The organism is Gluconacetobacter liquefaciens, from assembly GCF_003350405.1.
In the GTDB taxonomy this organism is placed as follows: domain Bacteria; phylum Pseudomonadota; class Alphaproteobacteria; order Acetobacterales; family Acetobacteraceae; genus Gluconacetobacter; species Gluconacetobacter liquefaciens.
Genome location: NZ_QQAW01000002.1, coordinates 576,217 through 633,887, shown reverse-complemented (window position 1 = coordinate 633,887; position 57,671 = coordinate 576,217). Strand labels below are relative to the sequence as shown.

Sequence of the window (57,671 nt, the reverse complement as noted above, 5' to 3'; positions counted from 1 at the left end):
GCGCTGATGGCCGTCATGCTGCTCACCATTGAACGCGGTGGCGAGATCGTGCTGCTGCCGCGCTTCGACACGCAATCCACCCTCGCGACCATGCGGCGGGTCCGGATCACGCTCATGCCCACCGTCCCGACCATCCAGACCGCCCTGCTCCGCGACCCCGACCTGTCGCCCGACCTGTTCACCCATATGCGTGCCATCATTTCCGGCGGCGCCCCCTTGCCGGTCGCCCTGCGCAAGCGTTTCGAGGAAACGGCCAGGTGCCCGGTCATCGAAGGCTACGGGCTGAGCGAGACCTCACCGGTCCTCACCCTCAATCCTCTCAATGACGTGCGTGACGGTTCCTGCGGCAAGGTGGTCCTGCATACCGACCTGCAGATCCGCAGCCTCGACGACATCAGTCGCCGCCTGCCGGCCATGGAAAAGGGGGAAGTCTGCGTCAAGGGGCCGCAGGTGATGTCCGGCTACTGGAAGAGCGAGGAGAATGCGTCCGCCTTCACGCCCGACGGCTATTTCCGCACCGGCGATGTCGGCTATCTCGACGAGGACGGCTATCTCTTCCTGGTCGACCGCCTCAAGGACATCATCATCTGCGGCGGCTACAACGTCTATCCGCATATCATCGAGGAAGCCCTGCACCGCCACCCCGCCGTGCTCGAAGCCCTGGTCATCGGCGTCCCCGATCCCTATCGCGGCCAGTCGCCCAAGGCTTTCGTCACCCGCCGTCCCGATTCCACAGTCACGGCGGCCGAACTGGCGGCCCATCTGGAACAATATATCTCCAAGATAGAGCGCCCGCGCGAAATCGTCTTCCGCGACTCCCTGCCCAAGACCCTGATCGGAAAACTGTCTCGAAAGGACCTGAAAATTCAGGAGGGCATTACCAGTTGATAGTCAATGGTGCAGAAAGCCCATGCCGACCTGCGTCGCAGTCCGCAGGGCTTCCGCCCATAATCCCTGCCCGCCGCCCATGCCGCCCGGACCGCGTCCTCCCGACCTGCCTCCGTCATTTTCCGCGTAGGAATCGCCATCGTCATCCAGCGGGCGGCCCCGATCGGCGCAGGCGGACAATATCGGCAGCGCAATCCCCATCACGAAGACCATTTTCAGGACGGATGCGCGCATGGGCGGGACTCTCTGATTTGCCAACGGAAACATGCTGAAACCTAGCAAAGCATGACTTTTCGTTAAGGCACTGAATTGTCACAAAGGGTCACCCCCGCGCCGGGATGCGCCGCAGGAGTCGCGATCCACTGCAAAAACAGGTAATGTGCAACGCTTCATCGCCCAGCACGACAAGAGGCATGCCGAAAAAGACCCCGCCCCGCTTCCGCTCCTCCCCGTCCACACGGGGCCGCCTCTGGACACGCCCGGCGCTGTTCACGGTGGCCGCGTTCGGCCTTCTTCTGGCCGCCGCCGGATTGCGCACGCTGGTACTGGTCCGCCCTCACCCCGCCATCGGTGGCCCATATGCGCTGACCGACCAGCAGGGTCATCCCATCACCCAGGCCGCTTTCCATGGCCGCTACACGCTGATCTATTTCGGCTACACGCATTGCATCGATATCTGCCCGCTGACGCTGGCAACCGTCACCACAGCGCTGGATCAGCTCGGCCCCCGCGCCGCCTCCGTCGTGCCGGTCTTCGTCACCGTCGATCCCGCGCGCGATACCCCGTCGATCGTCCACGACTATGTCGCCCGTTTCTCACCCCGCATCGTCGGGCTGACAGGCAGCCCCGCCCAGATCCAGCCGGTGCTCGCTTCCTTCCACGTCCTGGCCCGCCGCCACACGTCCGCCTCCAGCCATCCCGACAGCGCCTATCTGATAGATCACAGTTCCGTCCTCTATCTGATGGACGGCAACAACCATCTCGCGGCAATGCTCCCCGTCGATTCCAGTCCCCAAAGCATCGCCGACCGCTTGCGCACCCTCCTGCCCAACGCCTGAAATCCCGCCGGACCATTCGCCCCTTCAAATACGCCCCGATCCGTCAGGCGGAACACGACGTCCAGCCACCCAGGCCGCGATCGCCAGCAGCAGCAGCGACACGCCCAGTTCCGGCAGCAACACCCCCAGCAGAAGCATCACCAGACCAGCCCCCGCCCCCACCTGCCGATCCGGCAAAGCCGCCGGCACACCCCAACCGCCAGGTGGCCGGCGACGCAGCCATAAAATGGTCGCGGCAATACTCATGGTCGCCAGCCCGCTGGCCACCAGCAGGTTGAGCAACTGGTTGGGCCAGCCGAACAACTGCCCCTCATGCGCCGCCACGCCATAACCGACCGCACGATCGACCAGCCCCTTGCCGGCAAAATCCTGGCGTGCCAGCACGCTTCCATCCGCTCCAATCTGAACACTGGCCCGTAGCGGCCGATCCTGCGTATCCGACCGGACCTCCCATGGCGCTCCCGCCGATGCCGGCGGCGTCACAAGAACCGGTGCCGGCAGCCCCAGCCGTACACCCGTCCCGACTACGGCATCGAGTCCGGCAAGACCGTCCGGTTCCACCGCCTGTCCGCCCCCCATATCCATACCCGGCATGTCGGCCATGGACCCCATGCCGGCAGGAGCCGCAACCGGATGCCCTGCGATCGTATCACGAACGGGAACAGCACCGATTTCCCAATCCGGCACCGTCATCAGGCGCCCGACCCGCTGCTCGACCGATTGCAGCGCCTGCCCCCACACGAACGACCAAGGCAGGCCCGAAACCAGAAACAGCGCCAGCACCAGCGACAGCCACAATCCGGTCACCGCATGCAGATCCCGCCACCGCGCCCGTCCGGCAAGCCCAAGCCGTGGATAGACAATCCCCGCCAGCCCCCTGCGCCCACGGGGCCACCACAGATAAAGGCCGGTAACGATCAACACGATCGTCCAGGACGCCACCATCTCCATGATGACCGACCCGACATTGCCCAACAGCAACTGCCCATGCAGCTTCAATACCACCCGTTCGAACCGCGCCTCTTCCGGCACCTGCCCAAGAATCGCCAGCGACGACGGATCGACATAAACCCGGATCGCCTCGTCCCCCCGCAGGACGATCACCCGGGCCGCCCCGTGTGCCGGACGAGGCAGTTCATAGGCCATGAACCGGCTTCCCGGCACAGCTCCCAGCGCCGCGCGCACCTCCGACGACGCGGGAGCCACCATTCCCGGTGCCACGCGATGGTCATAGCGCCAGTCGATCAGATCATCGATCTGGGGCTTGAACAGATAAATCGTGCCTGTCAGCGCCAGAAAGGCAACGAAGGGCAGGCAGAACAACCCCGCCAGCATATGCCAGCGCCAGACCGTCCGATATTGGGGCCAGAAGACGAATCGTCCCTCACGCATCACCCTGCCCTCCTTCAAAAATGTACCCGCACGCCGCCAAACACGGCGCGCGGCGACCCGGCATAAATCGACCCGGTCCGCGTCGCGAGCATCGCCGCCCCTGCCTGCGTTCCATCGGCCAGCAACACGTCTGCAATGTTCGTCGCACCGGCCACGTAAGTCTTGTTGGCTAGATTCTGCACTTCGACATAACCATGCAGCCGATGCACCCAGCCAAGGCGTTTCGGTGGATCGTAATGCAGTTCCAGATTGACCAGGGCATAACCAGGCGCCCGCAATCGATTGGCATTATCCAGCCAATAATCGCTCCGCCAGGTCACCTCGACATACCCACCCAGTCCCTCCAGCGGACCGTCCGGCTGGTCGTAGAGAAAGCGGGCGTTCAGAAAATTCGGAATCACGCCAGGAATCCGCCTGCCGCCCCGATCGAAAGCGCGCGACAACCCGCTGCCGGACATCACCTCGGTGTAATCGGTATAGATCTGGTTATCGTAGGTATAGCTCAGCCTGATCCGTCCGCCCGGAAGGGCGTGGCGCAGCGGCGTCCATTCCGCTCCCAGTTCGACACCCCGATGTTGCGAGGCCGGAGCATTGAACGTGAAGGAACTGACTGTATTAACCCCGGCCGACTGGCTGACCAACTCATTGCGATAGAATTCGTAGAACCCTGTCGCCTGAAGATCGAGGCCGGCAAACGGATGCCAGTCCGCCCCCAGGTCAACCCCCACGCTGGTCTCGCTCCTCAGATGCGTATTGTTACCGTAATTTCCCTGCGGGGTCACGAACAGGTTCGATGTCGTCGGCGTGGCATAGGCCGTGCCGACGCGCGCATGCAGCGTCCAGTCGCGATCCGGCGCATAGATCAGCGCCGCTTCCGGCGCGAGATTGAAGAAGAAGCGATTGGCCGTAATCCCGGTCACACGCTGCCCGGCGGCACTGTAGCTATACAGGTTCTGGATCGCGCCGAGATCGGAGTAGGTACCTCCCAATCCGACCACCGCATGCCATTGCGGCGCGAACTGCCAATCCTCCTGGAACCGGGCGCCAAGATTCCACTGATGCCCGTACGATGTCCCGTTCAACCCGCCGCGCGTCGCCCCACCTGCCGGCGTGACGTTATAAACCTGCGATCCGAAATCCAGATAATCGAAACTGATACCGCCGAACGTCGTCAGACTGGTCGCCCCCAGCCGTGCATGGTTCGTCACATCGCTGCTGGCATTGTAGGAATTATAAGGCCCCACATAGCTGGCAACAGAAGTCGGCTGGTCGATATGGCGCTGATCATAAGTAAACTGGTTGCGCCAGGTCGTCCGGCTGTCGAAATCATGCTCCCAGCGCAGACCAACGATGGTCCGACGGTCAAACCGGCCCAGCCCAGCCTGCTGCGGGGTCCGGGCAACGGTCGCGCCATATCGGCCATTGACCAGCAGATTCACCGTCGCACACCCCGCCGCCGCATCCGCGGCAATGGCACAGCCCTGCTGATAGGGATTCAGCCGAAACTGCGCCAGAGACAGCCGCAGAGGTAGAAACGCATCCGTGACGTTATTGACGAATTTCAGGATCAACCGATCGCGTTCCGTGAGGTTGACGCGCAACCGCATATTTTCGGTCGAGGTCGCATAGCGACTGTTGGCAATGAAGCCGTTCCCCCGCACGTCGCTGCCAAAGACCGTCAGATCATACGACCGCCCGCCGAAACCCAGCGTGACGTATTGATTGAACATGCCGAAACTGCCGAAATCCGACCCCAGTTCCAGCCCATGGATATCGGCGCCGGTGCGGGTGCGGAAATTGATCGCCCCATTGATCGCGTAATTCCCGTACACGGTGGAAGCCGGGCCCTGAAAGACATCCACGCCCTCATAGGCATGCGGATCAATCAGATCCGACCGCGCCGTGCCGTCAGGCTGGGTAACCGGAAAGCCATCTTCCAACACCTGAAGGTTCTTCAACCCGTAAGACTGCCGATCCCCCGACCCCCGCACCGACACCACGACATCACGCGGCCCGTTCCCCGCAACGAAACTGACACCGGGAATGGTCACGACCATATCCGCAACACTCTGCCCCACCTGATTGGCAAAGCTGCCCCGCTCGGCACTGTAGGTCGTCTGCCCCGCGGGCCGAAGCGTCGCTGCCCCCCGCCCCGAACCGCGCACGGTCATCCGCTCTCCCGCCGGAGCAACAAAAGCAACGGGCGCAACCGGCACAGCACGCGCGAGATGCCCCCGATTATGTGGGACGACAGCCGGGCGCCTCTCCTCGACCGATTGAGCACAGGCGGCATGCACGCAGACCAGCGCCAACGCGCTGGCAACCAACCCCGGTCCACTTGCGTGGACAATTCTGATGGACATGGATTCAGACCTGAAAGACCGATACGAAAACCCACCGCACAGCGCACGATGGTCACGAGAACGCATCCAGAACCTGATTCGAAATACGGGCCGGCAAACGAAAGCGCCCCATCAAGCTCGCCCCCGACATGCCTTTCCGTACCTCGAAGCCAGCGGTCATATGACCGCAGGCACCAAAACCAGAAAATGCGCGTCGGATCGCTGCCAGCGTGCATGCCCGAGCAGGCTCTCAGGCCAGGGCGGGCGGTCCTTGGGGATAAAGGCTGAAACGATGCCGAAAGGGCGGCCCACGAACAGGCGGGAACACCCAACCCATCCCTATGGCAATAACAATGCACGCCACGAAAGCGACACTGCCCACAGTCAAGGCCGGCGTGTCGAGCGCCTCAGCCAACAGCACGAAGCCGTCCGCCTGCCCACTACCGCCGTGATGCGACCCATCAGGCCCCGGTGCCTCTGGATGACCACTGTCACAGAACACCGACAGACTGGCTAGTTGCGCCAGCGGATCGTCGAACACCGCCTGCGGGCTCGCCAGCCCACCGAGCGTCAGCCGCGCGACCAGCGCAAGCAGAACCAGCGGCCATGCGGGCCGCCACCCCGTCCTGCTCTCGCGCATCATACCCATCACCTGTCTCTTAGGGCCTTTCCCCCGACCTGCCTAGCATATCCAAACTGTCATAAACGCAGGAACCGGCCCACAACGCGCATCCGGGCGATTTTTTCCCTTCCTTTTTTAGCCGCATCGTCCATACGTCGGCCGTCCAGCAGGAAGAAGGGGGACATCATGGAAGACGAAAACGACGTGATCGTCGGCTATCTCGTGATACGCGAAATCGGCGACGACGAGGTGCAGTTCTGGGACCCTGAAGCGGGCTGGAACGACGACCCGGACGACGGCAAACTCTACGAGACCGAAGAAGAAGCCGAGCGCGACGCCGAAACCCTCCGCGCCGACAACAACGACACCATCACCGTCGAACCGGTCTACGGCGACGACGGCGAGGAAGAAGAAGAAGAAGAAGAAGAAGAAGAAGAAGAGGCGATCTGATCCTCCGCCTGCGGCGCCTCCGGTCGGCTGACATATCAGAGGCGCCGCAGGATAATTCGGACAATCCTGGCCATCCTCATGACCGCGATCACAGTTATGCAACATCTCCCCGACTGATTTCCGACCGGCGGCAGTTCGATGGCCCAATTTCAACAGTCGGGTGAGAATGTAAAACGAACGGTGGGATTTAATCTATTGGAATTTCTCGTTTGAAATTTCGGGGCTGATTTTATGTCGCAAAGACGTGCTAGCCGCGAGCGGAGAACTGGAGCGTCTGGCTTCGTCACTTGCGCGTCATAATGAACGTTGCCTGATCCTGTCCGATATTGATACCGGAAAAATCTCCGTCCGGCGGATCGGTGGTGCGTTGCTGTTCGGGTGACTTTGGGAGCGCATGGAGATCGCCAAGGTCCTCCGTGACCTCTTGGTCAGTCGAGATTTCGGCTTCGATGTCAAGCGCGCGGTCTTCGGGGCGACGTTGCATCGCCTATTCGTCTCCAGGTCCGACCGGGATTGGGCCATCTGGATGGCAGATTATCGCATTGAGGGTGCCCAAGGACTGACCTTGCATCATTTCTATGGTGCTATAACTTAACTCGGCGAGAAAGTGGCGAAGAAAGCCGAGGGCGCCTTAGCGCCCCGCTGTCTCAGGGCCTCGATCGAGGAGGCGCTGCTCGAACGCCGTCGGGATCTATTCACCGATTTCAGCCTGGCATTCATGAGTACCACCTCCCTGTCCTTCTACCGCGCTGGTGGTAAAGACCTTGAACGCAGGGAGGGCATTCGATCTTCACCGAGATGGTGCCCGGCAACACCGCCGAAAGCCGGGCGCTGATGGCCGTGGTCACACGGCGGCGCGAACGCTTCGGCATCACCCGTACCTGCGTGGTCGCCAATCGCGGCATGATTAGCACGGCCAACGTCCGCGCGCTGGAGGACAAGGGGCTGGAATATATCCTCGGCACGCGAAAGCGCACGACACGCGCCATTAGCGATGTGGTGCTGACAAGCGATGCCCCCATGACCCCGCTTATCCTGGAACGCCTGCAAGACTAGAGCCAGTTCTGGGTCCGCGAGGTGACGGTCGCGGGACTACGGCACATCATCAGCCGCAACGAGGCTGGGGCGCAAAAGGAGAAAGCCGACCGTCAGGCCATCATCGCCGGTCTACAGGCCCAGTTGGCCAAGGACGACAAGGCGTTGCTGGGTAATTCCGCTTTCCGGCGATGCCTGCGCCGGACCGGCAAGGGGAAGACGTTCGAAATCGACGTCGGCACTCTGGCCGAAGAAGCCCTCTTCGGCAGTGTCACCATCTTGTGCAGCAACGCAGGGTGTCGACGTTGACGGCGGTCCTGCGCTATCGTGACCAGCTCCAACAAGCCAACATCGAGAAAGACGGACGCAGCGTCACCTCCCGCATCACGTCTCCGGGCAGGTCGGCAGCATATGCAGAGCTACCGGTATCGCGCTACCCGCGAATTTCGTCGAACAGGCGCCCTGAACTCAACAACAGCTTCCGAAAAATGTAGTGCAGACCTCGACGCGCTGGCCCGTATCCAATTGATCTAAAATTATATTTCTCGACCCACTGTTCAACTGGGGTCAAGCGGCGATCTCCAGTTCACAGAGTCCATCAGAATAAAGGCGCGCCACCTTCGCGTCACTTCAAAGGTGACATCCCCTTTCAATACGGTTAAAACCTATATAGCAGGATATATTTTAGAGGAAAATTATGACGAGCGCGAGCGGCGTAAATACATTTGACGTATTCGATACATTAATCGCAAGACGCTGTGTCCATCCTGTCAAAATTTTCTCTCTTATGGAGAAAAAACTCAATATAAAAAACTTTGCCATCGCAAGGCAGGCAGCAGAGCAAACACTCACGAATCAGAAGCACAATATAGATAATATATATAAACGATTACAGAAAATTCTTTCAGTAAGCGACGAGTATATTGAATTCATAAAAAGGACCGAAATCGAGACTGAGCTGGAAAATATCATTCCGATCGCGGAAAACATATCAAAGGTCTCCAACGGAGATATATTGATATCAGACATGTATCTTCCGGAAAAATATATTCATTCTCTGCTCAGCCGTGCCGGCTTGAAGAAAGAAGTCGGCCTGATCGTCACAAATTACGGAAAACATCACGGCTATATTTGGAAAGACATTCTTTCGAATTTTTCGGTCAAAAAGCATATCGGTGACAACGCGCATGCCGATGTGTTCCGGGCAGCGGAAGCTGGCATTCCATCCGAAATCACGAACAGTCACCAGATCAGTCCCCCGGAAAAGATCTTTTTCGACATTGCCTTCACCGCCTTCGGTGAACTCTGCCGGGAAACGCGCCTCGCAACCTGGTCGACAGATGCCAATGAACGAAAAGCTCAGATCAACCAAATCAGCTTCAACTTTCCAATATTATTCTTTTCCAGTATCTCTCTGTACAGACTCGCAAAAAAACTGAACAAGAAGCGGATCGTCTTTTCAAGTCGGGACTGTCACCTCTGGATCGGGCTCTTCGAAGCCATGTATCCCGGCGAATTCACATGCTCTTACTATTACACAAGTCGCTACGCGAAAGTCTTCTGCGCGGATGACTACATAGCCTATACGAAAGAATTTTTGACAGATGACGCGATCCTGGTCGACATCTGCGGAAGCGGCTGGTCTCTGGAAAAACTCTGCGACAACATAGACGTCGCCAGAATAGATGCCTTCTTCATACATAAGCTCCCCAAGGACCGGGGGCACATGGGGATCAAGACTCACGGCAAATGCACGTTCCATGCGATATTGGACGAAGGCATCGAGGTGTACAAAAGCTATTTTCTTGAGATGGTGAATTTCACCGATCATGGAATGGTCAAGGATATCAGAATCGTCAACGGCACCCCTTGCCCGATCTTCTTTGACGAAACGCGCTCGGAAGACGAAATGCGCTACGTCACCACTCAGAAGCAGGCATTCGATGCCTGTGTCTCCAGAATGAAGCACTACGACCTTCAGCCCATTCTGGAAGCAGATATGACGATATGCGAAAAGCTTGTCAGTATATTTTATGCCCTTCTTTCAAAGAACACATTCATGCTCGATCTGTACGGGCAGAATTTCTTCCGGGAAACCGAGGAAGTCGAAAAAATCATCGCCGACTCGGCTATCAGCCGATATCTGAATTACAAGCCTGACGTCATCGGCAAGGTGGATGCCCAGATCGAGCAAGGCCTATACAGTATTCGTACCACCTCCGCCGGATATGTCTACGTACCCAAGGCCCCTCCCCGTGAAAGTGCCGAGGTCATCGCACGCTTGGCCGGCATCCGCTTTTCAGTCATCGTGCCGATATACAATACGCCTCCCCACCTGGTCGGCCGGATGCTCGCATCGGTCCAGCGGCAGTGGTTTCCACATTGGCAAGTCATTCTGGTCGATAACGGCAGCACAAGCGAAGAAACCCGGCGTTTCCTGAACGAGATCGAGGACCAGCGGGTCACGATCGTGCGGACCTCCGGTATAGGCATATCGGAGGCCACGAATACGGGCCTGACGCAAGCGACAGGCGAGTATGTCCTCTTCCTCGGTCATGGTGACGAACTGGCCGATAACTGCCTCTATGCACTCGCCCAAGCCATCGCCAGTACAAACGCCGACTACCTTTACAGTGACGAAGATAGGGTGGATGCGGCAGGAAACCACCTCCACCCGTCCTTCAAGCCCGACTGGTCCCCCGATACCTGCATGAGCCTAATGTACACAGGCAATACCTGCTGCGTAAATCGGCAGCTTCTCGACTCGATCGGCAACCTTCGCACGGAATATGACGGCTCCCATATCTGGGACCTCGTACTGCGCATAACCGAGCATACATCCCGTATCACTCATGTCCCGGACGTATTGTACCACAGCCGGCAAGACATGCCAGTCGCCAGCACACAATCTCCGCATGCGTCAGAAATCATCGCCTGCGGCATCAACGTCCGCACCGCAGCCCTGCGCCGGCGCGGACAGATCGGCACTCTCGAACCCGTCGAACATGCTCCCGGCTTCCATCGCGTGTCATACGCCGTTCAGGGCGACCCACTGGTTTCTATCATTATCCCAAGCCGCAATAATGGCCAGATTCTTCTCAGATGCGTCGACTCATTTTATCTGCGAAGCCAATGGAAACAGGTGGAATTCATAATTCTCGATAATGGATCAGACCAACCTGATACCTTATCTATACTAAATGAACTCAATAACCGCGATGCCGTACAGGTCATCCGGCACGATGCTCCCTTCAATTATTCCGAATTGAATAATATTGGCGTCCGGTCATCGCGGGGCGACATCCTGCTGCATCTGAATGACGATACCGAGTTGCTGACGCCCGATGCCCTGACACGTATGATCGGTTATGCGCAGTTACCCCACGTCGGAGCGGTCGGGGCCAAACTGCTCTACCCTGGCGAACAATTCATCCAGCACACCGGTGTCGTCAATCTTTCCCAGGCTCCGGAGCATGCCTTCATTCGTCAGCCGAAATATGTTCCAGGCTATGGCATGCGCGGTCTCCTGGAATATGACTGGTCTGCTGTAACCGGCGCCTGCCTGATGATGGAACGGCGCAAATTCGATCTGGTCGGCGGCTTCGACGAAACGTTTCCCGTCGCCTACAACGACATCGAACTCTGTTTTCGCGCGCTTTCAAGACAGTTCTACAACGTGATGTGTCCATCCGCCCTGTTCCTCCATTACGAATCGATGTCACGCGGCAGTGATTTCGTAACGGCCGAACGCAGGGCGAGAGTCACGCAGGACTGGCAGCGACTCTACACACGCCACCCATCCCTGCTCATGCATGACGCCTTCCACAATCCGAATCTGAACCCCCACAACGCGAATTTTACGCTTGCACTATGAAAATATCATATCGCCGGCCCATCCCCACTCTTCGCGTAACTCCCACTGTCCGCATTCCGGGCCCGCTGACCAATGGAACGCTTTAAGATGCACGATCAGGACCCACACATATCGGCGGACCTGCCTTCCCTACCGCTCCTTGATGTGACGGTACCCCCATTCAACGCTGTCTCCGACACCACGATCGGGGCAGGCAGTCTGGCCGAACTGGCTTTCCGAAATGCAGGGCCCGCAGCAGTCGGCTTTCTCGACTGGATTATCGAACAATCCCGACAGGACGGAATCGACCATATCCTGTTCGTCGGTGACGCAGGGCATATATTACAGACGCTGATGCAGGGCAGACGCCTGAACAGCCCCGGCGCGGCACTACCGCCTAGCAGTCACCTTCCAGCTTCGCATGTCCTGTTCATGCTCTCCAACATGGACTCAACCAACGTTCTCGGCATCGACGAATCACGATTTTTTATTCATCTGCCGGCCTTTCTGGACAGATCAAACGGACTCTCGACAGCCGAACTGCTCGAACGCAGCGGGATCCCCATACCATCCGATGCTGTGATGAAAGATCTGGGGCTCGACCGGGAGCAACGCCTTCCTCTGTCCGATGCCACCAGACTGACGGATTTTCTCCTCGCATGGCGGTGGGAAATCCTGAAGGTATGCCGCCGTAACCGGCGCGGCCTCTTCCGCTACATGCATCGTCTTGGCCTCGGCGGCGGGCAACGACTCGCCCTGGTCGGTATCGACTGGCATGGCGCGACACAGAACGCCTTCGAACAGGCCCTGCGCGATTTCATGCCACTGAATGTCATGGGATACCACTTTGCCCTTGCCGACAGTCAGGAAAGCCGAGAGCGACGCAATACGCTTCGCATGAAGGCATTCCTCGATGCCGACACGATCGGCAGCGGCCTGATGCAGGCCATTGCAGCCAACCACGTCGCCATCGAGTTCCTGTTTTGCACGGAACAGAAACCTGTCATCGGCTTTTCCGAAGACAGCAAGGACTATATCATTGATCCCGGCCGGGCAGACACCCGCCTCCTGTCCGCCCAGCGAGCCGAAATCGGCCTCGGCATCCGCCAGTTCGCATCCCAGACCCGGCATCAATGCGGGCAGTCCTCCGTCGCGATGGCCATGCCGCTCCTGCACTTCGTGGCAGACGGTCGATGGGCAAATCACCCCCATCTGGCGCAGGTCAAGAATTTCGATGCCTGGATCACCTCTTCCAACTGCGACAGACGACTGGCGGATTACGCGGTGAAACCCCAGCCCTATTGAGGATGGACACCGTATCCTCCATCAGGTCGTCGCATCCGGGTCAACGATAACGACCCAACAATACGATACCCGCACATCCTACCATTACAGGGACAAATTCAGTGCCAGATCTTGTCATAGCACGGTATAATGAAGACGTTTCGTGGCTCGTGAACGTACCAGACGATTTTAATATCTTTTTGTACAACAAAGGCGATGAGCTTGATATCTCAAATATAAGATCGAAACTAAAAGGATATTTCCGTATCCAGAATATCGGCCGTGAATCGGATACCTATCTTCTTCATATAATACATAATATGGGGAAAACGGATTCATTTACCGTGTTCTCGCAGGGGGACCCCTTCGAACATTCTCCGGATTTTCTTCGCCTGCTGACACATAGGTTCGCGGATGATGCGTGGGGATACTCATCACAGTGGAAACAGGGCTTTCCCCCTGCCCATCTTATAGAGACTCACATTGCAAGAACCGGGCAGCCGACGCGCAATGAAATTTTCTCCCTCTACAACTGGGGGCCGATCTATTCATTCGACGAAGGCGCCTTCCTGATATCACGCCTCTATTTCTCCTTCTATGGGGTCGAAAACGGAACGAACATCGCCGCAGACTTCTTCGGACGCATTGGCTACGAGGCAGCCCGGCACAAGGCTGCGCAAGCAACGTTAGGAGAATTCCCCTATGCCGCCATTTTCGGTGTCAGAAATAGCGTAGTCAGTCATATTTCCAACGATATATTCCTCCGGGCCCTTCACGAAGTGCGCACGAATCAGATGGCAGGCCATATCATGGAACGTCTTTGGCTCCATTTTTTTGGGAGACCCTTCATATCCATCGGCACTGATGCCTCCCCCCGCCGGCTCCCGCAGACTTTCTGAAAACCTGTTTGGCAATGCGCGCTGGCCGCAGTCCGACGCGTTTTTCCTGTGCTTCGCGACGGACGGCCATCAAGGCCGCTCCGCTCCGATGCTCGGAAACACAGCCCGGGCGCGGCCCCTTTGGGCCGCTCTCGCTCACCAGCCCACAATTGCCAAACCGGCTCTGGCCCATCCAGCCCCAGAGCCCTTCCGAAAACACCCTCTCACGACGGGCCGCCCCTTTCCTTCCGGTAACAGGGCCTCACGCAGAGTATGTCAGCCGATCATGATAACGTGCGCTGCCTCGGCAGTGGACCGGCCCAGCCCGCCATCACGGCCTCTCACGCACCATCGCAATATCCTTCTATTCTGAAAGAGAATAAAAAGTGGAAATGGAGCATTCCTACTTGAACATGCGGTCGTCAGTCAGAAGAGTCTCCGTTTTCTCGGCATCCGTCTCCGATGGACAATTGCTGTCACAGACCCTTCCCTATCTCGAAGGTCTCCGGGCAGTCAGCGACAGCATTATCGTCGTCTGCAACGGCACTCTCGCACCCGATCAGTATGACGCGCTCGCCCCTTATGCCCTTCACGTCATCGCCGAGCCGCACGATGAATACCATTACGGATGCTATAAACGTGGCACCCTGTGGGCATTCGACAACGGCCTTCTTGATACGGCGGAGAGTCTGATCCTCTGCAACGACACCTTCCTGGGGCCGGTCGGATCGTTCTTGCCGATGTTCGAAATCATGGACGCACGGCAACTGGATTTCTGGGGAGCGACCGATAGCAGAGAGCACTCCTACCATGTACAAACTTATTTTCTGAATATAAGCAGGAATGTCTTTATTTCGGAAGTTTTTAATAAATTCATTTCAAAGATCACCAGTCACACAGAAATATCGCAAGTCATTCACCAATATGAACTTGGCCTGACAAGAACATTATGCGACGCCGGATTTCTCTCCGGTGTCTTCATCGAAAACCGGCTGGCTGCCGCCCATCCGTCAGATCCCGCCTACTCCAATATCATTTTTTCTCCCCTTTACCTTCTCCAGCAGGGCCTTCCGCTGGTCAATATCACTGCACTGACCGTTCCCCACCTCAATATGGACGGTCAGAACCGCCTTCTCGCCTGGCTCAGACGACACGCACCAGCAGTTTACGAACTCGCCAGTTTCGACGTTGAAATCAAACAGTTCGAAGACGCTACGGACATTGCCTTTTCCCTCATCATGGCCACCTATAATCGTGCATCCTCTATTACGGCTGCCATCAGGGCGGCACTGGCTCAAAACCATGAAAATTTCGAACTCATCATCGTGGATGACGGGTCAACCGATAATACACAATTTACAATCGAGCAGACTTTTCAAACAGAAATCGCCACAGGCCGCATAAAATACATTCGATCTCCTGAAAATATCGGGGTATCGAATGCTCGCAATCTTGGTATCGCCTTGGCGTGCAACCCATGGATCGGTTATGTGGACAGCGACAACATATTGCGTCCTTATTTTCTGTCCATGATCGCCAATACGATCACACAGAACAGGACGGCCGACGCATTCTACGGAAAGATATTCGTCGGCGAACGCGGTATCGCGATAGGCAGTCCCTTTAACAGGAATGCTCTTCTACATCAGAATTTTATCGATATCGGCGTTTTCGTCCATCGACGCTCCCTCGTCTCAAAATGGGGAGGCTTCGACCCCGATCTGCGTCGATTGGTAGATTGGGACCTGATCATACGATACACGCAGGAAAAGGAACCCATATTTGTTCCCAGAGTCTTCCTCGACTACCACGACGATCCGAACGACGTAAGCAGAATAACGGTCAAGGAATCGCTGACACGGGCAAAGGTACGCGTACATTCCAAATATGGCCCGCGTGAAACTGTGTCCACTCTCATTCTCAGCAGAAACAATCGCGACCACATAGCGCAGGCGATCGAAAGCGCACTCGGACAACGGGGTAATTTTGAACACGAGATCATTCTGTCAGACGACGGCTCTATCGACGGCACCGCACAGATCGTAGCGTATTACGCCGAGAAATATCCCTTGATCATCCGGAATGTCGGCCGCACGCAATCTGTCGGCTTCTCCGAGAATTACCGATATGCAATTCAGAATGCCGCAGCCAATTTCATATCAGTTCTCAAGGGCGGCGACACTTGGGCAGACCCGGAAAAAAATGCAAAACAGCTTGAATGCCTGATAAGAACTCCCACCGCCTCCATGATTTTCTCGCGCATCGAACCGTCAGAGAGTGTACCGGCTGCTCTCCGCCTTCCTGAACAACCGCATGGATTCAATTCACGACCTGACGGCAACTTCGTCCTCTCTCCGCCTTCCCTCAATCTAGGAATGAACTTCTCCTCGTTCATGTCTCGCCGCACCATTCTGAACGATTTACCATCGGTCGTTTATGATCCGCAGATCAATGAAGTCAGCTTGCCCTTCTACCTAGACCGGCTTGGACCGATTGGTTTTCTGAATCAGGTCACGGCAGTTTGCCGAACAAACCTCTCTTACGATCTGGACGAAGCACTCCAACGAACCCCACGCGAACGGAAGCGCGACATATTCAAAGCCGCCATGCGCTTGGCAAAACCGGAATATCGGCAAAAAATACAGGATACGATCACAGTGATGGCGTAGAAAAACTTATAGCGCAGCATCCGCCGGAAGCACGCATGAATTGCACGCCGGTCGGATGCACCCGAATGGAAAGAAAAGCAGAAGAGGAGAGTCCTCCCTGGTCATCCTCCTCTTCAGAAACAGGATACGACGAAAAGCCCCGTTAACGACTAGATCCATCGAACGGCTTCTGGAATTCGAAACACAGATGACCGCAATACGTCGTCTTCAGTCGATTGATCTCCGCCACTGAGCGTCGGCGTCCGGAAGCAATGTTACCGATCAGGACATTGATTGGAGAATCCACGGCGAACATGGACGCAAAGATTGCTCTCATTTCCTGCGCCAGCCCGAACAGTGCGAAATGCCTGACCGCCAGTGTCACGCCGTCGATTCCAGGCCGGAATTCACTCAATGACAGACCGGCCTCGTCAGCCAGCACTGCAAACCCATAATAGGTAAAATTCCACAAACTATATGAATGAAATGGTTCCATCTGCGATACGGAACCCACAAAGACGCCACCCGGCTTCAGCACACGGGCAACCTCGTGCAATAGCGGCTCGGGATGCCTCACATGCTCGAAAACCTGCCGCGAATAAACCACGTCAAAACTATTATCCTGAAAAGGCAGATTGACGCCATCGAACGTGTGGAAACGGCAGTCGCTACGGCTGCGGGACGCGACTTCCGGGCTGTTTTCGATATCGACACCAATCCAGTTCAGGTCCGGAAATGCCTGACGCGCCACGTCATATGATCGACCGTCCCCCGCACCAAGATCCAGGAAATCGATATGAGACGCAGTTGAGTGTCGATGGATATAGTATTCAGCATCTACTTGCCGATTATGGTCATTCGGGAAGCGCTGATCGACCTGCTCGATGTTTATCATTCAGCCATGTCCAGACAATATGTTCGCCCTCGTCGCACGTCTCCACGTCGCTTGCAACTGTGTCTCCACTTCCCAATCATCCGACATACACAGGCATATCACTGGTATATACGATTGAAATAGCCCCAGATCCCACTTGGTTCTCGACCACTTCCCATAGGTGGAATATATTGGCAGCCAGAGCTTCTAGCCCTATCGCGAGCAAAAAGCCGTTTGGCTGCGCCTGGCTCTCCGGGGCAGCACGAATGAAGAGACAGACAAGGGATACCCGGCGTGAATTCGTTTTCATCGAAAGCCTATTGGGAACAGCGATACAGTGAAAATGGAAATTCCGGCGCCGGATCATATGGTCGCTTGGCGAGCTATAAGGCTGATATCCTGAACGCTTTCATCGCTTTCAATCGTATCTCATCCATCCTGGAATTGGGATGCGGCGACGGGAATCAATTAAGCCTCATGACACCCGTCGCCTCCTACATTGGCGTGGACGTCTCTGAAACCACCATAAATAATTGCAGAAAAAAGTTTCCATCGGGGAACTATACGTTCCTGAAATCCGGCACAATCGACAAAAATACATACGCGGACCTCGTCCTGTCTTTGGATGTAATTTTTCATCTCGTGGAAGACGATATTTTTAAAAAATACATGAACGATCTTTTCCATCACTCAAAAAAATACGTCATTATTTACTCAAGTAATGTCGATGCCGAATGGCCCGCCACTCATGTCCGTCACAGAAATATAACAAAATTTGCACGCGAACATATTATTGGATGGACGTTGAAGGCATACTTACCAAATAAATATCCTTTTGATAAATCGGATCAGAATAACACATCATTTTCTGACTTTATGATTTTTTCTCGAGAAGACGAACCGGTCTTTCTCTCGGCGGTATAAAAGTAAGAACGATCAATGAACGATATTGATAATCATCACATCTATATTTCCCTGACCTGCATTTCGTCGCGGTTACCCGATATAGAGAGAGTCATTCATAGTCTGTTGAATCAGACCCTCCCTGCCCAAAAAATCATTCTCAATATCTCTCATGAACCTTTCCTCGAGGACAAAGGGATTTCAGAGAGTGACCTTCCCCCGTTCGTTCATCAAATGATCGATCGCGGTCGCGTTGAGCTTTGCTACTGCGCAAATTCCGGCCCATATCGGAAAATACTACCAACATTGGAACGTTACGCCGATTCAAATGTCTGGATCGCAACCGCTGACGACGACGTAATCTATCCAGACAATTGGTTGGAGGGACTGGTTAAGGTTGCTAAAAAATATAAATGCATATCAGCCTATAGATGCCGGCTGATCCTTATCGAAAATGGGCACATTCTTCCTTACAATATATGGCCTCTTATCAATAGTATCTTCAAGGAGCAATTCATTGAAAGAAATCAGCTCGACCAGCCGTCCTTAATGTTTTTTCCAACAGGAAGAGACGGTATTCTTTATCATTCCAGTCATCTTCGTGATCTGAAAACCTTATATAACCTACGTGCTCTCGCACCGTTCCAGGACGATATCTCCTTAAAATTCTATACTCTTATGAAAAACATTCCAGTTGCGATTGTACCCTCCCCCGAAAAATGGGAATCCGAGGTCTTCCCGGGAACAGGGCATTCAGGACCGACTCTCTGGAATCTCAATCAGAATGGCGAAAACGATAAAGCAATAAGCCGTGTATTGGAATATTGCAAACGCCGGCCGCAAATGGACGATGCCTGATCGGTCAACGGGCCCGCCATCCAAATCATGGGCCCGTCACAGATCCGGCTACCGCCTCCAGATATCGATAGAACTCACCCGGTCATCGTCCCTATTTATTCAGGCTATTTTCAGACTGGTTATCCGTCAGACATAGGGGAGGAAAGCACATATACGCTTTCATCTCCCGGTAGTGCATATTCATCAAATGGTCTATCGAAGTTGCCGTAATGACTCGATTTCCAAGAGACGAATAGGTGATGTCGGTCGTGTGCATGGGCAGGCACCTCTTGATCATAGCTTCGGCACCCTTGGGCGAAATTGCGTAGCCACAAATTCCGAACGTTTGGTCCAGCCTGAAGGGAAGAGAGGAAACGTTCATCGCCCGAAAGGTAGAGATCCCTTTTCGAACGGAGTCCTGATCAAAAATCGCTACACAGTTCGTAATCCCGGGCAGAAGCTCGAACTGCAACGTCGTATCGGAATTGTTTCCCCACAGGATGATATCCCAATCCTCCGGAAGGCTCGCAAGGACACGATTGCTTTCCTGCTCGAAATTACGGCAAAGGAAAGCATCATCCTCAAAGATATGTCCTGCGATGCCAGATTTGGCAATGCTGCCCCATAAGGCGACATGCGTAAGGCCAGACCCGATGGCGCCCCGGGTAAACCAGCAATTATCTGCGACAAATCTTTTTGCCTTCATTTCATCAATGTCCAATAACGAACCATCGATACCAGGCGCTTTGATAAAGCCTTCGATATGGGAATTGGCGTTCAGAAATCGTTCGGTGCGCTCGGGGGTCCGATCGAGACTGATAAAAAACTTCTTCATGTTCACTCGCATTGTAAAATTTTCGACTATTGGATGATGTTCGATTCAACCATCAGCTCCAGATGATCGCTCCTCGATAATTCTCAATGAGGGGGCACAAAAAACGCCGGCAGCATAAATTCTGGAGAATGGAGAGCATGATCAATCACGTCACATGCATGCAATGCCTCCTTGATCGTCACATCCATATCCAAGTACCTATAAGTACCTAAACGACCGAGAAAAGAGATTTTCTTCTCCTCTCGTGCCATACCTATATAATCATTGATCAAGGCCTCGTCATTTACGAGCCTGACAGGGTAATATGGAATATCTCCTTTCTGCGCCAAACGACTATATTCTCGAAAACACACAGTTTTCGAGAATTGCTCCTTTTCCCATGGTGCAAAATATTTATGCTCTGTAATGCGCGTATAAGGTACAGATTCATCACAGTAATTAATTACAGCACTCCCTTGATAATCCCCCTCCTCAACAAAACGTTCAAAATCGAGCGTTCTGTATGCCAGGCGTCCAATTCTGAAATTGAAGTATCGATCGATGGGACCAGTATAAAATACGTGGTCAAAATCATCAGAACAATCCTCAAACGAACAGTTCATTCTTATTTCCATACCATTTACGTCCAATATATTTTTTATGACAGCGGTATATCCATCCTCTGGCATGCCCTGATATGGATGGTTGAAGTAATTATCATTATAATCAAAACGCAACGGCAAGCGCTTCAGGATTGAAGCCGGCAGATCCGCAGGATCGATCCCCCATTGCTTGCGTGTATAGCCGTAGAAAAAAGCCCTGTACAGTTCAGGGCCGATCATTCCAAGGGCCTGTTCTTCGAAGGAGGCAGGCTGAATGATGGACTTGTCAGCCTTCGCATCGATAAATGCACGCGCCGCCTTTGGTCCCATGCAGCGGCCGAAAAACTGGTTGATCGTCAGAAGATTGACGGGAAGGGAATAGACGTGCCCGCCCGATACGGCCTTCACCCGGTTCGTGTAGGGGCGAAAGACGCCAAAGCGCTGCACATACTGCCAAACCCGTGTATCCGCAGTGTGAAAGATGTGCGGTCCATAGGAATGGACCATCACGCCCGTTTCAGCATCCCGCTCAGTATGGCAGTTGCCACCCACATGCGGCCGCTCATCCACCACCAGCACGGTATGACCGGCTTCTGCAAGATGCCTAGCAATGACGGCACCGCTGAATCCGGCACCCACCACACAAAACTTCATACTTTCTCCGTCTTCTGCTTGGCATATCCCTGCTGAAGTCTCGTCATGCAGTGCGTTTCACGGACAGGCAATCAAGACGGGCATGTCGCAGGTCTTTCAACGGTCGCTATCCGCTGTTTTCCCGCATGTCTTGCAGTGCTTCAAACTCTATTGCCTCACCTGACGGCGCGGACGGCCATAGGTATTGGTCAATGCCACCCCCAATAGGACGATCGCACCCCCTGCGAGGGTACGCACACTGGGAATTTCTCCGGTCAGGATAAATGCCAGCACCAGTGTCGCCGGCGGCAGCAGATACAGAAAGCCCGCTCCACGCGCCGCTCCCATGTGCCCGACCACGAACGCCCAGGCCGCGTAACCGATGGCTGCGGGAAAGATCCCCAGTTCCAGCACCGCCACCCAGCACCGTGCCGGCGCTCCCGGTAGCATTCTCAGCGCCTGGGGCAACCAGGGGCCAAGACAGACTGCCCCCGCGATCAGGATGTAACAGATGCTGGGCACCGCCCCGTAACGCAACACAAGCCTCTTCTGCAACGTGGTATAAGCTGCCCCACAAACCGCTGCCCCAAAAACCAGAGTGGCGCCCGAACCTAAGGAGATGCCCCCAACCTGCCCCTCCGCGATCAGCATCACGCCCGCGAAACTGCATAGCGACCCGGCCCACCCCCAGGCCGACAGCCGTTCGCCCATCACTGCGACCGCAATCAAGGCGGCAATCAGCGGCATCGCGCTGATCAGTAAACTGGCCGCACCGGCCGAAACGGTCATTTCCCCGGTATTGAAGAGGATATTATAAAGCGCGATCCCAATCGCCCCACACGCCAGGATACGCGGCCAATCGCCCCGCGCCGGCAAGGGGGGCCGCACCCACGCCAGCCATCCCCCAGCCAGCATCGCCGCAATGGCATAGCGTGCGGCAGCCAGCGGCACCGGCGGCAGATCATGCAGCGCGATCCGCACAACAGGATAGGCACTGGCCCAGGACAGAATGGCAACGATGACAATCAGCGGCAGGAACCGCGCGACGGTAGACATGCTTCAGGCTTCCCTGCCCGAACACACGGCGGGCACCTCGTGTCATACCGAAACGATCCCGACCAGGCGAGGGGTAAGGTCCCTGGCTTGCGCCCGACGCCCCGTCAATTCATCGTCGGGTACTTTTGTGACATGCAGACGGACTCCCTCATGCTCCCTTTTTCCCTTGGCCCCCGGCCTCGTCACCTGGTGCGGCGCGCAACCCTCTCCCTGCCCGGATTACTGCTGGCTGCTGCGGCACACGCCGCCCCCCTGGGCCAATGCTACGCCGACCTCGCTACCACACGGAATTTCACTCTGGGCCTGCCACGCCATGCGCAGCCCACGCCAGATGGGCAGGCAGTGCTGTTCCTGCGCAGCGGCCCGCGTGACACCACGCTGCATCTCTGGCGTTTCGACCCCGCAAGCGGCACCGAGACCGAACTGGCCCGCCCGACAGCCACCGAATCCCTGTCGGTCGAGGAAAAAGCCCGGCGCGAACGGGCCCGCATGTCGCTCACCGGCATTACCGATTTCACCCTCTCGGATAACGGCCAGACCGCTCTCGTCAGCCAAGCCGACCGCCTGAAGCAAATCGACATTGCAACCGGCAAGGTCTCCGACGTCGCCGGACACGGCTGGATCGCCCCGCGTCTGTCACCGGACGGCACTCATGCCGCGGTGGTGCGCGATAACGACGTCCATGTCGTGACATTGGCCAGCGGACACATCACGCGCCTGACTCACGGGGGCACCGAAACCCTGACCCACGGCCTAGCCGAATTTGCAGCCGCCGAGGAACTGGCCCGGCCGGACGGCCTGTGGTGGTCACCCGACGGACAGACCATTCTCTACGAGGAGGCCGACTCCTCAGGAGTCGAGAAACATTATATCACCGATCCCCAGCACCCGGCCACGCAACCGGTCGAATTCCGCTACCCGCGTGCCGGCACGGCAAACGCACGCATCCGGCTGGGGTTGGTCTCGCGCGACGGCGGCCCCACCCGCTGGGTTCAGTGGGACAGCACCGCCTTTCCCTATCTGGCACGCGCCGTCTGGCCCAAAGGACACGGCCCCCTGACACTGGTGGTGCTGAACCGCGCCCAGACCGAGGAACGGGCTCTACGCGTCGACCCCGCCACCGGCCAGACCACCACCTTGCTGACCGAACGCGACCCCGCCTGGATCAATATCAGCCCCTCCGGCGACGGACGCGGCCGCTCCCTTCCCCGCTGGTTGCCGGACGGCAGCGGATTCCTCTGGGCCGCCGAGCGCAACGGCCATTGGCAACTGGAACTGCGCCACGCCGACGGCACGCTCAATCACGCGATCACGCCCGCCAGCCTGCCCTTCGTTTCGCTGGACGATGTCGACCCCGCAGCCGGCACGGTAACCATCACCGCCAACCCCGACCGGATTCGCACTGCAATCTACCGTCTGCCCCTCCAAGGCGGGGCGCCGGTCCTGCTGACGCCCGAACCCGGGCTGCACGGCGCAATCTTCGCCGATGGCAACCACACGCGCTTCATCGACAGCCTGTCGGGAGCCGACGGTAGCGCCGTCACGACCCTGCGCGACGCCGACGGCCATGTGTTGGCCAGCGTTCCAGCCGTCGCGGAAACGCCCACACTGACGCCTCATATCGAATACACCCGCGCCGGCACCCGCGACATGGACGCCATGATCATCCGCCCGGCGAGTTTCAAGCCGGGACAGCGCTACCCGGTGGTACTGTCGGTCTATGCCGGCCCAGGCTACAAGGAAGTCCTCGATGCACCCCGCCTGAATCTGGAAAACCAGTGCATGGCCGACCACGGATTCATCGTCGTCAGCCTGGACGGTCGCGGCACACCGGGCCGCGACCATGACTGGGAACGGGCTACCAAGAACAACCTGATCGACCTGCCGCTCCAGGACCAGATCGACGGCCTGACCGCCCTCGGCAAACGATACCCGGAACTGGATCTCGATCATGTCGGCGTGCATGGCTGGTCGTTCGGCGGTTATTTCACCGCAATGGCCACCATCCGCCGGCCGGATGTCTTCAAGGCCGGCGTCGCGGGCGCTCCGCCGGCAGACTTTGCCGATTACGACACGGCTTATACCGAACGCTATCTGGGCAAACCGCAGGACGACCCCGACGGTTACCGCGCCAGCAACGTCCTCACCTACGCACAATCCCTGTCCCGTCCGCTGCTGATCATGCACGGCCTGACCGACGATAACGTCTATTTCGAAAATACCATGAAGATGACGCAAGCCTTCATCACCGCTGGCCGCCCCTACAACCTGCTGCTCCTTCCCGGCACCCACATGCTCACCGACCCGATCCTGCGCGCCCATGTCGACGACGCGCGCGAAGCCTTCCTCGCCGCTACCCTGAAGGCACCCGCACCCACCGCGACAAACTGACTTCCCCCCTTTCCTGGCCGGTTCTCAGCCAGGAAAGGAGCAAAGGCCGGGGTTCCACCCAGAGCCCCCCAAAGGCTCTGTTGTCGTTAGATGATGAAGTCAGGGATTCCAACGGCTCCGTGAAAGATCGTGCCTCACCTCCATTGGCTTTCCATTGCCCGTTCCAGCCGATGGAAGGAGAACGCTGAGATGTGTCACCAATAGCGTCTTTAGAAACCATCCAATCGTCACCATTTGTCTAGAGTATTTTCACCGAAAACCGGTTCGATGGAAATGCTATAGTTTATTGTTTTTACTATCATTTTCATTTGTTTGAATGCACGCATTCAAACAGGATCTGCTGTAGGAGCCGGGTCAGAACGGTGTGCGTGCGGCTTCGGCCGCACAGTCCTCATCGACATCCGGCCCCGACTGCCGCAGATTTCCTGTCAAATTGCCATGCCTTCCACCCCAGTACACCGCCGCATCCACCTGAATCAGCCGGATCAGCCAACATGCCTTCCGCCGTCACCATCCGCACCGCGCATGCCCAAGACCTACCCAAGATCACGACAATCTACGCCGACCATGTACTGAACGGTTGCGCCTCGTTCGAAATCGTCCCCCCTGCCGTCGAAGAGATGACACGGCGCATGGAAACGCTCCTGGCCCAGAACTATCCCTATCTGGTGGCCGAAGAGGCAGGATCGGTGATCGGCTACGCCTATGCCGGCCCCTATCATCCGCGGATCGCCTATCGCGACACGGTTGAGGACTCCATCTATCTCGCCCCCCACGCCGCGGGGCGCGGCACCGGCACAACTCTGCTGGGAGCATTGATCGCGGAATGCGTGGCCCGCGGCTTCCGGCAGATGATGGCCCTGGTTGGCGACAGCGCAAATACGCCCTCCATCCGCCTGCATGAGCGCCATGGCTTCCGCACGATCGGTACGCTGCAATCAGTCGGCTACAAACACGGACGCTGGCTGGATGTCGTGCTCCTGCAATGCGCGCTCGGCAACGGAGACCACACCCCCCCCGATCGACCCTGAAACCAGAAAATCCAGACATGCCACCCCGTCCACTAACAACCGCCTCCCTCCCCGGCCTGGACCTCGTGTCCGACGCGCAGGATCGCATGCTGGCTCCGGGCGCCATGCTGCTGGCCGGGCGCGCCCGCGCCACGGCAACCGAATTGATCGCCCTGATCGAAGCCATCGCGCTGGCTGCTCCGTTCCGCCGCATGTCCACGCCCGGCGGCCGCATGATATCCGTCGCCATGACCAATTGCGGCGCCCTGGGCTGGGTCTCCGATGCCAGGGGATATCGCTACACATCCCACGATCCGCTCACGGACCTGCCCTGGCCCGCGATGCCCGCCGCCTTCACCACCCTGGCAGGCAACGCTGCCGCCGAAGCCGGCTATCCTGACTTCACACCCGACGCCTGCCTGATCAACCGCTATGAGTCCGGCACACGGCTCACCCTGCATCAGGACCGCAATGAGCGCGATTTCGGCCAGCCGATCGTCTCGGTCTCGCTGGGCCTACCGGCGATATTCCTCTGGGGTGGCCCCACGCGCACCGACCCGGTCCAGCGCGTGCCGCTGGAACACGGCGACATCGTGGCCTGGGGCGGCCAGGCACGCCTGGCCCATCACGGCATCCGTCCCCTGGCCGACGGTACCCACCCCCTGACCAGCCGAGCCCGACTGAACCTGACCTTCCGACGAGCCGGATAGAACAGCAGGATACGGATGGACATCGCGTTCCACAGCACTTATTCACCCGCGATGATGTCCTCTACCCCCGCGCTCCGCCCCCGTGTCGGCATCGATTTCGGCACAACCAACAGCGTCGTCGTCATCGCAACCCCGGACGGCGAAACCCACACCACGCGCTTTATCTTTCCCGGCCATCCCGAATCCGAGACCTGCCGCACCCTGCTGTGCCTGTGGCAGGAGGAAGAGCGCGGGCGCCTGGCGGTTCATCAGGCCATCGGCGCCGCCGCCGTCGATGCCTATCTGGACGATCCGGCCGAAAGCCGCCTGATCATGTCCATAAAATCCTACCTCGCGCAGACATCGTTCCGCGAAACACGCCTGCTAGGCCGGCGGCTGACGCTGGAAAACCTCGTCGGCTTCTTCGTCGCCGAACTGATGCGCGCCGTCGGCATCGACCCCGCCATGGTCGATGCCACGGTCGGCCGACCTGTACAATTCGCCGGCGAGACTCCTGATGATGCATTCGGCGAACAGCGCCTACGCGACGGCTTCGCCGAAGCCGGCTTCCGCAGCATCGCGGTGGCGCTGGAACCCGAAGCCGCCGGCTGGCGCTTCGCCCGGCGGCTGGACGCGCCGGCCACGATCCTGGTCGGCGATTTCGGTGGCGGCACCAGCGATTTCTCGGTCCTGCGCTTCGACCCAGCAATCGGCCGTGCCGTTCCGCTGGGTCATGCTGGCGTAGGAATCGCAGGCGACCAGTTCGACTACCGGATCATCGACAACGTCGTCTCGCCCGAACTGGGCCGCGACAGCACCTACCGCGTCATGGGGGGCGCCCCTCTGCCGGTGCCGATCGAATGGTACGCCAGCCTGGCGCGCTGGCACCGCCTGTCGCTGATGCGCACGCCGGCCACGCTGCGCGCGATCAGCGACGTGGCACGCACCGCCTCCGAACCCGATCGCCTGCATGCGCTGGCCACCCTGGTCGCCGACCAGCAGGGCCAGGCCCTGTATCGCGCCGTCGGCACCGCCAAGGCCGAACTGTCGCACGCCGACAGTACCACCCTCCGCTTCCATCACAAGGATATCCATATCGACCGCACGATCACACGGTCGGCGTTCGAAGACTGGATCGCCCCCGATCTGGCACAGTTCGATGGCGCGGTGACGACGGCGCTGGAGCGCGCGGGCTTGGGCGAAACCGATATAGACCGGGTGTTTCTCACTGGCGGCACTTCGTTCGTCCCGGCGGTCCGTGCCCTGTTCGCCGCCCGTTTCGGCAACGAGCGAATCGATCGCGGTGGAGAGTTCGTATCGGTCGCCGAAGGGCTGGCCCTGATGCAGGGAAACACCGCGCCTCAGTCCAGCGTCTCCACCACTACCTGCTGAAAAATCCTTTCAGACCTTACCTTCTTTTCACCCGACTTTGATTCAGATCAAGGCCGATGCCCCCGTCCCGTGCCACAAGAAAAGGGCGATGGGGGCATCGCATATCGAATCATCACGCAAACTGCAGGGTCTTCGGACCCTGCTTTTTTTTGCGGCACGCGGAAGCGTCATTGACGCCCCCGTTTATGCCGGTTCATACGTTTTATACCCCCGAGCGTGATCAGATAGCAGCAAGCGACGGCAGATCCTCGGACGATCTTTGCGGCTTCGTCATCGCGGGCGGCAACGGTGTGTCACCATCGGTCTCGTCCCTCAGCATATAACCCTGCCCCCACACGGTCGTAATCACGTCCTTTGCCCCGGCCAGTTGCAATTTCTTCCGCAACTTGCAGATAAAGACATCAATGATCTTCATTTCCGGCTCGTCCATCCCGCCATAGAGATGGTCGAGAAACGCGAACTTGCTCAGTACCGTGCCCCTTCGGAGCATGAGCAGTTCCAGGATCATGTATTCCTTGCCGGTCAGATGGACCAGCCGCCCCTTTACCGTAACCTCGCGGCTGTCCAGAGAAAGCCTGACCACCCCGGCCTGCAGCACCGGCTGGCTGTATCCCTTCGAACGGCGGACGATGGCCTGGATGCGGGCGGCCAATTCCGGCGTATCGTAGGGCCGGGTAATGTAATCGTCCGCTCCCGCTGAAAAGGCCCGGACCTTCGCCTGCGCCCCATTCAGGCTGGACAACGCGACGATGGGTGTATCCAGCCGCGCAGCCCTCGCTGCCCGCAGGACTTCATAGCCGTCAATATCTGGAAGAACCATTTCAAGTAATGCCAGATCATAATCGTAACGGCGGAGCATTTCGACCGCTTCATGCCCGGTCATGGCATGGTCGATCATGTAGCCAACAGAGCGCAATGTGCTGGAAGTACCACGAGCCGCACTCCCATTCCCCTCGACGAGCAAGACACGCATGTTCATCAACCACTGATTGTTTCTGACTACAATTACTACCTATAGGTGTATAATCATCCACAAACAATCCTTTTAGGATGGGTTAGGGTATCAAACCGTCATGATCACGAATATGTTATATCAAGCTGCCAGGAGCATTTCCGATGCCTGCCGGATGGTCTTTTTGACCCCGAAGTCACGAACCGCTATGCCGACTACAATCTCGTCAGGCCCCATCAACAGATCCTGACTTCAAACTGAGGAGATTGTGGCTAAAGCAGATCCTGTTTGAATGTGCGCGTTCAAACAGAAAAATATTCTTTTAAAAACAATAAATTATAGCATTAAATCAAACCGGTTTTCAGTGGAAATACTCGAGGGTCACCGCCCACAAGGCAGTTCCGATGCTCCAAGATCACCGTCAGACGCGCGGTTGGCTCCGCGCCTCTCCTCACGATCCAAGCATTTGACAGCGTCTGTTGTCGTTAAATGCTAACGGCAGTCTCAGGGCTTCCTCCTCAGCCGGCTTTCCACCGGCCATTCCGGCCGACACCTTTTTGCAAACTCCCGCCGACGCCCCCGCCGGATTCGGGGAGATCTCGACTTTTTCACCGCGTTATTGAAATCCAAGACGTTAAAATCAGCACTTTTCCAAACAGCCTTTCAGCCGCCACGAGCACCCCAGGCCGGTTCGACGGTCACGGCATGATTCAGTGGTCCCGCGCCAGCCCCATAACCAGGCGCATTCGCGATGGCGGCCCGCAGATAGCGCCGGGCCCGTTCCACAGCATCCCGCAGGCTCAGGCCCTGCGCCAACCCGGCGGCAATCGCGCTCGCCAGCGTGCAACCAGTCCCATGCGTGTGCCGGGTATGCAGACGGGTATCCGAAAACAGTTTGATGCCCGACGATTCGCACAGCACATCGGTCAGGATATCGCCCTCCAGATGTCCACCCTTCAGCAGCACCGCCCGTGCCCCTGCGCGCCGCAAGGTCTCCGCAGCTCGACTCATCTCGTCCACGGTACGGATCGGATGGCCCACCAGAACTTCCGCTTCGGGCAGGTTGGGCGTCAGCAGGCTCGCCAACGGCACCAGATGTCGCATCAGCGTGTCCACGGCGTCATCCTGCAACAGGCGCGATCCGCCCTTGGCCACCATCACGGGATCCAGCACATACGGAATATCCGGGTAGGCACGCACCTCCGCCGCCACGGCCCGGATCACCTCGCCCCGATCCAGCATGCCGCTCTTGAAGGCATCCACCCCGATATCGTCCAGCACGCAACGCATCTGCGCCGCCACAATATCGGGTGGCACGGGCATGATTCCGCTCACGCCCAGCGTATTCTGCACCGTCAGGGCCGAGACCGCCGTCATGGCGAACCCGCCCAGCGCCGTCACAGCCTTGATATCCGCCTGAATCCCCGCCCCACCACCGGAATCACTGCCGGCAATGACCAGAACGCGGCCCTTCATGATGGCCATGAACGGAATCCCTAAGCCGCTTCCTGCGCGGAACCGATCACCGCGCACATTCCGGCAACCACCCGCTCCACCAGCGCCGGATCTTCAGCCTCCGCCATCACGCGCACCAGCGGTTCGGTCCCGCTTTCACGCAATAGCAGCCGCCCGGCCGTCCCCAGTTCGGCCTCCGCCAGCCGGCGCGCTTCCTCCACTGCGGGCGCATGCAGCGGACTCTTGCCGATGAAGCGCACATTGCGCAGCAATTGCGGAAAGGGCGTGAACACCCGACAGACCTCGCTGGCCGGCCGCCCTTCCTCGACCAGTACCGCCAGAACTTGCAACGCCGCCACCAGCCCGTCACCGGTCGTCGCGAAATCGGACAGCACCATGTGTCCCGACTGCTCGCCTCCCAGATTGACGCCCAGTTCGCGCATGCGCTCAACCACATAGCGGTCTCCCACCGCCGTACGTACCAGTTCCAGCCCCAGCCCTTCCAGGCAGCGCGCCAACCCCATGTTCGACATCACGGTGGCCACGACCTTGTTCGCACTCAGCCTGCCCTGACGGCTCCAGGACCGGGCGATAAGGGCAAGGATCTGGTCCCCGTCGATCAACCGCCCCTGTTCGTCGGCGATCAGCAGCCGGTCGGCATCGCCATCCAGCGCAATGCCGATATCAGCTTCATGCGCCACAACCGCCGCACACAACGCCTCCGGCCGAGTCGAACCGCAACTCTCGTTGATATTCACCCCGTTCGGCTCGCACCCGATCCGGATCACCTCGGCCCCGAGCTCCCACAGCGCGGTCGGCGCCACTCGATAAGCCGCCCCATTGGCACAGTCGATGACGATGCGCAGCCCATCCAGTCGTCGCCCGCGTGGAAAAGACGCCTTGGCATTCTCGATATACCGTCCCGCCGCGTCGTTCAGGCGCGAGGCACGGCCAATCCGCTCGGGCGTCGCCAGCCGGCCCGTCAGGTCGGCACGCATCAGGCTCTCGATCTCGGCCTCGGTCTCGTCGGAGAGCTTGAATCCATCCGGCCCGAACAGCTTGATGCCGTTATCCCCGAACGGATTGTGCGACGCCGAGATCATCACGCCCAGATCGGCGCGCAGCGACCGCGTCAGCATCGCAATCGCGGGCGTCGGCATCGGCCCGGCGAGCGTCACATCCACCCCGGCCGACAGAAAGCCGGATACCAGCGCACATTCGATCATATAGCCGGAGAGCCGCGTATCCTTGCCAACCAGCACCCGATGCCGATGTGTCCCGCGCGTAAAACGCAGGCCGGCGGCCTGTCCCAGCTTCTGGGCCATTTCCACCGTCATCGGGTCCTGATTGGCCGTACCGCGAATCCCGTCGGTGCCGAACAATTTTCTAGTCTTGGTCATCTTCCGGCTATCCCTGGTTCACCGCGCCTGCGTCTTTTCCGGCTTATCGCAGGTCCACAATCCCTGCCAGACCCGCAATGCCTGCACCATGGCAGGAACATTATGCACCCGCAGGATGGTATTACCGAGTTCCAGCCCCGGCAGGCTGCTTGCAACCGTGCCCGGATCGCGGTCCGACGCCACCGGCACGCCCGCCATTTCCCCAAGCACGCGCTTGCGCGAGGTCCCCAGCAGCACGCGGCATCCCAGATTGGCCAGAATCGGCAGGCGCCGGATCATGTCGATATTCTGCGCGGCATCCTTGGCGAATCCGATCCCCGGATCGACGATGATCCGGTCGCGGGCAATACCGGCCGCCACCGCCTCGTCGATCCGTGCGCCCAGTTCGCAGGTCACGTCGACGGCCACATCGTCATAGACGGCGAAATTCTGCATGGTCTGGGGCGTACCGCGCATATGCATCAGCACCACGGGGCAGCCGGCATCGGCCACCACCGCCAGCGCATGCGGATCATGCAGCAGGGCCGAAACATCGTTGATCAACGCCGCCCCCACCCCAAGCGAGGCCGACATGGTACGCGCATTGCGCGTATCGACCGACAGCGCGACATCGGACTGAATCCGCAATTCCGCCAGAACGGGCGCCACGCGCCCCCATTCCTCCGCCGGTGTCACGACGGCCGAACCGGGGCGGGTACTCTCGCCGCCGATATCCAGCAACCCCGCCCCCGCCGTGATCATGGCGATGCCGGCCCGAATCGCAGCCTCTGCCCCGAAATGACGGCCACCATCGCTGAAACTATCGGGGGTGACGTTCAGGATTCCCATCACCTGCGGGCCCGGCGGCAGGTCCGCCGGGGGAAGCGGCGCGGACACCCGCGCCAGCACATCCAGCCAGTCGCCAGGCAGATCCCCCGCACGCACCATCCGGGCCTCATTGCCCTCGATCAGCCGCGCCAAGGTAAAGGCCGCCGGCCCACCAGCCAGCCAGTGAGCCAACCCCGCATCCACCGCCCTGTGGGCATCCCGCCCAAACACCAATCCCGCCGGTTCAAGCAGCCGCAATGCGCCCATCGCGCTTCCACCCCATCATCATGGCATGGCCATAAAACGAAAACAGACGGAGACACCCCCGCCTGTTTTCCACTTCATCCTGCAAACGCAGTGCCCAGACGCCCGCTTCAGCCTGCCGCCGGAGCCGGATCAAGGCCACCTCCGCCCCCCGGAGAGGGCAGCGGGGCGGCCGGCGGCGTCGGCGGAACCGAAGACCGGCGATTTTCCGGCATCGGGTCATCCACCACCACCCGCTCGATCGGCTCACCGCGCAACACCTGGCGGATTTCCTCGCCGGAGAGGGTCTCGTATTCCAGCAGTGCGTTGGCCAGCCGATGCAGGTCGTCCACATGCTCGATCAGCATGGTCCGCGCCCGGGCATACGCACTGTCGATCAGGCGCTTGATCTCGTCGTCGATCTCGCGAACCGTCTCTTCCGACACGTTCTTGTTCTGGGTCACGCTGTGGCCCAGGAACACTTCCTGCCCATTATCGCCGTAAGCGATCATGCCCAGCTTGTCGCTCATGCCCCATTCGGACACCATCCGGCGCGCCAGATCGGTTGCCATCTTGATGTCGCCGGAGGCACCGTTCGACACATTGTCCGCCCCGAAGATGATCTCTTCGGCCGCACGGCCACCCATGGCCAGCGTCAACTCACCCAGGCATTTCGCCCGGCTCTTGGAGTAGCGGTCCCCCTCGGGCAGGCTCATCACCAGACCCAGCGCACGGCCGCGCGGAATAATGGTGGCCTTGTGCACCGGGTCGGCGCCCGGCGTCATAATCGCGACCAGCGCGTGGCCACCTTCATGGAAGGCAGTCATCTTCTTCTCGTCCTCGCTCATGACCAGCGAGCGACGCTCGGCGCCCATCAGCACCTTGTCCTTGGCGTTCTCGAATTCCAGCATCGCGACCGTGCGCTTGCCCATGCGGGCAGCCATCAGCGCAGCCTCGTTCACCAGATTGGCAAGGTCGGCACCCGAGAAGCCCGGCGTGCCACGCGCGATCACCTTGGGGTCGACATCCGACGCCAGCGGAACCTTGCGCATGTGCACGCGCAGGATCTTCTCGCGCCCGACCACGTCGGGATTCGGCACCACCACCTGACGATCGAAGCGACCAGGGCGCAACAGGGCCGGGTCCAGCACATCGGGGCGGTTGGTCGCGGCAATCAGGATCACGCCCTCATTGCTCTCGAACCCGTCCATCTCCACCAGCATCTGGTTCAGCGTCTGTTCGCGCTCGTCATTGCCACCACCTAGGCCGGCGCCGCGATGACGGCCGACAGCGTCGATTTCGTCGATGAAGATGATGCACGGCGCGGCCTTCTTGCCCTGCTCGAACATGTCGCGCACGCGCGACGCACCAACACCGACGAACATCTCGACGAAATCGGAGCCCGAGATGGTGAAGAACGGCACATTGGCCTCGCCGGCAATGGCACGCGCCAGCAGCGTCTTGCCGGTGCCCGGCGGGCCGACCAGCAGCACACCCTTGGGGATCTTGCCGCCCAAGCGGGTGAATTTCTGCGGATCACGCAGAAAATCCACGATCTCCTGCAATTCGCCCTTGGCCTCGTCGATGCCCGCGACGTCTTCAAAGGTCACGCGACCCTGCTTTTCCGTCAGCATCTTGGCGCGCGACTTGCCGAAGCCCATGGCCCGGCCGCCACCCGCCTGCATCTGGCGCATGATGAAGATCCAGGCGCCGAACATCAGCAGAATCGGGGCGTAGTTGATCAGATAGCGCAGGAACGGATTGGAATCGCTGTCCTGCGGCTTCGCCATCACCTCCACGCCTTTTTCCGTCAGGCGCGGGATCAGCGTCGGATCCTGGGGGGTATAGGTCTCGAACGACGTGCCGTCCGTCAGCGTGCCGGAGATGTTATGATCCTGCACGACGACCGAGCGCACGCGGCCATTATTCACATCTCCGATGAAATCGGAATATGCGAGTTGCTGCGCCGCATGCTGCGTACTTCCAGGCTGGAAGACGTTGAACAGCAGCAGTAGCAGTACGATAATGATTACCCAGAGGGCCAGGTTCCGGCCAAAATTGTTCATCTTGCCCATTGTTCCATACGCTTGACGCCACCCGGATTCCCCCCTGGTGCCGAAACACGCAGGTAAGGCTTCCTTCTGACCGGCAGCCAGACGCCTTCTCTTCCTCGATTTAGTCATACATAGGCCCTTCGTGGGACATTCACACCCCCACCGGGGTCTTTATTGCCTCCGGGGCGCGAAAATCCGCCTGCCGATCGGTCAACTGCCCCCCACAAACCGCGCCGCCTCGGCCGCCACCGCACCGCGCATCAGCGTCAGGCGCACTCCGGAAAGGGCGGGGTCATGACAGATCCCCATCGTCGGAACGCCTACCACTCTTCCGGCACGGAACAGGGCCGGCAGGGTGCGCAGCGCACGGGCAGGCCACGGCGTCCTCCAGTCGGCAGGCGCCATCCATCGTCCCGACGGTCCGGCAGCTCCCAGCATCACACCCCGCAGATCGACCCCAGGCGGCGCCGACAGCACGAAACGCCCATCCCACACACAGCCCACCTCCGCCGGCACCGGCGCCTGCATCGCCGCCTCCTCGCGCAACAGCAGCCAGCGTAACCCCGCCCGGCGCAAGGCCGCGCTCGCCTCGACCAGACAGGCCCCCGCCAACGAGACAGGGCGCGGATTCGCACACAACGCCGCCACCGCCCGCGAGGGCGGTAGATAATCCCGCCCCGACACCGCACGCAGCAGAAAGGCCATGGTGCGTGGGCAGGCCGGGTCCTCCGCCAGCGCTACCCAACCGCCCTCGGCAACCGTCACCCTCCGGGCCAACCGCAACGCCTGCCCGGCATCACGCGCCATACGCGCAGCCCCTGCCTGTCCTGCCTCCGAACAAAGCCGCGACACAGCCGGCGCATCGGCAGAAAGCCCGGCACGCAGACGGGCACGCTCGGCGCGCAGGTCCGCATTCGAAGGGTCTTCCACCCATTCAAGCCCCGCGCACCGCAATGTGCCACGCAAGATCGCCGGTTCGATGTCACGTAACGGGCGCACCAGACGCAAATCCCCGGTAAACGTCACCGCGCCCATGCCCGCCAGACCGTCCGGCCCGCTGCCGGCACGCCGCCGGATCAGCACGGTTTCCGCCTGATCGCCCGCATGATGGCCCAGCAGCAGATCGACGATCCCGGCCCGGCGACATGCGGCCGACAACGCCGCATAGCGGGCGCGCCGCGCGCGGTCTGCTACGCCCGGGCCGGAACGCAGCCCCTCCAACACAAGAATCTCGGCAGGAATCCCCAGGCGGGCCAGACGATCGCGCGTCAGGCGCGCCTCGGCGGCCGCCGCCGGCCGCAACCCGTGATCCACGATGAAAGCACGCACCGCACGCCGCCACCGTCCCGCGAGATAGGCAAGACACAGGCTGTCCGCCCCGCCCGATACCGCGATGCCCATTTCGGGCATATCCACCCCATCGGGCAACCACGGCCCCAGTTCCGCCATGATGGCGGCAAAGCGTCCGTCATCCAGCACCCCGACGGAGCGACCACCAGTCAAACCAGCATCAAAGCCGGTCAGTGGCATCCCGCGCGGGTGCGATAGGCCGTCTCCGCCGTCTTGACGCGCGGCGCTGGCGACGGAAACTCGCTCTTCAGCTTGGCCAGGGCCTGGCACGCCGAATTCTTGTCCCCCATTGCGAGCAGCGACGCCGTCACCCCCAGCAATGCATCCGGAGCCCGGCCCGAACGCGGCGAGCGGTTATAGGTATCGTAATAGGCTACGGCCGACTGGCGATACTGCTTCTGCCCGGCCAGCGACTGCGCCAGCAGGAATTGCGCATCGATCTGCAACGGTCCCTTCGGGCCGGCCAGCACCTGCTTGGCAGCATTTTGGGCCCCGGCATAATCGCCACGCATCAGGGCGGCATTGCCGTCCTTCAGCACAATGTCAGGCGTGCGCTTGGCCGGGGGCGCGGCCTCTCCTCCGGTGCCGTCGGTCTCAGCGGAGGCATCGGGCACCGCCGATGCCGCGGGCCTGGGCGACGGATGGCCGCCATTCTGCATCGCGAAATTCATGTCGTCGATCTGCTTCGCCAGGGTCGCATTCTGCTGCTGCACCTGGTTGGTCAGTTGATCGAGCTGCCCGCGCATATCGCGCACCTGCTGCTCCAGGGTCATCACCCGGTCCAGCAACTGGGCCGTCAGGTCGCCACCGGCCGCCGACGACCCGCCATTGCCACTCCGGCTCCCCCCGTCGGCCATGGGCGGCGGAAGGATGCCACCACCCTGCCCACCAGGCACCGCCGACTGCATCTGTGAAAGCTGCTGGCGCAGATCCATGATCTGGTTCTGCAACGCGATCCCTTCGCGACTCGTCATCTGCTCGGTGTCCTGCGCCTGCACCGCCAGGGGCGACAGGCCGGCCAGCAACGTCAGGATCACCAGCCCCTTCGCGCGCGGCGGCAGGCTCCCACGATGTCGAAACGGCGAAAAAGAGCGGAAGGCAACAAACCGCATGATATGGATGTCTCCATGAACGCACCACCGCCGGCCCGGACCAATGCCGAGCACCGGAGGTCACAAACACCTTCTTATGCACGCGTGCTCCAAAGCCGTGAAGAGATCACGCACCCAGACCACGAAGAAGAGACCGTGCGTCACGCCGGCAAAAAAAAAGCCGGCCAGGTCAATACCTGGCCGGCTTCCTTCAGCCGAACGACTGCGTCGGCCGGTTCGCTCAGCGAACCGACGTGATGCTGTTACGGTTCTGCGCCCAGGCTTCCTCGTCGTCACCCGTCGCGGTCGGACGATCCTTGCCGTAGGAAATCGTCGTGATGCGCGAGGCGGCAACGCCCTTGGCCACCAGGTAATCGCGCGCCGCGTTGGCACGACGCTCGCCCAGGGCGATGTTGTACTCTTCGGTGCCACGATCGTCACAGTTGCCGGCGAGTTGCACGGTAACCTGCGGATACTTCGCCAGCCAGGCAGCCTGGCGGTCCAGAGTCGCCTGCGCTTCGCTGGACAGGTTGTTCTTGTTCAGTTCGAAGAAGACGCGATCGCCAACATTGGCGACCAGATCGGCTTCGCTGCCCGGCGTCACGCCAGTCGTCTGAGCGGCGGCACCGGTACCGGTCGTGGCGCCCTTGTTCGTATCATCCGAGCACGCCGCGAGAAACACGGCCATGCCAAGCGCACCAAGAAGCTTCAGTCTCATTGGTTTTAGATCCTGAGATCGGTTCCCGCACGGAACCATATGATTAAGTTGCCGGTAAGCGTTATCTGGTTCCGACACTCGTTTTGTTCCGTCAACAACCCACCGACAGAACTATGCGAACCGTGGAGCCCACTCGCCCGTTACCGCCAGACATGACAGACCGTCAAGATGCCCGTAACACATGCCGGGCATCTTGTTTTGTACATCGGCCTGAAAAGCACAGTAACGTGTCTTTTCAGGCACTTTTTTAGCCGTTCAGCGGTGACCAGGCCGGATCTGACGACATGCCAACGGCCGGAATCGACCGTTCATGAAAGCCGGTAATATCGATCGTGCCGATCGAGGACGAGAACCCGGCCCCTCCGGACCCCGCCGCCGTCTGGCGGCAGAAAGCCAGTACCCGGCCATTAGGGCAGAAAGTCGGGGTATCCACGGTAAAGCCCTGGGTCAGTATCCGCTCGCCGGTACCATCAGGTGCCATCACGCCCAGCGAGAAGCTGCCGTTCGCAATGCGGGTAAAGGCGATCAGGTCGCCACGCGGCGACCAGACCGGCGAGCCGTATGTCCCGTTCCCATAGGAAACCCGCTTCGCACCGCCACCACTCGCGCTCATGATGTAAAGCTGCGGCGTACCCCCGCGATCCGAGTTGAAGACGATCTGCGACCCGTCCGGGCTGTAGCAGGGGCTGGTATCGATGGCGCCGGAGCTGGTGAGCTGCCGCTTGGCGCGTGAGGCCAGGTCCACCGTATAAATGTCCGATCCCCCTCCACGCGTAACGGACATCACGACCGTCCGCCCATCAGGGGCAAAGCGCGGTGCAAACGAGATCCCGTCGAAATCACCCAGCAATTGCTGCCGCCCGGTCGCCAGGTTCAGCACATACACGCGCGGCCGGTTGTTGGCATAGGACATGAAGGCCAACTGTTCGCTGACCGGGCTGAAACGCGGGGTCAGGGTCAGCCACTGGCCGCCGGAGAGGTAATGGCTGTTGGCACCGTCCTGGTCCATGATCGCAAGCCGGGTGATCTGGTGCGCACGCGGGCCGGAGCGGGCGATATAAGCGATTCGCGAGTTGAAATACCCCTTCTCGCCCAGCAGCCGCTCATAGATCACATCGGCGATGATATGGGCGATCTTGCGCGCATCCCCGGCCCCCGCGGTGTAGGCGGTGCCCTGGATCTGCTGCCCGGTCAGCACGTCCCACAGCCGGAACTCGACGCGCAGCCCACCGCTGCCCGTGGTCGCGGTGCCGCTGACCAGCGCCCGCGCACCCAGCGATTTATATGTGCCGAAATCCGGCACCCCCACCGGCAGCGCGCCATTGATGGGCGAGAACAGGCCGCAATTGCCCAGATCGCCCGAAATCACACTGCTCACCAGTTGCCCGGTATCGCCGCCCAGCACCGGAATGACGATCGGAATCGGCGCAGTGCGCGCCTGGTCCACCGTAATTTCCGCATCGCCCGACGCGCCGGGCGCCGCCTGGGCCGGGGCGGATAACGGCATGGTCAGAACACCGGCAGCCACACAACCGGTCCCAAGCAAGGCCCGACGGCCGAAATAGGTCGCCAGCACCGAGGCCTCGGCATCGGAAATCAGCGGAAGTTCATTCGAACGCATGGTCTTCTCCTCGAAGGCACCGACCGGGCAGCGCCTGGGCTGCCTCACGGACGGAAAACGAATTTAAGCTGCTGGGTCTGCCCCAGCATCGCCTTGGGTATGGGCAATTGCGCGCAGGTGGGGCTCAGCACCGCTGCCCGTGCCCGCTCGGCCAAAGCGCGATAGGACGAATCCCCCGCCATCCGCGCCTGGGTCTCGGGCGCGAACTGCACGATGCGGGCCATGCCCGTACCATCCACCGTCACCACCAGATGGGCGACGAACTGCGCATAGTCCTTCGCCGCCGTATCCTCGGTATAGCAACGGCGCACGGCATTCCCGATCGCCTTCTGCTGGGCCGAACTCAGCGCGCTGGTAATGTCGCCATCGGGCGCACCACCACCATCGGGCGCGCCACCCTGCACCGGATTGGCCCGCGCCTTCGGCGGATGGGTCTGCTTCTGGTCCGCTCGGAACGCATCCAGCGTCGCCAAAAGCGAATGGGAGTCCGGCACCGCCTTCTTCGCCTCGTTCGGCTGCGTGATGTGCGAGAATTGCTGCATCTTCGGCAGGGGCGCGGGCTCGGGCTGCGGCGACGGCGGCGCCGTCTCATGCGAGGGCACGGGCGGCGACGGCAGGGTCGGCGGCGCCGGGACGGCATCGGGCGACGGCTGCTGCACCTTGGGCGGCACCGGGGTGTCGGGCAGCTTCTGCGGAGGCGTCTCCGGCGGTGGAGGAATCGGCGGCGGCGGAGGCGGCGGCGGTGGAGCCTCCTCGTTCGGCGCCTTCACCGGCGGCGTGGGGGCCGGCGGGGCATCCTGCGGCACTGGGGCCGGAGCCGGCGCGGGCTTGGGCGCCGGCTTGTCGGCCTTGTGCGGCGTGCCGCCGCTATCCGACGGCGCAAACTCCATCTCGATGGTCGGCGGCGGCGGAGGCTCGGGCGGCACGGGCACATGCAAGCCCAGCAGCATGACCGTCAGCAGCACCATATGCGCAACGCCCGATACGACGATCGATCGCCGCATCAGCTTGCGTTCGGAACGACGCGGCGGAACCACGACGGCGGCTCTCCTACCCGATGGCGGTCAGGGCGCGCCGCCGCCCGAAGGCGGCTGCTGGGCCAGAAGGGCGACATGGGTGAAGCCGCCGGACGTGATACGGCCCATGACCTCCATCACGCGCCCATAATCGATATGCGAATCGCCACGCACGAAGATGCGATGCGACGGATCGTTCTGGGCAGCCGCACGCAACTGGTCCAGCAACTGGTCCGCCGACACCGGATTGTCGCCCAGATACAGCGACCCGTCACTGCGGATGGATACTGTGATGGGCTTGGTATCGGCATTGACCGGCGCCGCGTCGGTCTTCGGCAGGTCGACATTCACGCCGCTGGTCATCATCGGTGCCGTCACCATGAAGATGATCAGCAGCACCAGCATGACGTCGACCAGCGGGGTAACGTTGATGTCCGACATCGGGCGGCGACGCCCGCGGCGGCCGCCCCCTCCACCGAGGGAAACGCCCATGATTCAGCCCCTTTCTTCGGACTGGCGGGACAGGATCGCGGCGAATTCGGTGCCGAACGCCGCCATCCGGTCCTCGAACAGGGCCAGACTGTTGCTGATGACGTTATAGGCGATCACCGCCGGAATGGCGGTCACAAGGCCGATGGCGGTGGCGAACAGCGCCTCGGAAATACCGGGTGCCACCACGGCCAGATTGGTGTTGTGCATCGCCGCGATCGACCCGAACGCATGCATGATGCCCCACACCGTGCCGAACAGACCGATGAACGGCGCCACCGGCCCGATCGTGGCCAGGAAGATCATCCAGCGGCCCAGCCGCTCCATCTCGCGCGTGATGGTGATGTTCATGGCGCGGTCCACGCGCTCCTTCACCCCGCCGCGCGCCAGGTCGATGCCGGCGATACGCGCCGAGCGGCGCCATTCGCCCATCGCGGCGCCGAACACGGCCGCCATCGGATGCAGCGGCTTGGCGCCGTCGGATTCATACAGGTCGTCCAGGCTGCCGCCCGACCAGAACTTGTCCTCGAACGCCGACGCTTCGCGATTGACGCGACGCAAGGTCACGATCTTGTCGAAGATGATACCCCACACGACGATGCTGCTGACCGCCAGGCCGATCATCACCAGTTTGACGATGATCGCCGCGTGCAGAAACAAACTCCACAGCGACAGGTCGGACGCCGCCGCGCCCAGATTCGCCGCGTTAACCGCTTGGTCCAAAAACGCCTCCTGCACCTTCCGCACGCAGCTTCAGCACCGCATCCCGACGCCGAGTCGGAGCAGTCCGACACTGCTTTCCATACTGTTCCTTATAGGCTTCCAGAAGAAAGCAGAAGCACCCCTACGGCGGGACACATACGCCGCGCGGAAAAATTTTCTTCCGGACAGAAACGCGGGAAACGCCTCGCCCTAATCCAGCAATCCGGTCAGAAGATCACGCCATAAAGGCGGAAATCGGGCAGCCCGGCCATCGGCGGCCCGTACGCAAGCCAGTCGCACGTCCAGATGCGCGCAACATTTGCCTTCCAGCAGGAATTCCTGCTCCAGCCGGCAACTGGCCGGCCCCTGCTCGATCAGCCGGGTCGTCACGGTCACGACATCGTCAAGCCGCAGCGGCCGCTTGTAGTCGATGGTCGCGCGATGAATGACGAAGGCCAGCCCATATTCCTCAAGCAGCGAAAACGCCGAACGGCCCAGCCCGCGAATCGCCTCGGTCCGCGCCCGCTCGGCAAAGGCGAAATAGCGGGCATGATAGACAACACCCCCCGCGTCGGTATCTTCGTAATAGACGCGAAACGGGATGCTATGCTTCATCCGTCCTCTCCCTGCAAAAGATCGCCCTGGTCGGGCTGACGGGCCGGAGGCTGCAGCCCCAGATGGCGCCACCCGCGCTCGCCCAGCATCCGCCCGCGGCTGGTCCGCAGCACCAGCCCTTCCTGGATCAGATAGGGCTCCACCACATCTTCCAGTGTATCGCGCGCTTCGGCCAATGCCGCCGCCAGCGTCTCCACGCCCACCGGGCCGCCATGATGAAAGTCGGCGATCCGGCGCAGATAGCGCCGATCCATCGCATCCAGCCCCAGCGAATCGACTTCCAGCCGCGAAAGGGCCGCATCGGCCATCGCCCGATCCACCGGACCCGGCCGCGCGACGGAGGCGAAATCGCGCACCCGCCGCAGCAGTCGCCCGGCGATACGCGGCGTCCCGCGCGATCGGCGGGCGATTTCCTCCGCCCCCTCCGGCGTCAGATCGAATTGCAGCTTCCGCGCGCCGCGCGAGACGATCTGCCGCAATTCCTCGGCCGTGTAGAACACCAGCCGCAGCGGAATCCCGAAGCGGTCGCGCAACGGCGTGGCCAGCAGCCCGGCCCGCGTGGTCGCCGCCACCAGGGTGAAGGGTGAAAGGTCGATCCGCACCGATCGCGCGGCCGGCCCCTCGCCGATAATCAGATCGAGCTGAAAATCCTCCATCGCCGGATACAGGACTTCCTCGATCGCCGGTTGCAGGCGATGGATTTCATCGATGAACAGCACATCACGCGGCTGCAGATTGGTCAGGATCGCCGCCAGATCCCCCGCGCGCTGGATCACCGGCCCCGAAGTGGCGCGAAACCCCACGCCGAGTTCGCGCGCCACGATCTGCGCCAGCGTCGTCTTGCCCAGCCCCGGCGGCCCATGCAGCAGCACATGGTCCATCGCCTCGCCCCGCGCGCGGGCGGCGGCGATAAAGATCGCCAGATTCTCGCGGCTGGCCTTCTGGCCCGTAAAATCCTCAAGCGTCTGCGGCCGCAGACCGGCCTCGCCCGCGTCCTCGTCCATGCGTCCCGGATCGACCGCGCGAGGGGACAGATCGCTCATCGCGCCAGTTCCCGCAGGCTTTCACGGATCACCACGTCCAGATCACCTTCCTGCCCGGCACCGGCTTCCTTCAGCCGTACCAGAATCCGCGCCACCACCGGCTGCGCCTCGGCCCGGCGGAAACCCAGCCCCGCCAGCGCCAGCAGCACATCGCCCTCGACCCCGGCCGAGGCAGGTGCCACCGGCAGCACGATACCCGCGCCCACAGGCAGCTTGCCCGCCTTGTCACGCAGTTCGGACAGAATCCGCTCGGCCAGCCGCGCACCCACGCCCGAAACCCGTGTCAGCCCCGCCTTGTCCGCCGCCGCGATGGTTGCCGCCACATCGGCGGGCGAAAGCGCGGAGAGTATCGCCAGCGCCAGCTTGGCCCCCACCCCCTGCACCGTCGTCAGCAGCCTGAACCAGTCCCGCTCCGCCGCATCGGCAAAACCGTAGAGGAGGAAGGCATCCTCGCGCACCACGGTCTCGACCAGCACGCGAGAGACTTCAGGAGGCGTCGGCAGCACGGAAAGCGTGCGGGTCGAAGCGTGAACCAGATAGCCCACACCATGCACATCGATCACGCAGCGATCAGCCTCGATCTGTCCCACCAGCCCGGTCAGTTGCGCGATCATGCCGTGCGCGTCCCCGCCGCCACGCGCAGGGCGCTGGCACGATGGTGCGCGTGGCAGATCGCCACCGCCAGCGCGTCCGAAGCATCGGCCCGCTTGATCGTCGCCGTGGGCAGAAGACGGCGCACCATCATCTCCACCTGCTCCTTGCTGGCGGCACCGGTGCCGACCACCGCCCGCTTCACCGCCATGGCACCGTATTCGGAAACCGCGATTCCAGCCAGCGCCGGCACCAGCAACGCAACCCCGCGCGCATAGCCCAGCTTCAGCGTCGAGGACCCGTTGCGGTTGACATAGGTTTCCTCCACCGCCGCCTCGGCCGGTTCAAACCGATGCACCAGGTCCATCAACCCGTCATGCAGGCAGCGCAGCCGGTCGGGCACCGCCGAGTCCCCATCGGTCGCGATCACGCCGTCGGCGACGTGGCTCAGGCGGTTGCCCGCCACGTCGATCACGCCCCAGCCGGTAAAGCGCAGGCCCGGATCAATGCCCAGCAGCCGGACCACCGACATCCCGGTCAGGCCGACAGCTTCTCGGCCACGTCGTCCGGCAGGTCGAAATTGGCGTAGACGGCCTGCACGTCGTCGCTTTCGTCCAGCACGTCGATCAGCTTCAGCACGGTGCGCGCCTTTTCTTCGTCCAGCGTCACGACGGTCCCGGGACGCCAGTCGAATTTCGCGCTCGCCGGCTCGCCGAAGCGCGTCTCCAATGCATCACGCACCGCAAAGAACGATTCCACCGGGCAGGTCACCTCGTGCCCTTCGGCAGTGCTCTCCACATTCTCGGCGCCGGCTTCGATCGCCGCCTCCAGCATCTCGTCCTCGCTGGCGACACTGGCGGGATAGGTGATCACGCCCAACCGGGTGAACATGAACGACACCGAATTGGTCTCGCCAAGCGACCCGCCATATTTCGAGAACGCAGCCCGCACGTCCGATGCCGTGCGGTTGCGGTTGTCGGTCAGCGCCTCGACGATCACGGCCACGCCCGCCGGGCCGTAGCCCTCGTAGCGCACTTCCACATAATCGTCGCCGCCGCCGGCACCCGTCGCCTTCTTGATCGCGCGCTCGACCGTGTCTTTCGGCATATTGACCTCACGCGCCGCCGAAATCGCGGCGCGCAGGCGCGGATTGCTCGCAGGGTCAGGCAAGCCCGAACGCGCCGCCACGGTAATCTCGCGGATCACCTTGGCAAACTGCCGGGCCCGGCGCGCGTCCTGCGCGCCCTTGCGATGCATGATGTTCTTGAATTGCGAATGACCCGCCATCGTCCGTCTTCTCTAACTCTTCATCAAATCGTCAAATCTTCATTCATCGCCACCCCACCCGGCCGCCCGGAGGCTGGCCGGAAATGTGGGCTGGTGAGCGAGAGCGGCCCGAAGGGTCGCGTCCGTCGTGTGTTTCCGAGCACCGAAGCGGAGCGGCCTTATGGGCCGTGAGCATCGGAGCACAGGAAACGCGCGCCGGATCGCCACCAGCGCGCATTTACGGCCAGCCTCTCAGGCTAGGCGGCCGTGGCAGTGTTTGTACTTCTTCCCCGACCCGCAGGGGCAGAGCGCATTGCGCGGCGTCTCGCCCCAGCTTGACGGGTCATCGGGCATGATCGCACTGGCCCCGATCGGCGTTGCAATCGCGACATCACCCGCCGGCTCAGTAAACAGCGCGCCAGGTCCCGGCTCCGAGGTGAGGCCCGGCACCTGCGGATCGGCATGGATCTCCGCCGCGTGCGAGAACGGATTATCCAGAACCGGCGGCGCCACCTCGACACGCGCCATGGTCGAGGTCACGCGCAGGCGCATCTCATCCAACATGGCGGTGAAAAGCTGAAATGCCTCGTGTTTGAACTCGTTCAGCGGGTCTTTCTGCCCATAGGCACGCAGGCCGATACCCTGCCGAAGCTGGTCCAGCGCCAGCAGATGCTCCTTCCACGCCGAGTCGAATGTGGTCAGCACCACCTGCTTCTCGATATACCGCATCACCGAGGGGCCGAAATTGGCCGCCTTGGCCGCCTGGGCCTGCGTCGCCGCCTGCTCCAGCCGTTCGGTCACCACGTCGCCGTCCACCCCGTCCTCGCGGGCCCAGTCCGCGACCGGCAGATCCAGGCCCAGGGTCTCGCGCACGTCTTCGGCCAGTTCGGCACTCTGCCACTGCTCGGCAAACGCCTTCTCGGGAATGCGCCGACGCACCATGTCGTGGATGATTTCGGCCCGCATCTCCTGCACCGTCGCCGACAGGTCCTCGGCCCCCATGTATTCCCGGCGCTGGGCATAAACCTCCTTGCGCTGGTCGTTCATGACGTCGTCATATTTCAGCGTGTTCTTGCGCATGTCGAAGTTGCGGGCCTCGACCTTTTTCTGCGCGCGCTCCAGGGCCTTGTTGATCCAAGGATGAACGATCGCCTCGCCGTCCTTCAGGCCCAGGCGCTGGAGCATCCCGCCCATCCGCTCGGTCCCGAAGATGCGCATCAGGTCGTCTTCAAGCGAGATGAAAAAGCGCGAATTGCCCGGATCACCCTGCCGCCCGGCACGTCCGCGCAACTGGTTGTCGATCCGGCGGCTTTCATGCCGCTCGGTGCCGATCACATACAGCCCGCCCGCCGCGCGGACGATGCCGTGATATTCCGCTACCTGCGCCCGAATTTCAGCCTCGCGCCGCGCCTTTTCCTCGGGGTCCTCCACATCCGCCAGTTCCTGGCGAATGCGCATCTCCACGTTGCCGCCCAGCTTGATGTCGGTGCCACGCCCGGCCATGTTGGTCGCGATCGTAATCGCTCCCGGCGCGCCGGCCTGGGCCACGATCGTCGCCTCCATCTCGTGGAAACGGGCATTCAGCACATTGTGGCGAATACCCCGCTTCTTCAGAAGCTCCGACAGATACTCGCTCTTCTCGATCGAGGTCGTCCCCACCAGCACCGGCTGAGGCGTCTTGGCAATCTCCTCGATCAGATTGCTGACGGCCTCATATTTCTCGCGCGCGGTCAGATAGACCTCGTCGTCCCCATCCTTGCGCGACACCGGCAGGTTGGTCGGAATCTCGACCACGTCGAGCTTGTAGATCTCGGCAAATTCATCAGCCTCGGTCATCGCCGTGCCGGTCATGCCGGACAGCTTGGGATAGAGGCGGAAATAATTCTGGAAGGTGATCGAGGCCAGCGTCTGGTTTTCCTGCTGGACCTCGACATGCTCCTTGGCTTCCAGCGCCTGGTGCAGCCCGTCGGAATAGCGGCGGCCATCCATCATGCGGCCGGTGAACTCATCAATGATGATCACCTTGCCGCCACGCACGATGTAGTCCACATCGCGCGAGAACAGCGTATGGGCGCGCAGCGACTGCTGCACATGGTGGATCACCGCGATGTTGTGGATGTCGTACAGCCCGCCCTCGGCCAGCACCCCCGCCTCGCGCAGCATGGTCTCGACCTGCTCCGATCCTGCATCGGTCAGGATCACGGTGCGGAACTTCTCGTCCTTCTCGAAGGTCTCGGGCACCTTCACCAGTTCCCGCACCACCTCATCCACCGAACGATAGAGGTCCGAACTGTCGTCGGCCGGCCCCGAGATGATCAGCGGCGTCCGCGCCTCGTCGATCAGGATCGAATCCACCTCATCCACGATGGCGTGGTGGAAGGGGCGCTGCACCATGTCCTCGATCCGGTACTTCATGTTATCGCGCAGATAATCGAAGCCGAATTCGTTGTTGGTGCCGTAGGTGATATCGGCCCGATAGGCCGCGCGTCGTTCCTCGTCGGCCATATTGGGCACGATCACGCCCGTGGTCAGCCCCAGGAAGCTATAGATCTGGCCCATTTCCTCGGCATCGCGGCGGGCCAGGTAATCATTGACCGTCACCACATGCACGCCCTTGCCGGTCAGCGCGCTCAGATACACGGCCAGCGTCGCCACCAGCGTCTTGCCTTCGCCGGTCCGCATTTCCGCGATCCGCCCGGCATGCAGCACCATGCCGCCGATCAGCTGCACATCGAAATGACGCATCCCCAGCACACGGCGCGCTGCCTCGCGTGCCACCGCGAACGCCTCAGGCAGCAGCGCATCCAGCGACGTGCCTTTCGCGATCCGCTCCCGGAACTCCCCCGTCTTGGCCGCGAGGGCCGCATCGTCCAACGCACGCAGCGCGGGTTCGTGCGCGTTGATCTCGGGCACGCGGCGCTGGAAAGCCTTCAGAGAACGATCGTTGGCGGTTCCAAACAGGGCACGGGCAAGACTGGCGAACATGTAGACCTTCCGGAATGGCGCGGCCCCACCCCCGGCCGGACTCCCGGACGGGCTGGAACTGGAGCAAGGGCATTCGCGCGCGCGGCATCTGAGATAGGACCCACACCGCCACCGGTCAACCGAAGCCCGCCTGGAAGGCTGTTTCAAAAGCTTCCTCTCCACCCCGCTCCACCCAGCCTTGCAGGACCGGGCAGGCTCGGCCATGATGAAACGGACGCTTTATATTTTAGGGTTCTCATCACATGCGGCCTTCCAGCCCGGCAGCCTCCATTCTGGCGGCAGCCCTGCTCGTTCCTGCGCTTTCCATTCCTCATGCCCGTGCCGCTGCCCCGGCCGCAGCACCCGCCCCGGCTGCCGCACCGGCCGCCGGCACAGCCCAACCGGCAGCCCCGGCCAATCCGAACCCGCTGGTCGCCACCGTGAATGGCGAAGACATTCATCTGGACGATGTGCGCCAGGCCGCTGCCGGCATGCCGCAGCAGCTGCGCCAGCTGCCGCCTAACATGATTTTCCCGATGCTGCTGAACCAGATCATCGACCAGAAGGCGATCCAGGTCGCGGCGCACAAGGAAGGGCTGGAGAACCAGCCCGAGGTCAAGCAGCAGATGCAGACCGCCGCTTCCAACGCGCTGCAGAACGCCTACCTGTCGCAGAAGGTCACGCCGACGCTGACCGACGCCGCGATCCAGGCCTATTACGACAAGAACTACGCGAACAAGAAGCCGGAGCAGGAAGTCCACGCCCGCCATATCCTGGTGGCGACGGAAGCCGAGGCGAAGGACGTGATCAAGCAGCTCAAGGGCGGCGCCGACTTCACGGCCCTGGCCACCAAGCTGTCGACCGACAAGGCCTCGGCCAAGCAGAATGGCGGCGACCTCGGCTGGTTCAAGAAGGGCGACATGCTGCCGGCCTTCTCCGACGCCGCCTTCGCCATGAAGCCCCACACCATCAGCCAGACGCCGGTGCATACCCAGTACGGCTGGCATGTGATCGAGGTGCTGGACACCCGTACCGCCGCCATCCCCAAGCTGGACGCGGTGCGTGACGAAGTGCGCCAGAAGCTGATCCAGCAGGGCGTCCGCGAGGCAGTCGAAAAGGCAGTGGCCGGCGTCAAGGTCGTGCGTTACGACCCCAGCGGCAAGCCGATCGCCGACACCCCCGCCCCGGCGACAGCGGCCCCGGCTGCTCCGACCAAGAAGTAACGACCAACCCGGCCGCTTCATCAGGTTTCACATGAAACCCCGATGAAGCGGCCGGTTCCATTAAAGACTATGCCTTCCCGCCCCTAGCGGGTCGGACCATAACTGCTCCCAGATAAAGAAGACCGGACCGATGGCTCCCCTCCCCGTATCTCCCCTCGCCCGCGCGCTGCCGGACCTTCCGCCCGTGGCTGGGGTGCGTTTCGGCGCGGCGGCGGCCGGCATCCGCTATGTCGGACGGACCGATCTGGTGATGGCGGATTTCGCCCCCGGCACCACGGTCGCCGGCGTCTTCACCCGCAATAAATGCCCCGGCGCGCCCGTTGACTGGTGCCGCGCCGCCCTGCCGGACGGGTCGGCCCGCGCGCTGGTGGTCAATGCCGGCAATGCCAACGTCTTCACCGGCCGCGCCGGCTACGAAGCCACGCAGGCCAATGCCGCCGATGCCGCCCGCCTGGTCGGTTGCGCAGCCAGCGAGGTCTTCCTGGCTTCGACCGGCGTGATCGGCGAGGTCCTGCCCTACGAGAAAATTTCCACGGCCCTGCCCGGCCTTTACGCCATCCTGTCGGAAACCGGCTGGGCGGACGCCGCGCGCGGCATCATGACCACCGACACCTTCCCCAAGGCGGCGGTGCGCGAGACGGAAATCGGCGGCGTGCCGGTCCGCATCCAGGGCATCGCCAAGGGCAGCGGCATGGTCGCACCCGACATGGCGACCATGCTGTGCTTCGTGGCCACCGACGCCGCCCTGCCGCCCAGCATCCTGCAACCGCTGCTGGCGGCAGGCACCAACCGCAGCTTCAACCGCACCACGGTCGATTCCGACACATCGACCTCGGACATGGTGCTTCTGTTTGCCACCGGCCAGGCCGGCAACCCGCCCGTCACTACGCCCGACGATCCGGCACTGGCCGCGTTCGCCACCGCACTGAACGATCTGCTGCTGGAACTGGCCCTGCTGGTGGTGCGCGACGGCGAGGGCGCCACCAAGCTCATTGAAATCCAGGTCAAGGGTGCCGTCAGCGACGAATCCGCCCGCAAGGTCGCGATGGCCGTCGCCAATTCCCCTCTGGTCAAAACCGCGATCGCCGGCGAGGACGCCAACTGGGGCCGCGTCGTCATGGCCGTGGGCAAGAGCGGCGAACCCGCGAACCGCGACACGCTTTCAGTCGCCATCGGCGGCGTCTGGATCGCCCGCGAAGGCACCGTGGTACCCGGCTATGACGAAACCCCGGTCGTCGCCCACATGAAGGGCCCGGAAATCGAGATCACGATCGACCTGGGTCTCGGCAACGGCATCGGCACCGCCTGGAGCTGCGACCTGACCCACGGCTATATCGACATCAACGGGTCCTATCGCAGCTGACTGCGCGTAGCCGACCGACCGCGCGGAGACCGCTCCATGCCCGACGTGCCGCCGCTTTCCGATCCGTTCGGTAGCCTCCATCCCCGCTATGTCTGGGTCTATGCCGGCTTCTGGTTCAGAACACTGGCCTGGCTCATCGACGCTTTCATCCTCAGTGTGCTGGGCGGCATCATGCGGCTGGCCGTTTCGCCCAGCCTCACCGTCACGGTGACGAACAGTGGATCGGCAGCGAACAAATACGAGATCTCGGATATCGTCCGCATCAGCGACGTCATCAGCACCGTCCCGGCGGATTATTCCTATTCCTACAGCGGCTTCCATCCGACATGGCATGGCAACGGACTGTACGAGGTTCTCCAGCTTCTCCTGCCGGCACTTTATTATATCCTGTTCGAATCCTCGCGCCTGCAAGGCACGCCCGGCAAACGGGCCTGCCGCATGCGCGTCACCGACCAGCACGGCCAGAAAATCGGGCTCGGCCGCGCGACTGTGCGGTATTTCGGCCATTTCCTGTCGATCCTGACACTGGGTCTGGGGTTCCTGATGGTAATGTGGACCCGCCGCAAACAGGCCCTGCACGACCTGCTGGCCGGCACCTGCGTCATCCGCCAGCAGGAGGAAGCACTCGTCAGCTTCACCCCACCCAGATAAGAAGGCGACTTTCGCGGGAGGCCACACTTCATGTCGAACGCCTTCTTCACGCCCGATGCCGTCGCCACGACGCTGGAGCGCGTCCGGGCCGCCACGCCACTGGTCCATAACATCACCAACATCGTGGCCGCGAACAGCACGGCCAACGCCCTGCTGGCCCTCGGCGCCTCGCCCGCCATGGTCGATGCCGAGGAAGAAGTCGAAGCCTTCGCCTCTCAGGCGGCCGCTCTGGTGGTCAATATCGGCACCATCACAGCCCCCCAGGCCGCCGCCATCACCCGCGCCACAAAGGCGGCCCAACGTGCCGGCACGCCCTGGATCCTCGATCCGGTGGCGGTCGGGGCACTCGCCTTCCGCGCCCGGATCGCGCTGGACAGCCTGGCCCACGCCCCACAGGCGATTCGCGGCAACGCCTCGGAAATCATCGCGCTCGCCCATCTGCGCGACGGCCATGCCGAACCACCGCCCAGCGGGCGCGGCGTGGACTCGCTCAAAACCGCCGAACAGGCCGTGGATGCAGCCGGCCGACTGGCCCGGTCAACCGGCGCCTGCGTCGTCGTCAGCGGCGCGACCGACCACATCACCGACGGCACGCGGATCGCGACGGTGGCGAACGGCCACCCGATGATGACGCGCGTCACCGCACTGGGCTGCACCGCCACCGCACTGGCTGGCGCCTGCCTGGCCGTGGAACCCGATGCGATGGTCGCCTGCGCGCACGCCATGGTTCTGATCGGCCTGGCGGGCGAGCGCGCGGCCCGCGAAGCCGCCGGCCCCGGCAGCCTGCAAGTCCGCCTGCTGGACACCCTGTATCAACTGGACCGGGACACGGTGACGCAAGGGGCGCGGATCGCTATCCTGGCCCCATAAGAGCCTGACTGGAGATGCGCGTCGGATCACCAGCGCGCATTTCCAGTCAGGCCCTGCGCGACAACCCGGTCCCAACCCGGTCATCCCTCCAGGAGGTAATACACAGGCATGTCGGTCTTCCCCGTTCGTGGTCCTTCCTTTCCCCGCGCCGGACGGCGCCCATGCCGGATGATGCCGATCCTGCTGCTGCTTCTCGGTACACTCTGCCTCCCATCGGCTTCCGGCCGCGCCGCCGATGCCGCAGCCGCGCCCCCTTCCTCGTCACAATCCTCTCCACCCGGCATGACCGCCCAGCAGGCGCAGCAGGTGCTGGGCGTGCTGAACGATCCGCAGAAGCGCGCCGAGTTCACAAACACCCTGAATGCGATCACAAAAGGCCTGCCACAGACGGCCCCAGCCACGCCTTCGGCGGCCAAGCCTCCGGCCGCGGCCTCCACCGGCAAGTCGGATGTGGCGCTGGAACCCGACAGCGTGGGCAGCGACGTGCTGGACGAACTGTCCACCATGCGCAACGGCATCGTCCACCAGGCCCGTCAGTTCGCCGCCCTCTTCGCCGACCTCGCCTTCGTCGGCCACTGGTTCCGCACCGAACTGTCCGACCCGGATTCGCGCAACGCCCTGTTCGATGCATTCGGCCGCGCGGGGCTGATCATCCTCCTCGCCATGGCCGCCGAACGCGGCCTATCCATCGCGCTGCGCCGGCCGCTCAACAGCATCACCGCCCGCGCGGTCGATGCCGAACACCGCCTGAACCAGCGCGCGGCCCAGGTCCAGGCGGAGGACGACACTCCCACCCCCGCCGGAGAAACGCAGGCCGAACGAACAGTCCAGGACACAAGGCGCCAGGATGACCGCAAACAGGTCGAAACCCTGCGCATCATCCGCCGGATTCCCTTCTCGCTGCTGCATCTGCTGACCAAGCTTCTACCCGTGGCCCTGTTCCTGGGCATCGGTTATGCCGGCGCCACCCTCCTCGGCGGCAGCGAGCAGGCCGAACTGGTCACGCTCACCCTGGCAAACGCTTACGCCGCGGCCCGCGGAATCTACCTGCTGGTCGAAACCGTCATGGTGCCGAAATCGCCCACCATCCGGCTGTGCAGCGCGTCTGACCGCACGGCCCGGATCGTGACCCGCTGGTGGAACGTGCTGGTCGCCATGCCCTCGATCGTGGTCTGCCTCTCCACCCTGGGCGGATTGTTCCACCTCGCCCCGCGCGGAACCGAGGCCCTGATCCGCGCGCTGGTGCTGGCCGAACATCTCATGATCGCGGTATTCATCTGGCGTATCCGCCATCAGGTGGCCGCGGCCCTGCATCCACCGGCCCGCTTTCAGAAGAGTTCGTTCTGGCAGTTCGTCGGCCGCCTCGCGCAACTCTGGTGGCTGCCGGCCATGGTATTCGACCTGGCGCTATGGCTGGTCTGGGCCACCCAGGTCCGCGGCGGCTATACCTGGATCTGGCGCACCGCAGTCATGACGGTCGTCGTCATCGTCATCTCGCGCATGCTGGCCCTACTGCTCTTCGGCGTACAGAACCGCCTGTTCCATATCAGTGATGACGTCGAGACCCGCTATCCCGGTCTGCGGGCCCGAGCCGATTATTACTATCCCTATGCCAGGCGCGCCCTGTCGGCACTGCTGATCTTCGCGACGGGCGTCGTCCTGTTGCAGTCGTGGGGCATTCCAGCCGTCGCCTTCTTCCTGCATGGCGACCTGGGCACACGCATCGTCGCCGCCATCCTGTCGGTCATGGTCGCCTTCACGGTCGCGATCGTGGTGTGGGAGGCCGCGAACGCCGCATTGCAGAACCAGATCAACCGGTACGAAAGCAGCGAGCAGGTCTCGCGCGCCATCCGACTGCGCACGGTCCTGCCGATCATCCGCACCGTGCTGCTGACGGTCATCGTCATCATCGTCGCCGTCACCACCCTGTCGCAGATCGGCCTCAACGTCGCGCCGCTACTGACCGGCGCGGGCATCATGGGTGCCGCCATCGCCTTCGGCTCGCAAAGCCTGGTCAAGGATTTCATCACCGGCTTCTTCATGCTGGTGGAAAACGCGATGCAGGTCGGCGACTGGGTCACCGCCGGCGGCGTCTCCGGCACGGTCGAACATCTCTCGATCCGCACGCTGCGTCTGCGCACCGTCACGGGCGACGTCCACATCATCCCCTTCTCGTCCGTCACCTCGATCGCCAATACCTCGCGCGACTATAACGTGGTGATCGTCAGCTTCATGCTCGACCTCTCCGAAAGCCCCGACCGCGTGGCCGGCATCCTGGCGAAAGTGGTCACGGAAATGCGGGCCGACGCCCAGTTCGCCCCGATGATCCTGTCCGACTTCACCTTCCTCGGCGTCGAGAACGCCGATGGAAACGGCGCGAAATTCCTGGGGTCGTTCCGCACCACACCCGGCAGCAAATGGAAGGTCTGGCGCGAATATTACCGCCGCCTGGGCCTGCGTATGGTCGCCGAAGGGGTAAAATTCCCGATCCCCACCGCCATTTCGCTGATGAGCAATTTCGGGAGTTCGCCCCTGCTGATCGGCCAGGCCCCCTCGGCGCCGCCCGCCAATGCCAATACACCGCCGGCGTCCCCCCAATCGGACCCATCCCATGAATGACACCCCCCTGCCGGCCGATCTGGCCGGCGTCGAATCCCCCCTGGCGCAGGACGGCTTCGCCTGCCTGCACGCCCCCACGACGCGCGCGCTGCTGCAACCGTACGGCCTGGCGGACTGGGCGGGTTTCGCCGCAAGCTGGAACCGGCTGGGGCTGGACCGCTACATGGCCGATGGTGGCCGCTACCGCCGGCGGCGGCACGCCACCTACACGGTTTCGGCCGAGGCGATCGAACGCAAGAAGCACCAGCCCCATTACCAGAGCCGCGATTACAACGAACTGAATGGCGGCATCGAACGCTGGTTCCGCCCCGTGGAATCCACGATCGGCACCCACCCGGCCCTCCTGGCCGTGCTGCGGCTGATGCGCCGGCTGGTCACCGACCTCACGCCGCCCGACCGGCGCCCCGATGCCTGGCATGTCGAAATCCACCAGTTCCGGATCGAAGCCCGCGCCGGGGAACCGGGCGAGCCGACGCCCGAAGGGCTGCATCGCGACGGCGTGGACTGGGTGCTGGTCCTGATGGTCCAACGCGAGAACGTGGCCAGCGGCGAGACGACGATCCACGACCTGCATCGCCGCCCCGTCGGGCATTTCACCCTGACCGACCCGCTGGACGCCGCCCTGGTGGACGATAACCGCGTCTATCACGGCGTCACCGCCGTCCGGCCGATCGACGCCGCGCGCCCCGCCTGGCGCGATGTCCTGGTCGTGACCTTCCGGCACCAGTAGGGGCTACCCCCACCCAACATGCTGTTCAGCACCCAGGCTTTCCTGCTCGGCTTCCTGCCGCCGACTCTCGCCCTGTTCTATCTGTGCGCCGGCCACCGCACGGCGCGCCAGGCGGTACTGGTGGCGGCCTCCCTGCTGTTCTACGGCCTGTGGAACTGGCGCTTCGTCCCGGCGCTGGTGGCGCTCACACTGGCCAATTGGGCGCTGGGCCGCGCCTGGGCGGTCACCGGGCGCCGCCTCTGGCCGATCACCGGGATCGTGCTGAACCTCACGATCCTCTTCACCTTCAAATACGCGCATTTCTTCGCCGAGAGCCTGGATTGGGCGACGGGCCGGCCTCCACCTGCCTGGACCATCCTCCTGCCGCTGGGCATATCGTTCTTCACCTTCCAGAAAATCGCCTATCACGCCGACCTGCTGCGCGGCGCCCGCCCGGTGCGCGGCATGCTCGATTTCCTGGAATTCGTCACCTTCTTCCCTCAGTTGATCGCCGGCCCCATCGTCCGCCACTCGGAAATCGTGCCGCAATTCGGCACCAGTCCACGCGGCCCCGCGATGTGGGAGAACCTGTCACGCGGCACGATGCTGCTTCTGCTGGGTCTGGCGAAAAAGGCAGGCGTGGCCGACACCCTGGCCCTCACCTGCAACCCGCTCTTCGCACACGCGGCCACGGGCGCCACGCCGAACCTCGCGGAAGCATGGGTCGCGGCCCTGACCTACACGCTGGAAATCTTCTTCGATTTCTCGGGCTATTCCGACATGGCGATCGGCATGGCGTTGATGTTCGGCCTCCGCCTGCCGTTCAATTTCGACGTACCCTACCGCGCCACCAGCATCCGCGCCTTCTGGCAGCGCTGGCACATGACCCTGTCGCGCTTCCTGCGCGATTACGTCTACATCCCCCTCGGCGGCAACCGGCACGGCCTGGTGCGCCAGATGACCAATCTCATGGCGACCATGATGCTGGGCGGCCTGTGGCACGGCGCAGGCTGGACCTTCGTGGCCTGGGGTGCGCTGCATGGCGCGGGCCTGGCCGTCAACCATGTCTGGACGCGCACGGGCCTGCGTTTGCCGGCGCTGGCGGGATGGGCGGTGACGATGCTGTTCGTCATCATCGGCTGGGTGCTGTTCCGCGCCCCGGACTTCCCCACCGCCGGGCGCGTCCTGCGCGGCATGGCCGGCCTTGGCGGCCTGGGCCATACCCGTATCCTCGATGCGGCGGTGTTCTGGGTCGCCCTGGCCGTGGCGCTGATCGGCCCCTCCTCGCAGGACGCGATGCTCCGGATGCTGCGTCCCAGCCCCCTGGTCGCGGTCCCCGCCGCAATCGCCTTCGTCTTCATGCTCCTGCTGATCGGCGGGCGGATTCCCGATGCCTTCATCTATTTCCAGTTCTGATCCCCAAACCCCGTGGCGGGGCTTTGCCCGCGCATTCGCCCTCACGGCGGCTGCGGTCGGCGCCATCCTCTATCTGTTCGTAGCCCTGGTCGATCCATGGGACATGCTCCCCCTGTCGCCGCCCTGGCACCGGATTCCGATTTCCAGCAACGCGCGCTACAGCATGCCGGCGCTGGCCATCAGCCCGCGTTTCGACTCGGCGATGGTCGGTACGTCGACCGGCCGCCTGCTGCAACCGGCCATCCTCGACGCCCCGTTCGACGCGCATTTCGTCAACCTGGCCATGAACAGCGCCACGCCGTGGGAACAGGGCCGCATCCTGCGCCTGTTCCTGCGCCACCATCCCACCCCCCGCGTGGTGCTGATCGACATCGACGCCGAATGGTGCTTCGCCGACCGGCACGGCCTCTCCGAACCCAACCGGCCGATGCCGGACTGGATGTACGAGGGCTCACCCTGGCGCGGCTATGCCGAGATGATGAACATGTATGCGGTGCAGGAAGCCGCCAACCAGTTCATGTGGCTGATCGGGCACAAGCCGCAGCGCTTCGGCTCCGACGGCTATACCAGCTTCGTCCCCCCCGACAGCCGCTACGACCCGCGCCGGGTCGACGAACTGTTCCGCACCTGGGCCTTCGACACGGCGAAGGCGGACGGTCCGGCCCACGCCCCCGCCTCCGTCCCGTTCCTGATCGACCTGCTGGCCGCCATTCCGGCGGAAACCACCAAGATCCTGTGGTTCCCTCCGTCATCGCGGGAACAGCAGGGCGCACCGGGCAGCCAGGTCGCGGC

Annotated in this window: 51 protein-coding genes (2 of these 51 only partly in view); 24 read left to right on the top strand and 27 right to left on the bottom strand. The window is 61.6% G+C overall.

The genetic code is table 11. From position 1 onward, the window contains the following. Positions 1–888, top strand: the 3' portion of a protein-coding gene (locus C7453_RS06100) for a long-chain-fatty-acid--CoA ligase (protein ID WP_114726603.1). It extends 771 nt beyond the left edge of the window; only the last 888 of its 1,659 coding nucleotides appear in the window; the start codon falls outside the window, past its left edge; it ends in the stop codon at positions 886–888. 3 nt (positions 889–891) lie between these two features. Here the strand turns inward: C7453_RS06100 and C7453_RS06095 are convergent, their stop codons facing one another. Beyond that, positions 892–1,122, bottom strand: coding sequence for a hypothetical protein (locus C7453_RS06095; protein ID WP_114726602.1), 231 nt, complete (start codon positions 1,120–1,122; stop codon positions 892–894). A gap of 179 nt (positions 1,123–1,301) precedes the next feature. Between C7453_RS06095 and C7453_RS06090 the strand changes: the two genes are divergently transcribed. After that, the gene (locus C7453_RS06090; RefSeq protein ID WP_245948836.1) at positions 1,302–1,946 is read left to right on the top strand and encodes an SCO family protein; all 645 of its coding nucleotides are present in this window, start codon (positions 1,302–1,304) and stop codon (positions 1,944–1,946) included. A gap of 24 nt (positions 1,947–1,970) precedes the next feature. On the opposite strand, the gene C7453_RS06085 is transcribed toward C7453_RS06090, so the two are convergent. From C7453_RS06085 to C7453_RS06075, 3 genes are all read right to left on the bottom strand, one after another. Next, the gene (locus C7453_RS06085) at positions 1,971–3,338 is read right to left on the bottom strand and encodes a PepSY-associated TM helix domain-containing protein (RefSeq protein ID WP_114726600.1); all 1,368 of its coding nucleotides are present in this window, start codon (positions 3,336–3,338) and stop codon (positions 1,971–1,973) included. 14 nt (positions 3,339–3,352) lie between these two features. Beyond that, a complete protein-coding gene (locus tag C7453_RS06080; RefSeq protein WP_114726599.1) occupies positions 3,353–5,701 on the bottom strand; it encodes a TonB-dependent receptor family protein in 2,349 nt (782 codons plus the stop codon). A gap of 229 nt (positions 5,702–5,930) precedes the next feature. After that, positions 5,931–6,329: a hypothetical protein gene (locus C7453_RS06075; RefSeq protein WP_114726598.1), complete on the bottom strand. Its 399-nt coding sequence runs from the start codon at positions 6,327–6,329 to the stop codon at positions 5,931–5,933. Positions 6,330–6,488: 159 nt separating this feature from the next. Between C7453_RS06075 and C7453_RS06070 the strand changes: the two genes are divergently transcribed. Then, positions 6,489–6,752, top strand: a complete 264-nt coding sequence (locus C7453_RS06070; protein WP_114726597.1) for a hypothetical protein — start codon at positions 6,489–6,491, stop codon at positions 6,750–6,752. A 283-nt stretch (positions 6,753–7,035) separates the two neighbouring features. Here the strand turns inward: C7453_RS06070 and C7453_RS06065 are convergent, their stop codons facing one another. Beyond that, the gene (locus C7453_RS06065) at positions 7,036–7,236 is read right to left on the bottom strand and encodes a hypothetical protein (RefSeq protein WP_114726596.1); all 201 of its coding nucleotides are present in this window, start codon (positions 7,234–7,236) and stop codon (positions 7,036–7,038) included. A 314-nt stretch (positions 7,237–7,550) separates the two neighbouring features. Here C7453_RS06065 and C7453_RS19105 point away from each other — a divergent pair, with 314 nt between their 5' ends. The 6 genes from C7453_RS19105 to C7453_RS06040 all read left to right on the top strand — a co-directional run bounded on the left by C7453_RS19105 (position 7,551) and on the right by C7453_RS06040 (position 16,471). Continuing rightward, positions 7,551–7,808 carry a hypothetical protein gene (locus C7453_RS19105; RefSeq protein WP_211311026.1) on the top strand — a complete coding sequence of 86 codons (258 nt, stop codon included), beginning with the start codon at positions 7,551–7,553 and terminating at the stop codon, positions 7,806–7,808. A gap of 21 nt (positions 7,809–7,829) precedes the next feature. After that, a complete protein-coding gene (locus C7453_RS19100) occupies positions 7,830–8,096 on the top strand; it encodes a hypothetical protein (protein ID WP_211311025.1) in 267 nt (88 codons plus the stop codon). A 388-nt stretch (positions 8,097–8,484) separates the two neighbouring features. Next, positions 8,485–11,661 carry a glycosyltransferase gene (locus C7453_RS06055; RefSeq protein WP_114726595.1) on the top strand — a complete coding sequence of 1,059 codons (3,177 nt, stop codon included), beginning with the start codon at positions 8,485–8,487 and terminating at the stop codon, positions 11,659–11,661. Positions 11,662–11,748: 87 nt separating this feature from the next. Beyond that, complete coding sequence (locus C7453_RS06050) at positions 11,749–12,945, top strand: hypothetical protein (protein ID WP_114726594.1); 1,197 nt, start codon at positions 11,749–11,751, stop codon at positions 12,943–12,945. 149 nt (positions 12,946–13,094) lie between these two features. Further along, positions 13,095–13,823: a hypothetical protein gene (locus C7453_RS06045; protein ID WP_170222024.1), complete on the top strand. Its 729-nt coding sequence runs from the start codon at positions 13,095–13,097 to the stop codon at positions 13,821–13,823. Positions 13,824–14,215: 392 nt separating this feature from the next. Further along, entirely contained in the window at positions 14,216–16,471 is a 2,256-nt protein-coding gene (locus C7453_RS06040; protein ID WP_245948860.1) for a glycosyltransferase, read from the top strand. 142 nt (positions 16,472–16,613) lie between these two features. Here the strand turns inward: C7453_RS06040 and C7453_RS06035 are convergent, their stop codons facing one another. Beyond that, positions 16,614–17,345: a class I SAM-dependent methyltransferase gene (locus C7453_RS06035; RefSeq protein ID WP_114726591.1), complete on the bottom strand. Its 732-nt coding sequence runs from the start codon at positions 17,343–17,345 to the stop codon at positions 16,614–16,616. A 273-nt stretch (positions 17,346–17,618) separates the two neighbouring features. On the opposite strand from C7453_RS06035, the gene C7453_RS06030 reads away from it, so the two are divergent. Both C7453_RS06030 and C7453_RS18675 read left to right on the top strand, forming a co-directional pair. Beyond that, positions 17,619–18,248: a class I SAM-dependent methyltransferase gene (locus tag C7453_RS06030; protein ID WP_170143139.1), complete on the top strand. Its 630-nt coding sequence runs from the start codon at positions 17,619–17,621 to the stop codon at positions 18,246–18,248. A gap of 15 nt (positions 18,249–18,263) precedes the next feature. Beyond that, positions 18,264–19,085 carry a glycosyltransferase family 2 protein gene (locus C7453_RS18675; RefSeq protein ID WP_141288880.1) on the top strand — a complete coding sequence of 274 codons (822 nt, stop codon included), beginning with the start codon at positions 18,264–18,266 and terminating at the stop codon, positions 19,083–19,085. A 91-nt stretch (positions 19,086–19,176) separates the two neighbouring features. Here the strand turns inward: C7453_RS18675 and C7453_RS06025 are convergent, their stop codons facing one another. The 3 genes from C7453_RS06025 to C7453_RS06015 all read right to left on the bottom strand — a co-directional run bounded on the left by C7453_RS06025 (position 19,177) and on the right by C7453_RS06015 (position 22,169). Beyond that, on the bottom strand, positions 19,177–19,899 hold the full coding sequence (locus C7453_RS06025; protein ID WP_114726589.1) for a glycosyltransferase family 25 protein: 723 nt from the start codon (positions 19,897–19,899) through the stop codon (positions 19,177–19,179). Between the two features lie 83 nt (positions 19,900–19,982). Further along, positions 19,983–21,134, bottom strand: a complete 1,152-nt coding sequence (glf, locus tag C7453_RS06020; protein WP_114726588.1) for a UDP-galactopyranose mutase — start codon at positions 21,132–21,134, stop codon at positions 19,983–19,985. A 147-nt stretch (positions 21,135–21,281) separates the two neighbouring features. Next, positions 21,282–22,169 (bottom strand): DMT family transporter, encoded by an 888-nt coding sequence (locus C7453_RS06015; protein WP_114726587.1) that lies wholly within the window; start codon positions 22,167–22,169, stop codon positions 21,282–21,284. A gap of 150 nt (positions 22,170–22,319) precedes the next feature. On the opposite strand from C7453_RS06015, the gene C7453_RS06010 reads away from it, so the two are divergent. From C7453_RS06010 to C7453_RS05995, 4 genes are all read left to right on the top strand, one after another. Beyond that, positions 22,320–24,560, top strand: a complete 2,241-nt coding sequence (locus C7453_RS06010; RefSeq protein ID WP_114726586.1) for a S9 family peptidase — start codon at positions 22,320–22,322, stop codon at positions 24,558–24,560. A gap of 494 nt (positions 24,561–25,054) precedes the next feature. After that, positions 25,055–25,591, top strand: a complete 537-nt coding sequence (locus C7453_RS06005; RefSeq protein ID WP_114726585.1) for a GNAT family N-acetyltransferase — start codon at positions 25,055–25,057, stop codon at positions 25,589–25,591. Between the two features lie 17 nt (positions 25,592–25,608). Further along, positions 25,609–26,280, top strand: coding sequence for a DNA oxidative demethylase AlkB (gene alkB, locus C7453_RS06000; RefSeq protein ID WP_114726584.1), 672 nt, complete (start codon positions 25,609–25,611; stop codon positions 26,278–26,280). Positions 26,281–26,331: 51 nt separating this feature from the next. Next, positions 26,332–27,651 carry an Hsp70 family protein gene (locus C7453_RS05995; protein ID WP_371858482.1) on the top strand — a complete coding sequence of 440 codons (1,320 nt, stop codon included), beginning with the start codon at positions 26,332–26,334 and terminating at the stop codon, positions 27,649–27,651. 220 nt (positions 27,652–27,871) lie between these two features. Here C7453_RS05995 and C7453_RS05990 read toward each other — a convergent pair whose 3' ends face one another. From C7453_RS05990 to C7453_RS05960, 7 genes are all read right to left on the bottom strand, one after another. Then, positions 27,872–28,624, bottom strand: coding sequence for a response regulator transcription factor (locus C7453_RS05990; protein ID WP_114726701.1), 753 nt, complete (start codon positions 28,622–28,624; stop codon positions 27,872–27,874). Between the two features lie 642 nt (positions 28,625–29,266). Next, positions 29,267–30,079 carry a bifunctional hydroxymethylpyrimidine kinase/phosphomethylpyrimidine kinase gene (gene thiD / locus C7453_RS05985; protein ID WP_114726700.1) on the bottom strand — a complete coding sequence of 271 codons (813 nt, stop codon included), beginning with the start codon at positions 30,077–30,079 and terminating at the stop codon, positions 29,267–29,269. A 20-nt stretch (positions 30,080–30,099) separates the two neighbouring features. Next, positions 30,100–31,458, bottom strand: a complete 1,359-nt coding sequence (gene glmM, locus C7453_RS05980) for a phosphoglucosamine mutase (protein WP_114726583.1) — start codon at positions 31,456–31,458, stop codon at positions 30,100–30,102. A gap of 18 nt (positions 31,459–31,476) precedes the next feature. After that, positions 31,477–32,532, bottom strand: coding sequence for a dihydropteroate synthase (gene folP, locus C7453_RS05975; protein ID WP_114726582.1), 1,056 nt, complete (start codon positions 32,530–32,532; stop codon positions 31,477–31,479). Between the two features lie 107 nt (positions 32,533–32,639). Then, positions 32,640–34,574, bottom strand: a complete 1,935-nt coding sequence (gene ftsH / locus C7453_RS05970; protein ID WP_114726699.1) for an ATP-dependent zinc metalloprotease FtsH — start codon at positions 34,572–34,574, stop codon at positions 32,640–32,642. A 198-nt stretch (positions 34,575–34,772) separates the two neighbouring features. After that, complete coding sequence (gene tilS, locus C7453_RS05965) at positions 34,773–36,065, bottom strand: tRNA lysidine(34) synthetase TilS (protein WP_245948834.1); 1,293 nt, start codon at positions 36,063–36,065, stop codon at positions 34,773–34,775. Between the two features lie 17 nt (positions 36,066–36,082). Beyond that, positions 36,083–37,024, bottom strand: a complete 942-nt coding sequence (locus tag C7453_RS05960) for a tol-pal system YbgF family protein (protein ID WP_245948833.1) — start codon at positions 37,022–37,024, stop codon at positions 36,083–36,085. Positions 37,025–37,039: 15 nt separating this feature from the next. Here C7453_RS05960 and C7453_RS18670 point away from each other — a divergent pair, with 15 nt between their 5' ends. Beyond that, positions 37,040–37,261 (top strand): hypothetical protein, encoded by a 222-nt coding sequence (locus tag C7453_RS18670; protein WP_147280865.1) that lies wholly within the window; start codon positions 37,040–37,042, stop codon positions 37,259–37,261. Here C7453_RS18670 and pal read toward each other — a convergent pair. From pal to secA, 11 genes are all read right to left on the bottom strand, one after another. After that, entirely contained in the window at positions 37,245–37,721 is a 477-nt protein-coding gene (gene pal, locus C7453_RS05955; RefSeq protein ID WP_114726580.1) for a peptidoglycan-associated lipoprotein Pal, read from the bottom strand. The genes C7453_RS18670 and pal overlap by 17 nt on opposite strands. Before the next feature lie 247 nt (positions 37,722–37,968). Next, positions 37,969–39,342 carry a Tol-Pal system beta propeller repeat protein TolB gene (gene tolB, locus C7453_RS05950; protein ID WP_114726579.1) on the bottom strand — a complete coding sequence of 458 codons (1,374 nt, stop codon included), beginning with the start codon at positions 39,340–39,342 and terminating at the stop codon, positions 37,969–37,971. A 44-nt stretch (positions 39,343–39,386) separates the two neighbouring features. Beyond that, complete coding sequence (locus C7453_RS05945) at positions 39,387–40,379, bottom strand: energy transducer TonB (protein WP_114726578.1); 993 nt, start codon at positions 40,377–40,379, stop codon at positions 39,387–39,389. Between the two features lie 27 nt (positions 40,380–40,406). Next, the gene (gene tolR / locus C7453_RS05940; protein WP_114726577.1) at positions 40,407–40,850 is read right to left on the bottom strand and encodes a protein TolR; all 444 of its coding nucleotides are present in this window, start codon (positions 40,848–40,850) and stop codon (positions 40,407–40,409) included. A gap of 3 nt (positions 40,851–40,853) precedes the next feature. Then, the gene (gene tolQ / locus C7453_RS05935; RefSeq protein WP_114726697.1) at positions 40,854–41,570 is read right to left on the bottom strand and encodes a protein TolQ; all 717 of its coding nucleotides are present in this window, start codon (positions 41,568–41,570) and stop codon (positions 40,854–40,856) included. A gap of 189 nt (positions 41,571–41,759) precedes the next feature. Beyond that, positions 41,760–42,164: a YbgC/FadM family acyl-CoA thioesterase gene (locus C7453_RS05930; protein WP_114726576.1), complete on the bottom strand. Its 405-nt coding sequence runs from the start codon at positions 42,162–42,164 to the stop codon at positions 41,760–41,762. Continuing rightward, entirely contained in the window at positions 42,161–43,207 is a 1,047-nt protein-coding gene (gene ruvB, locus C7453_RS05925) for a Holliday junction branch migration DNA helicase RuvB (protein ID WP_114726575.1), read from the bottom strand. The genes C7453_RS05930 and ruvB overlap by 4 nt, the downstream gene beginning before the upstream one ends. Continuing rightward, positions 43,204–43,821 (bottom strand): Holliday junction branch migration protein RuvA, encoded by a 618-nt coding sequence (gene ruvA / locus C7453_RS05920; RefSeq protein WP_114726574.1) that lies wholly within the window; start codon positions 43,819–43,821, stop codon positions 43,204–43,206. Before ruvA ends, ruvB begins: the two co-directional genes overlap by 4 nt. Further along, positions 43,818–44,324, bottom strand: a complete 507-nt coding sequence (ruvC, locus tag C7453_RS05915; protein WP_114726696.1) for a crossover junction endodeoxyribonuclease RuvC — start codon at positions 44,322–44,324, stop codon at positions 43,818–43,820. The genes ruvA and ruvC overlap by 4 nt, the downstream gene beginning before the upstream one ends. A gap of 11 nt (positions 44,325–44,335) precedes the next feature. Then, the gene (locus C7453_RS05910; protein ID WP_114726573.1) at positions 44,336–45,085 is read right to left on the bottom strand and encodes a YebC/PmpR family DNA-binding transcriptional regulator; all 750 of its coding nucleotides are present in this window, start codon (positions 45,083–45,085) and stop codon (positions 44,336–44,338) included. A 231-nt stretch (positions 45,086–45,316) separates the two neighbouring features. Next, positions 45,317–48,049, bottom strand: a complete 2,733-nt coding sequence (secA, locus tag C7453_RS05905; RefSeq protein WP_114726572.1) for a preprotein translocase subunit SecA — start codon at positions 48,047–48,049, stop codon at positions 45,317–45,319. A gap of 242 nt (positions 48,050–48,291) precedes the next feature. Here secA and C7453_RS05900 point away from each other — a divergent pair, with 242 nt between their 5' ends. The 8 genes from C7453_RS05900 to C7453_RS05865 form a co-directional block, all read left to right on the top strand. Then, on the top strand, positions 48,292–49,251 hold the full coding sequence (locus C7453_RS05900) for a peptidylprolyl isomerase (RefSeq protein WP_114726571.1): 960 nt from the start codon (positions 48,292–48,294) through the stop codon (positions 49,249–49,251). A gap of 130 nt (positions 49,252–49,381) precedes the next feature. Continuing rightward, positions 49,382–50,614, top strand: a complete 1,233-nt coding sequence (argJ, locus tag C7453_RS05895) for a bifunctional glutamate N-acetyltransferase/amino-acid acetyltransferase ArgJ (RefSeq protein ID WP_114726570.1) — start codon at positions 49,382–49,384, stop codon at positions 50,612–50,614. A 36-nt stretch (positions 50,615–50,650) separates the two neighbouring features. Continuing rightward, the gene (locus C7453_RS05890; protein WP_114726569.1) at positions 50,651–51,265 is read left to right on the top strand and encodes an RDD family protein; all 615 of its coding nucleotides are present in this window, start codon (positions 50,651–50,653) and stop codon (positions 51,263–51,265) included. A gap of 30 nt (positions 51,266–51,295) precedes the next feature. Continuing rightward, positions 51,296–52,135, top strand: a complete 840-nt coding sequence (gene thiM / locus C7453_RS05885) for a hydroxyethylthiazole kinase (protein ID WP_114726568.1) — start codon at positions 51,296–51,298, stop codon at positions 52,133–52,135. Between the two features lie 108 nt (positions 52,136–52,243). Then, the gene (locus tag C7453_RS05880; protein WP_371858481.1) at positions 52,244–54,754 is read left to right on the top strand and encodes a mechanosensitive ion channel family protein; all 2,511 of its coding nucleotides are present in this window, start codon (positions 52,244–52,246) and stop codon (positions 54,752–54,754) included. Then, a complete protein-coding gene (locus tag C7453_RS05875; protein ID WP_114726567.1) occupies positions 54,747–55,484 on the top strand; it encodes a 2OG-Fe dioxygenase family protein in 738 nt (245 codons plus the stop codon). Before C7453_RS05880 ends, C7453_RS05875 begins: the two co-directional genes overlap by 8 nt. Before the next feature lie 18 nt (positions 55,485–55,502). After that, on the top strand, positions 55,503–56,879 hold the full coding sequence (locus C7453_RS05870; protein ID WP_114726566.1) for an MBOAT family O-acyltransferase: 1,377 nt from the start codon (positions 55,503–55,505) through the stop codon (positions 56,877–56,879). Then, a protein-coding gene (locus C7453_RS05865) for a hypothetical protein (RefSeq protein ID WP_114726565.1) crosses the window boundary here: on the top strand, positions 56,854–57,671 show its 5' portion. It continues 235 nt past the right edge of the window; only the first 818 of its 1,053 coding nucleotides appear in the window; its start codon is at positions 56,854–56,856; the stop codon falls past the right edge of the window. The genes C7453_RS05870 and C7453_RS05865 overlap by 26 nt, the downstream gene beginning before the upstream one ends.

Excerpts from the sequence above, each read along its gene's own strand:
- C7453_RS06095 (WP_114726602.1), bottom strand. The coding sequence starts at position 1,122 with ATGCGCGCATCCGTCCTGAAAATGGTCTTCGTGATGGGGATTGCGCTG.
- C7453_RS06090 (WP_245948836.1), top strand. The coding sequence starts at position 1,302 with ATGCCGAAAAAGACCCCGCCCCGCTTCCGCTCCTCCCCGTCCACACGG.
- C7453_RS06085 (WP_114726600.1), bottom strand. The coding sequence starts at position 3,338 with ATGCGTGAGGGACGATTCGTCTTCTGGCCCCAATATCGGACGGTCTGG.
- C7453_RS06080 (WP_114726599.1), bottom strand. The coding sequence starts at position 5,701 with ATGTCCATCAGAATTGTCCACGCAAGTGGACCGGGGTTGGTTGCCAGC.
- C7453_RS06075 (WP_114726598.1), bottom strand. The coding sequence starts at position 6,329 with ATGGGTATGATGCGCGAGAGCAGGACGGGGTGGCGGCCCGCATGGCCG.
- C7453_RS06070 (WP_114726597.1), top strand. The coding sequence starts at position 6,489 with ATGGAAGACGAAAACGACGTGATCGTCGGCTATCTCGTGATACGCGAA.
- C7453_RS06065 (WP_114726596.1), bottom strand. The coding sequence starts at position 7,236 with ATGCAACGTCGCCCCGAAGACCGCGCGCTTGACATCGAAGCCGAAATC.
- C7453_RS19105 (WP_211311026.1), top strand. The coding sequence starts at position 7,551 with ATGGTGCCCGGCAACACCGCCGAAAGCCGGGCGCTGATGGCCGTGGTC.
- C7453_RS06055 (WP_114726595.1), top strand. The coding sequence starts at position 8,485 with ATGACGAGCGCGAGCGGCGTAAATACATTTGACGTATTCGATACATTA.
- C7453_RS06050 (WP_114726594.1), top strand. The coding sequence starts at position 11,749 with ATGCACGATCAGGACCCACACATATCGGCGGACCTGCCTTCCCTACCG.
- C7453_RS06040 (WP_245948860.1), top strand. The coding sequence starts at position 14,216 with ATGCGGTCGTCAGTCAGAAGAGTCTCCGTTTTCTCGGCATCCGTCTCC.
- C7453_RS06035 (WP_114726591.1), bottom strand. The coding sequence starts at position 17,345 with ATGATAAACATCGAGCAGGTCGATCAGCGCTTCCCGAATGACCATAAT.
- C7453_RS18675 (WP_141288880.1), top strand. The coding sequence starts at position 18,264 with ATGAACGATATTGATAATCATCACATCTATATTTCCCTGACCTGCATT.
- C7453_RS06025 (WP_114726589.1), bottom strand. The coding sequence starts at position 19,899 with ATGAAGAAGTTTTTTATCAGTCTCGATCGGACCCCCGAGCGCACCGAA.
- glf (WP_114726588.1), bottom strand. The coding sequence starts at position 21,134 with ATGAAGTTTTGTGTGGTGGGTGCCGGATTCAGCGGTGCCGTCATTGCT.
- C7453_RS06015 (WP_114726587.1), bottom strand. The coding sequence starts at position 22,169 with ATGTCTACCGTCGCGCGGTTCCTGCCGCTGATTGTCATCGTTGCCATT.
- C7453_RS06010 (WP_114726586.1), top strand. The coding sequence starts at position 22,320 with ATGCTCCCTTTTTCCCTTGGCCCCCGGCCTCGTCACCTGGTGCGGCGC.
- C7453_RS06005 (WP_114726585.1), top strand. The coding sequence starts at position 25,055 with ATGCCTTCCGCCGTCACCATCCGCACCGCGCATGCCCAAGACCTACCC.
- alkB (WP_114726584.1), top strand. The coding sequence starts at position 25,609 with ATGCCACCCCGTCCACTAACAACCGCCTCCCTCCCCGGCCTGGACCTC.
- C7453_RS05995 (WP_371858482.1), top strand. The coding sequence starts at position 26,332 with ATGATGTCCTCTACCCCCGCGCTCCGCCCCCGTGTCGGCATCGATTTC.
- C7453_RS05990 (WP_114726701.1), bottom strand. The coding sequence starts at position 28,624 with ATGCGTGTCTTGCTCGTCGAGGGGAATGGGAGTGCGGCTCGTGGTACT.
- thiD (WP_114726700.1), bottom strand. The coding sequence starts at position 30,079 with ATGAAGGGCCGCGTTCTGGTCATTGCCGGCAGTGATTCCGGTGGTGGG.
- glmM (WP_114726583.1), bottom strand. The coding sequence starts at position 31,458 with ATGACCAAGACTAGAAAATTGTTCGGCACCGACGGGATTCGCGGTACG.
- folP (WP_114726582.1), bottom strand. The coding sequence starts at position 32,532 with ATGGGCGCATTGCGGCTGCTTGAACCGGCGGGATTGGTGTTTGGGCGG.
- ftsH (WP_114726699.1), bottom strand. The coding sequence starts at position 34,574 with ATGAACAATTTTGGCCGGAACCTGGCCCTCTGGGTAATCATTATCGTA.
- C7453_RS05960 (WP_245948833.1), bottom strand. The coding sequence starts at position 37,024 with ATGCGGTTTGTTGCCTTCCGCTCTTTTTCGCCGTTTCGACATCGTGGG.
- C7453_RS18670 (WP_147280865.1), top strand. The coding sequence starts at position 37,040 with ATGAACGCACCACCGCCGGCCCGGACCAATGCCGAGCACCGGAGGTCA.
- pal (WP_114726580.1), bottom strand. The coding sequence starts at position 37,721 with ATGAGACTGAAGCTTCTTGGTGCGCTTGGCATGGCCGTGTTTCTCGCG.
- tolB (WP_114726579.1), bottom strand. The coding sequence starts at position 39,342 with ATGCGTTCGAATGAACTTCCGCTGATTTCCGATGCCGAGGCCTCGGTG.
- tolR (WP_114726577.1), bottom strand. The coding sequence starts at position 40,850 with ATGGGCGTTTCCCTCGGTGGAGGGGGCGGCCGCCGCGGGCGTCGCCGC.
- C7453_RS05930 (WP_114726576.1), bottom strand. The coding sequence starts at position 42,164 with ATGAAGCATAGCATCCCGTTTCGCGTCTATTACGAAGATACCGACGCG.
- ruvB (WP_114726575.1), bottom strand. The coding sequence starts at position 43,207 with ATGAGCGATCTGTCCCCTCGCGCGGTCGATCCGGGACGCATGGACGAG.
- ruvA (WP_114726574.1), bottom strand. The coding sequence starts at position 43,821 with ATGATCGCGCAACTGACCGGGCTGGTGGGACAGATCGAGGCTGATCGC.
- C7453_RS05910 (WP_114726573.1), bottom strand. The coding sequence starts at position 45,085 with ATGGCGGGTCATTCGCAATTCAAGAACATCATGCATCGCAAGGGCGCG.
- secA (WP_114726572.1), bottom strand. The coding sequence starts at position 48,049 with ATGTTCGCCAGTCTTGCCCGTGCCCTGTTTGGAACCGCCAACGATCGT.
- C7453_RS05900 (WP_114726571.1), top strand. The coding sequence starts at position 48,292 with ATGCGGCCTTCCAGCCCGGCAGCCTCCATTCTGGCGGCAGCCCTGCTC.
- argJ (WP_114726570.1), top strand. The coding sequence starts at position 49,382 with ATGGCTCCCCTCCCCGTATCTCCCCTCGCCCGCGCGCTGCCGGACCTT.
- C7453_RS05890 (WP_114726569.1), top strand. The coding sequence starts at position 50,651 with ATGCCCGACGTGCCGCCGCTTTCCGATCCGTTCGGTAGCCTCCATCCC.
- thiM (WP_114726568.1), top strand. The coding sequence starts at position 51,296 with ATGTCGAACGCCTTCTTCACGCCCGATGCCGTCGCCACGACGCTGGAG.
- C7453_RS05880 (WP_371858481.1), top strand. The coding sequence starts at position 52,244 with ATGTCGGTCTTCCCCGTTCGTGGTCCTTCCTTTCCCCGCGCCGGACGG.
- C7453_RS05875 (WP_114726567.1), top strand. The coding sequence starts at position 54,747 with ATGAATGACACCCCCCTGCCGGCCGATCTGGCCGGCGTCGAATCCCCC.
- C7453_RS05870 (WP_114726566.1), top strand. The coding sequence starts at position 55,503 with ATGCTGTTCAGCACCCAGGCTTTCCTGCTCGGCTTCCTGCCGCCGACT.